This is a genomic window from Halostella salina (genome assembly GCF_003675855.1).
GTDB classification, from domain to species: domain Archaea; phylum Halobacteriota; class Halobacteria; order Halobacteriales; family Natronoarchaeaceae; genus Halostella; species Halostella salina.
The window spans coordinates 167,827-222,757 of sequence record NZ_RCIH01000008.1 but is presented as its reverse complement, the minus strand read 5'-3'; the positions used below and the strand labels follow the sequence as shown (position 1 = coordinate 222,757).

At 68.4% G+C, this 54,931-nt stretch carries 58 protein-coding genes (2 of these 58 running past the window's edge); 36 read left to right on the top strand and 22 right to left on the bottom strand.

From position 1 onward, the window contains the following. The 4 genes in view from D8896_RS16200 to D8896_RS16185 are tightly spaced (each overlapping or abutting the next) and all read left to right on the top strand, a layout consistent with a single transcriptional unit that may run on beyond the window. Positions 1-418: the 3' portion of a hypothetical protein gene (locus tag D8896_RS16200; RefSeq protein WP_121823158.1), read on the top strand. 80 nt of this gene lie to the left of the window's left edge; only the last 418 of its 498 coding nucleotides appear in the window; its start codon lies beyond the left edge, outside the window; the stop codon is at positions 416-418. Next, on the top strand, positions 415-1,914 hold the full coding sequence (locus tag D8896_RS16195) for a UbiD family decarboxylase (protein WP_121823157.1): 1,500 nt from the start codon (positions 415-417) through the stop codon (positions 1,912-1,914). Before D8896_RS16200 ends, D8896_RS16195 begins: the two co-directional genes overlap by 4 nt. Then, complete coding sequence (locus D8896_RS16190) at positions 1,911-3,296, top strand: UbiD family decarboxylase (protein WP_121823156.1); 1,386 nt, start codon at positions 1,911-1,913, stop codon at positions 3,294-3,296. The genes D8896_RS16195 and D8896_RS16190 overlap by 4 nt, the downstream gene beginning before the upstream one ends. After that, positions 3,293-4,243: an MBL fold metallo-hydrolase gene (locus D8896_RS16185; protein WP_121823155.1), complete on the top strand. Its 951-nt coding sequence runs from the start codon at positions 3,293-3,295 to the stop codon at positions 4,241-4,243. Before D8896_RS16190 ends, D8896_RS16185 begins: the two co-directional genes overlap by 4 nt. Here D8896_RS16185 and D8896_RS16180 read toward each other — a convergent pair. After that, positions 4,213-5,622: an OB-fold domain-containing protein gene (locus D8896_RS16180; protein ID WP_121823154.1), complete on the bottom strand. Its 1,410-nt coding sequence runs from the start codon at positions 5,620-5,622 to the stop codon at positions 4,213-4,215. The two genes, D8896_RS16185 and D8896_RS16180, sit on opposite strands and share 31 nt — an antisense overlap. After that, on the bottom strand, positions 5,619-6,788 hold the full coding sequence (locus tag D8896_RS16175) for a thiolase C-terminal domain-containing protein (RefSeq protein WP_121823153.1): 1,170 nt from the start codon (positions 6,786-6,788) through the stop codon (positions 5,619-5,621). The genes D8896_RS16180 and D8896_RS16175 overlap by 4 nt, the downstream gene beginning before the upstream one ends. Positions 6,789-6,894: 106 nt before the next feature. Between D8896_RS16175 and D8896_RS16170 the strand changes: the two genes are divergently transcribed. Then, complete coding sequence (locus D8896_RS16170) at positions 6,895-8,346, top strand: aldehyde dehydrogenase family protein (protein ID WP_121823152.1); 1,452 nt, start codon at positions 6,895-6,897, stop codon at positions 8,344-8,346. 81 nt (positions 8,347-8,427) lie between these two features. Beyond that, positions 8,428-9,582, top strand: coding sequence for an acyl-CoA dehydrogenase family protein (locus D8896_RS16165; protein ID WP_121823151.1), 1,155 nt, complete (start codon positions 8,428-8,430; stop codon positions 9,580-9,582). Between the two features lie 2 nt (positions 9,583-9,584). Here the strand turns inward: D8896_RS16165 and D8896_RS16160 are convergent, their stop codons facing one another. The 6 genes from D8896_RS16160 to D8896_RS16140 form a co-directional block, all read right to left on the bottom strand. Further along, positions 9,585-10,427 (bottom strand): enoyl-CoA hydratase/isomerase family protein, encoded by an 843-nt coding sequence (locus tag D8896_RS16160; RefSeq protein WP_121823150.1) that lies wholly within the window; start codon positions 10,425-10,427, stop codon positions 9,585-9,587. 116 nt (positions 10,428-10,543) lie between these two features. Beyond that, positions 10,544-10,708 (bottom strand): PaaD-like zinc ribbon domain-containing protein, encoded by a 165-nt coding sequence (locus tag D8896_RS19545; protein WP_162991604.1) that lies wholly within the window; start codon positions 10,706-10,708, stop codon positions 10,544-10,546. Between the two features lie 2 nt (positions 10,709-10,710). After that, the gene (locus D8896_RS16155) at positions 10,711-11,475 is read right to left on the bottom strand and encodes a Phenylacetic acid catabolic protein (RefSeq protein ID WP_121823149.1); all 765 of its coding nucleotides are present in this window, start codon (positions 11,473-11,475) and stop codon (positions 10,711-10,713) included. Next, the gene (locus D8896_RS16150; protein WP_121823148.1) at positions 11,468-11,689 is read right to left on the bottom strand and encodes a phenylacetic acid degradation PaaB family protein; all 222 of its coding nucleotides are present in this window, start codon (positions 11,687-11,689) and stop codon (positions 11,468-11,470) included. The genes D8896_RS16155 and D8896_RS16150 overlap by 8 nt, the downstream gene beginning before the upstream one ends. Then, positions 11,686-12,078: a metal-sulfur cluster assembly factor gene (locus tag D8896_RS16145; protein ID WP_121823147.1), complete on the bottom strand. Its 393-nt coding sequence runs from the start codon at positions 12,076-12,078 to the stop codon at positions 11,686-11,688. The genes D8896_RS16150 and D8896_RS16145 overlap by 4 nt, the downstream gene beginning before the upstream one ends. A 2-nt stretch (positions 12,079-12,080) precedes the next feature. Then, positions 12,081-13,001, bottom strand: a complete 921-nt coding sequence (locus D8896_RS16140; protein WP_121823146.1) for a 1,2-phenylacetyl-CoA epoxidase subunit PaaC — start codon at positions 12,999-13,001, stop codon at positions 12,081-12,083. Between the two features lie 155 nt (positions 13,002-13,156). Here D8896_RS16140 and D8896_RS16135 point away from each other — a divergent pair, with 155 nt between their 5' ends. Both D8896_RS16135 and D8896_RS16130 read left to right on the top strand, forming a co-directional pair. Next, the gene (locus D8896_RS16135; RefSeq protein ID WP_121823145.1) at positions 13,157-13,651 is read left to right on the top strand and encodes a GNAT family N-acetyltransferase; all 495 of its coding nucleotides are present in this window, start codon (positions 13,157-13,159) and stop codon (positions 13,649-13,651) included. A 5-nt stretch (positions 13,652-13,656) separates the two neighbouring features. Further along, on the top strand, positions 13,657-13,941 hold the full coding sequence (locus D8896_RS16130; RefSeq protein ID WP_121823144.1) for a 2Fe-2S iron-sulfur cluster-binding protein: 285 nt from the start codon (positions 13,657-13,659) through the stop codon (positions 13,939-13,941). Between the two features lie 559 nt (positions 13,942-14,500). On the opposite strand, the gene D8896_RS16125 is transcribed toward D8896_RS16130, so the two are convergent. Next, on the bottom strand, positions 14,501-15,268 hold the full coding sequence (locus tag D8896_RS16125) for an IclR family transcriptional regulator (protein ID WP_121823143.1): 768 nt from the start codon (positions 15,266-15,268) through the stop codon (positions 14,501-14,503). Between the two features lie 127 nt (positions 15,269-15,395). Between D8896_RS16125 and D8896_RS16120 the strand changes: the two genes are divergently transcribed. From D8896_RS16120 to D8896_RS16070, 11 genes are all read left to right on the top strand, one after another. Beyond that, positions 15,396-15,941, top strand: a complete 546-nt coding sequence (locus D8896_RS16120; RefSeq protein ID WP_121823142.1) for a cupin domain-containing protein — start codon at positions 15,396-15,398, stop codon at positions 15,939-15,941. An 11-nt stretch (positions 15,942-15,952) separates the two neighbouring features. Continuing rightward, entirely contained in the window at positions 15,953-17,086 is a 1,134-nt protein-coding gene (locus D8896_RS16115) for a mandelate racemase/muconate lactonizing enzyme family protein (RefSeq protein WP_121823141.1), read from the top strand. Between the two features lie 80 nt (positions 17,087-17,166). After that, positions 17,167-18,240 carry a M29 family metallopeptidase gene (locus D8896_RS16110; RefSeq protein WP_162991603.1) on the top strand — a complete coding sequence of 358 codons (1,074 nt, stop codon included), beginning with the start codon at positions 17,167-17,169 and terminating at the stop codon, positions 18,238-18,240. A gap of 4 nt (positions 18,241-18,244) precedes the next feature. Beyond that, a complete protein-coding gene (locus D8896_RS16105) occupies positions 18,245-18,646 on the top strand; it encodes a hypothetical protein (protein ID WP_121823139.1) in 402 nt (133 codons plus the stop codon). Between the two features lies 1 nt (position 18,647). Further along, positions 18,648-19,658 (top strand): ABC transporter ATP-binding protein, encoded by a 1,011-nt coding sequence (locus tag D8896_RS16100; RefSeq protein WP_121823138.1) that lies wholly within the window; start codon positions 18,648-18,650, stop codon positions 19,656-19,658. Continuing rightward, entirely contained in the window at positions 19,648-20,739 is a 1,092-nt protein-coding gene (locus D8896_RS16095) for an oligopeptide/dipeptide ABC transporter ATP-binding protein (protein WP_121823137.1), read from the top strand. The genes D8896_RS16100 and D8896_RS16095 overlap by 11 nt, the downstream gene beginning before the upstream one ends. 10 nt (positions 20,740-20,749) lie before the next feature. Continuing rightward, positions 20,750-22,723: a VWA domain-containing protein gene (locus D8896_RS16090; protein ID WP_121823136.1), complete on the top strand. Its 1,974-nt coding sequence runs from the start codon at positions 20,750-20,752 to the stop codon at positions 22,721-22,723. A 28-nt stretch (positions 22,724-22,751) separates the two neighbouring features. Then, positions 22,752-23,828 carry an ATP-binding protein gene (locus D8896_RS16085; protein WP_121823135.1) on the top strand — a complete coding sequence of 359 codons (1,077 nt, stop codon included), beginning with the start codon at positions 22,752-22,754 and terminating at the stop codon, positions 23,826-23,828. A 96-nt stretch (positions 23,829-23,924) separates the two neighbouring features. Beyond that, positions 23,925-25,574, top strand: a complete 1,650-nt coding sequence (locus tag D8896_RS16080) for an ABC transporter substrate-binding protein (protein ID WP_121823134.1) — start codon at positions 23,925-23,927, stop codon at positions 25,572-25,574. Between the two features lie 21 nt (positions 25,575-25,595). Next, positions 25,596-26,582 carry an ABC transporter permease gene (locus tag D8896_RS16075; RefSeq protein ID WP_121823133.1) on the top strand — a complete coding sequence of 329 codons (987 nt, stop codon included), beginning with the start codon at positions 25,596-25,598 and terminating at the stop codon, positions 26,580-26,582. Beyond that, positions 26,579-27,484: an ABC transporter permease gene (locus D8896_RS16070; protein ID WP_121823132.1), complete on the top strand. Its 906-nt coding sequence runs from the start codon at positions 26,579-26,581 to the stop codon at positions 27,482-27,484. Before D8896_RS16075 ends, D8896_RS16070 begins: the two co-directional genes overlap by 4 nt. A gap of 359 nt (positions 27,485-27,843) precedes the next feature. On the opposite strand, the gene D8896_RS16065 is transcribed toward D8896_RS16070, so the two are convergent. The 3 genes from D8896_RS16065 to D8896_RS16055 form a co-directional block, all read right to left on the bottom strand. Next, on the bottom strand, positions 27,844-29,478 hold the full coding sequence (locus tag D8896_RS16065; RefSeq protein ID WP_205596856.1) for an acyl-CoA synthetase: 1,635 nt from the start codon (positions 29,476-29,478) through the stop codon (positions 27,844-27,846). A gap of 131 nt (positions 29,479-29,609) precedes the next feature. After that, positions 29,610-30,377 (bottom strand): CoA-transferase subunit beta, encoded by a 768-nt coding sequence (locus tag D8896_RS16060; RefSeq protein ID WP_121823130.1) that lies wholly within the window; start codon positions 30,375-30,377, stop codon positions 29,610-29,612. Continuing rightward, positions 30,367-31,263, bottom strand: coding sequence for a CoA transferase subunit A (locus tag D8896_RS16055; RefSeq protein WP_121823129.1), 897 nt, complete (start codon positions 31,261-31,263; stop codon positions 30,367-30,369). The genes D8896_RS16060 and D8896_RS16055 overlap by 11 nt, the downstream gene beginning before the upstream one ends. Before the next feature lie 112 nt (positions 31,264-31,375). On the opposite strand from D8896_RS16055, the gene D8896_RS16050 reads away from it, so the two are divergent. The 9 genes from D8896_RS16050 to D8896_RS16010 all read left to right on the top strand — a co-directional run bounded on the left by D8896_RS16050 (position 31,376) and on the right by D8896_RS16010 (position 38,614). Then, on the top strand, positions 31,376-32,644 hold the full coding sequence (locus D8896_RS16050) for an ABC transporter substrate-binding protein (protein ID WP_121823128.1): 1,269 nt from the start codon (positions 31,376-31,378) through the stop codon (positions 32,642-32,644). A 42-nt stretch (positions 32,645-32,686) separates the two neighbouring features. Further along, entirely contained in the window at positions 32,687-33,562 is an 876-nt protein-coding gene (locus tag D8896_RS16045; protein WP_121823127.1) for a branched-chain amino acid ABC transporter permease, read from the top strand. After that, positions 33,563-34,648, top strand: a complete 1,086-nt coding sequence (locus tag D8896_RS16040; RefSeq protein ID WP_121823126.1) for a branched-chain amino acid ABC transporter permease — start codon at positions 33,563-33,565, stop codon at positions 34,646-34,648. A 43-nt stretch (positions 34,649-34,691) separates the two neighbouring features. Beyond that, positions 34,692-35,444 (top strand): ABC transporter ATP-binding protein, encoded by a 753-nt coding sequence (locus tag D8896_RS16035; protein ID WP_121823125.1) that lies wholly within the window; start codon positions 34,692-34,694, stop codon positions 35,442-35,444. Between the two features lies 1 nt (position 35,445). Continuing rightward, complete coding sequence (locus D8896_RS16030; protein WP_121823124.1) at positions 35,446-36,159, top strand: ABC transporter ATP-binding protein; 714 nt, start codon at positions 35,446-35,448, stop codon at positions 36,157-36,159. Continuing rightward, positions 36,159-36,695 (top strand): gamma carbonic anhydrase family protein, encoded by a 537-nt coding sequence (locus D8896_RS16025; RefSeq protein WP_205596855.1) that lies wholly within the window; start codon positions 36,159-36,161, stop codon positions 36,693-36,695. The genes D8896_RS16030 and D8896_RS16025 overlap by 1 nt, the downstream gene beginning before the upstream one ends. Continuing rightward, positions 36,692-37,507: an enoyl-CoA hydratase/isomerase family protein gene (locus D8896_RS16020; RefSeq protein WP_121823123.1), complete on the top strand. Its 816-nt coding sequence runs from the start codon at positions 36,692-36,694 to the stop codon at positions 37,505-37,507. The genes D8896_RS16025 and D8896_RS16020 overlap by 4 nt, the downstream gene beginning before the upstream one ends. A gap of 148 nt (positions 37,508-37,655) precedes the next feature. Next, positions 37,656-38,099 (top strand): MaoC family dehydratase, encoded by a 444-nt coding sequence (locus D8896_RS16015; protein ID WP_121823122.1) that lies wholly within the window; start codon positions 37,656-37,658, stop codon positions 38,097-38,099. Between the two features lie 44 nt (positions 38,100-38,143). After that, positions 38,144-38,614 carry a MaoC/PaaZ C-terminal domain-containing protein gene (locus D8896_RS16010; RefSeq protein ID WP_121823121.1) on the top strand — a complete coding sequence of 157 codons (471 nt, stop codon included), beginning with the start codon at positions 38,144-38,146 and terminating at the stop codon, positions 38,612-38,614. A 112-nt stretch (positions 38,615-38,726) separates the two neighbouring features. On the opposite strand, the gene D8896_RS16005 is transcribed toward D8896_RS16010, so the two are convergent. The 3 genes from D8896_RS16005 to D8896_RS15995 form a co-directional block, all read right to left on the bottom strand. After that, positions 38,727-39,542 carry an enoyl-CoA hydratase/isomerase family protein gene (locus D8896_RS16005; RefSeq protein ID WP_121823120.1) on the bottom strand — a complete coding sequence of 272 codons (816 nt, stop codon included), beginning with the start codon at positions 39,540-39,542 and terminating at the stop codon, positions 38,727-38,729. Then, a complete protein-coding gene (locus D8896_RS16000; RefSeq protein ID WP_121823119.1) occupies positions 39,539-40,426 on the bottom strand; it encodes a 3-hydroxyacyl-CoA dehydrogenase family protein in 888 nt (295 codons plus the stop codon). Before D8896_RS16000 ends, D8896_RS16005 begins: the two co-directional genes overlap by 4 nt. 102 nt (positions 40,427-40,528) lie before the next feature. Continuing rightward, positions 40,529-40,930, bottom strand: a complete 402-nt coding sequence (locus D8896_RS15995; RefSeq protein ID WP_121823118.1) for a universal stress protein — start codon at positions 40,928-40,930, stop codon at positions 40,529-40,531. 115 nt (positions 40,931-41,045) lie between these two features. Here D8896_RS15995 and D8896_RS15990 point away from each other — a divergent pair, with 115 nt between their 5' ends. From D8896_RS15990 to D8896_RS15975, 4 genes are all read left to right on the top strand, one after another. Further along, the gene (locus D8896_RS15990; RefSeq protein WP_121823117.1) at positions 41,046-41,642 is read left to right on the top strand and encodes a GNAT family N-acetyltransferase; all 597 of its coding nucleotides are present in this window, start codon (positions 41,046-41,048) and stop codon (positions 41,640-41,642) included. A 611-nt stretch (positions 41,643-42,253) separates the two neighbouring features. Continuing rightward, the gene (locus D8896_RS15985) at positions 42,254-44,206 is read left to right on the top strand and encodes a CocE/NonD family hydrolase (protein ID WP_121823116.1); all 1,953 of its coding nucleotides are present in this window, start codon (positions 42,254-42,256) and stop codon (positions 44,204-44,206) included. A gap of 166 nt (positions 44,207-44,372) precedes the next feature. Further along, positions 44,373-44,963: an AsnC family transcriptional regulator gene (locus tag D8896_RS15980; RefSeq protein WP_121823115.1), complete on the top strand. Its 591-nt coding sequence runs from the start codon at positions 44,373-44,375 to the stop codon at positions 44,961-44,963. Positions 44,964-45,076: 113 nt separating this feature from the next. Then, positions 45,077-47,701: a heavy metal translocating P-type ATPase gene (locus D8896_RS15975; protein WP_121823114.1), complete on the top strand. Its 2,625-nt coding sequence runs from the start codon at positions 45,077-45,079 to the stop codon at positions 47,699-47,701. Between the two features lie 313 nt (positions 47,702-48,014). Here the strand turns inward: D8896_RS15975 and D8896_RS15970 are convergent, their stop codons facing one another. The 4 genes from D8896_RS15970 to D8896_RS15955 form a co-directional block, all read right to left on the bottom strand. Beyond that, positions 48,015-49,244 carry an MFS transporter gene (locus D8896_RS15970; RefSeq protein WP_121823113.1) on the bottom strand — a complete coding sequence of 410 codons (1,230 nt, stop codon included), beginning with the start codon at positions 49,242-49,244 and terminating at the stop codon, positions 48,015-48,017. A gap of 72 nt (positions 49,245-49,316) precedes the next feature. After that, entirely contained in the window at positions 49,317-49,577 is a 261-nt protein-coding gene (locus tag D8896_RS15965) for a HalOD1 output domain-containing protein (RefSeq protein WP_121823112.1), read from the bottom strand. Then, complete coding sequence (locus tag D8896_RS15960; protein WP_121823111.1) at positions 49,574-49,966, bottom strand: hypothetical protein; 393 nt, start codon at positions 49,964-49,966, stop codon at positions 49,574-49,576. The genes D8896_RS15965 and D8896_RS15960 overlap by 4 nt, the downstream gene beginning before the upstream one ends. An 85-nt stretch (positions 49,967-50,051) precedes the next feature. Continuing rightward, positions 50,052-50,498: a universal stress protein gene (locus tag D8896_RS15955; RefSeq protein WP_121823110.1), complete on the bottom strand. Its 447-nt coding sequence runs from the start codon at positions 50,496-50,498 to the stop codon at positions 50,052-50,054. A 189-nt stretch (positions 50,499-50,687) separates the two neighbouring features. Between D8896_RS15955 and D8896_RS15950 the strand changes: the two genes are divergently transcribed. Then, a complete protein-coding gene (locus D8896_RS15950) occupies positions 50,688-50,894 on the top strand; it encodes a hypothetical protein (RefSeq protein ID WP_121823109.1) in 207 nt (68 codons plus the stop codon). A 53-nt stretch (positions 50,895-50,947) separates the two neighbouring features. On the opposite strand, the gene D8896_RS15945 is transcribed toward D8896_RS15950, so the two are convergent. Further along, complete coding sequence (locus tag D8896_RS15945; RefSeq protein ID WP_121823108.1) at positions 50,948-51,985, bottom strand: sodium:calcium antiporter; 1,038 nt, start codon at positions 51,983-51,985, stop codon at positions 50,948-50,950. A 147-nt stretch (positions 51,986-52,132) separates the two neighbouring features. Further along, a complete protein-coding gene (locus tag D8896_RS15940; RefSeq protein ID WP_121823186.1) occupies positions 52,133-52,708 on the bottom strand; it encodes a GNAT family N-acetyltransferase in 576 nt (191 codons plus the stop codon). A gap of 500 nt (positions 52,709-53,208) precedes the next feature. On the opposite strand from D8896_RS15940, the gene D8896_RS15935 reads away from it, so the two are divergent. Together D8896_RS15935 and D8896_RS15930 are read left to right on the top strand one after the other, a co-directional pair. Then, on the top strand, positions 53,209-53,541 hold the full coding sequence (locus D8896_RS15935; RefSeq protein WP_121823185.1) for a 2Fe-2S iron-sulfur cluster-binding protein: 333 nt from the start codon (positions 53,209-53,211) through the stop codon (positions 53,539-53,541). A gap of 57 nt (positions 53,542-53,598) precedes the next feature. Further along, positions 53,599-54,075, top strand: coding sequence for a dihydrofolate reductase (locus tag D8896_RS15930; RefSeq protein ID WP_121823107.1), 477 nt, complete (start codon positions 53,599-53,601; stop codon positions 54,073-54,075). A 20-nt stretch (positions 54,076-54,095) separates the two neighbouring features. On the opposite strand, the gene D8896_RS15925 is transcribed toward D8896_RS15930, so the two are convergent. Next, complete coding sequence (locus D8896_RS15925; protein WP_121823106.1) at positions 54,096-54,695, bottom strand: class I SAM-dependent methyltransferase; 600 nt, start codon at positions 54,693-54,695, stop codon at positions 54,096-54,098. 122 nt (positions 54,696-54,817) lie between these two features. Between D8896_RS15925 and D8896_RS15920 the strand changes: the two genes are divergently transcribed. Next, positions 54,818-54,931: the beginning of a zinc ribbon domain-containing protein gene (locus D8896_RS15920; RefSeq protein WP_121823105.1), read on the top strand. Its footprint extends 315 nt past the window's final position; only the first 114 of its 429 coding nucleotides appear in the window; its start codon is at positions 54,818-54,820; the stop codon falls past the right edge of the window.

Sequence of the window (54,931 nt, the reverse complement as noted above, 5' to 3'; positions counted from 1 at the left end):
CACGGAGACCAAGGAGATCTTCAGCACCCGCGCACGGGTCAGCCGGGACCCCGACGAACTCGCCGACCCCGACCCGCTGACGGTCGTCAAGGGGCCACACGAGAACACGGAGGAGCAGTGGTACATCGAGGTGCTGGAGACGGACATCGACGCCGAGAGCGTCGACAGGGGGACGCTCGAACGGGTGATGGACGAGACGGCGGACGACCCGAACGTCATCAACACGCGGTCGGAGGAGGTGAAGACGCTGCTGCGGTACCTCGTCGAGACCGACGAGTACGGCTCCGTCTCGGAGGCCAGCCGGAAGATCCTGTACGAACACCTCTCGGAGCGCCACCCCGACCTGGTCAACGAGTACGTCGACCTGAAGGTGAAACGCGAGCAGCGCGAGCTGACCGGCGGGAGCGACGGCGGATGACGGTCGACAGCTTCCGCGAGTACCTCCAGCGGCTCGAGGCACGCGACGAACTTGTCCGGGTGGCCGACCCCGTCTCGTGGAACCTGGAGGCGAGCGCGATCACGATGCTGGCAAACGAGGAGGACGACCGGATCCCGCTGTTCGAGTCGGTGGAGGGGGCGCGGCTCGTCGGGGACCCGTACCGCGGCTCCCAGCGCCGGCCGTGGGACCGGATCGCGCTCGGGATGGACGTCCCCCCGGACACCGCGCGTCGCGAGTTCTACGACGAGACGATCGAACGACTGCAGGACCAGCGCGACCCGACGACCGTCTCCCGGTCGGACGCCCCGTGCAAGGAGGTTATCGACACCGGCGACGACGTGAACCTGCTGGACTACCCGTGGCCGTACATCCACGCCGGCGACGGCGGCCGCTACTCCAACCTGCACACGCTCGTCACGCCGGACCTGGACTCGGACTGGGTGGACTACTCCTACCACCGCGCGATGATACACGACAGCGAGACGGCGAGCGTCCTCCTGCTCGCCGGCGAGCAGACGCCGAACCTCTACTACTACAAGTACGAGCGCCGCGACGAGCCGATGCCGGTCGCGATCGTCGTCGGTGCCGAACCGGCGGTGCAGTACAGCTCCGTGATGTGGATCCCAACGGGCCGCAGCGAGGTCGAGTTCGCCGGCGGGCTGAAGGGGAGTCCGGTCGAACTCGTCCCCTGCGAGACGAACGACCTCCGGGTGCCGGCCAGCGCCGAACTCGTGATCGAGGGCGAGATCGTCCCGAACGTGCGCCGCGACGAGGGGCCCTTCGGCGACTACTTCGGGTACATGCACGGCCCCCGCCGCTCGATGCCGGCGCTCCAGGTGACGGCGATCACCCACCGCGAGCGCCCGATCATCCCCTTCTGCGTCGAGGGCACCGGCGTCGGCTACACCGAGAACTCGACGAGTTCGATGGAGATCGGCTGTGTCGGCCCGGACGCGACGCTCGGGCTCCGGGCCGGCGGGTTCGACGTGGACCGCTGCGTGCCGTGGCAGTCGACGCCCCGGACGGTGTACGTCGTCTCGACGGATTCGACCGCGCCGGGCGACCTCCACGAACTGGCGAACTTCATCTTCACGACGTGGGGGATGCTCCACGTCGACTTCTTCGTGTTCGTCGACGCGGACGTGGACCCGCTGGACCAGCGCGCCGTGCTGGAGGCGCTCGCGCTGCACGCCGACCCCGACGAGGACTTCCACCAGTTCGGCGTCGAGTCGATGCCGAAGGTGCCGCTGAACATCTACCAGACGCCCAGCGAGAAGGGCGACGCCCAGACCGGCACGTCGAAAGCAAAGACGGCCAAGGCGTACATCGACGCGACCCGTGAGGACGAGGCAGCCGTCGACACCGCGACCGACGCCGCCGACGCCGAGACGCGGTACTGGGCGCGGACGCTGCTCACGGAAGCGGGGGCCACCCCCGACCGGCCGACCGAGTTCGACGCGGGGGCCGAGCCGTGACCACCTTCGCCGAACACCTCGACGGGTTGCGGGCGGCCGACGACCTGGTCGCCATCGACGAGCGCGTCCACTGGGACACGGAGGCGGCGGTCGTCGCGAGCGAGGCGCTCCGGACCAACTGCGCGGCGCTCCGGTTCGAGGAGACCTCCGGAACGGTCGCCTTCGCCAGCGGGGTGTACGCCGGCCCGGACCAGCTATCGAGCCGGAGCAACCGCCCGTGGCGGCGGATCGCCGCCGGCCTCGGCATGGAGCGGTCGGCGAGCTACGTCGACCTGCTGGAAACGCTCTCGACGTGGGAGACGACGCCCCTCGACGAGGCGGTGTTCGTCGACCCGGCCGCCGAGACGGACGCGGGCGACGACCTGTACGCGCTTGGCCTGCCGACCGTCGACGGCGAGGGGCGACAGTCGATCACGCAGGGCGTCATCGCGGTCGAGCGCGACGGGACGACCTCGTGGGCACCGGTCCGGGGGACGGTCCATCGCGGGTCCCTGCTCCGGGTCACCGTCCCGCGGCCGTTCCTGGACTGGTGCGACGGGGAGCGCGCAGCGAGCATCTCGCTCGGCGTCTCGGCGGCGACGCTCATCGCCGCGCTCCAGGGGTGGACGCAGGACCGCACCGCGCCGGGGGTCCCGGAACGCGCGGCGGGGCTGGCGGACGTGCCCCTGGCGCGGGCCGACGGTCGCGTGGTCCCGGCCGGCGCGGAGGTCCGGATCGACGGCGTCGCCCGGCCGACCGACGACGCGGTCGTCGGACCTGAAGCGACGTGGGAGCGCCCCACCGAGACGGCGACCGTTGCGGTCGACGCCGACCGGATCCGCCTCCGCGAGGACCCGACCGTTCCCTTCGTGCCGCTGGGCGCGCCGCTGGCCGACGACGTGCATCTCGCCAGTCTGGTCGAGGCGGCGACGCTGTACCGCCGGGTCAACAGCTACTGGGGCGTCTCCCCCGTCTCGTGGGTCCAGCTCCCCGTTGAGAGCCGGCTCGGGATCTGTCTCGTCTCCAGCGAGATCCTGTACGCGGGCTTCGACTGGCAGCTCGCCAACGCGCTGTTCTCGTTCTCGGAGTACTTCGACAAGGTGCTCGTGCTGGACGAGTACGCCAGACCGACCGACCTGGCCCGCGCGCTGGACGACATGTGGGTGAAGGCCCACCCCGGCAACGACTGGATATTCAGCGACCCGAACGCGCCGGCGGCGACCGCCCCGGTCTACCGACGCGACGGCGAGACCGGGTCACGGCTGTACATCAGCGCCATCTGGGACCCGCGCTGGGACGAGGACTACATCGCGCCGCGGGTCACCTTCGAGTCGTCGTTCCCGGAGAACGTCCGCGAGTCGGCGCTGGACCGCTGGGCGCTGCTGAAGGAGGACGACGAATGACCGCCGTCCGCCGCGTCCCCGTCGGCGCTGGCACGCCGGAGGGCGTCAACAGCGCGTACGTCCTGCCCGACGCGGGCGTCGTCGTCGACCCCGGACCGCCGGGCGAGGACGCGTGGGACGCACTCCGCGGCGGCATCGACGACGCCGGCCTCGCGCTCGGCGACGTGGAGCACGTCCTCGTCACGCACTGGCACGCGGACCACGCCGGCCTCGCGACGCGGCTCGCGGAGGCGGCGGACGCGTCGGTCGCGATGCACGCCGCCGACGCGCCGCTGGTCGGCGACTACGCGGCCGAGCGCGATCGACGGCTCGAACGCGACGCAGCCGCCCTCTGCCGGTGGGGCGTCCCGGAGGACGTGCGTGACCGGCTGGTCGCATCCGACCGGCCGTCGCCGGTTCCCGACACCTACGACGTCCGCGCGCTCTCGGACGGCGAGTCGGTCGCCGGGGTCGAACTGGTCCACACGCCGGGCCACACGGCCGGCCACGCGTCGTACGTGTACGACGGCCGGCTCCTGCTCGGCGACCTGCTGCTCCCCACGTACACGCCGAACGTCGGCGGCAGCGACACGCGGACCGACGACCCGCTCGCGGACTACCTCGATTCGGTCGACCGGGTCGCGGCCGAGTTCGACCGCGGCGAACCGGGCCACGGGACGACGATGGACGTGGCCGAGGAAGCGGCCGCTGTCCGCGAACACCACTGCGAGCGCGCCCGGCGCGTCCTCGACGCGCTCCCCGAGGAGGGCGGTGTGACGCCGTGGGCCGTCGCCCGCGACCTGTTCGGCGAGATGAACGGCATCCACGCGAAGTTCGGCGCGGGCGAGGCGTCGGCCCACCTCCGCCGACTGGACGCCGCCGGCGCGGTCGAGCGATCGGGCGAGAACCCGGTCGAATACCGGGCGGTCCCCGGAGATCACTCGGTCGGCTCGAACTTGACGCCGTAGCGCGGCACGCCCTCCTGCTCGTAGATCCGGCGCACCGTCGCGCGCACTTCGTCGCCCACCGCCACCGACTCGGGGTCGGCGTCGGTGATCTGCGCCGGGAGCGTGGCGGTACCGTCTTCACCTTCCAGCGCGACCACGGCGACGGCGTACGCGCCGTCCCGCTGCTGCAGTTCCGCGAACTCCGGCGGCGCGCCGCCCTGGCCGATCACCGTCAGCGCGCGGATCGTCCCCGTCCGCGGCGCTTCGAACGCCTCGAACTCGACCCGGGCGTGACACGACTGACAGGCCCCTTCCGGCGGGAACGTGACCCCGCCACACTCCGGGCACTTCCCGGCGACGAGCCGGTAACGCTGGTCGAGCGACCGCCGCCAGTTCGGCAGGCTGACGTGTGCGCCACCGCCGGACACCTCACCCGAGACGACGTAGCCGCGCTCGCGGAGGTAGGTGGCGTAGTCGATCTCGGTGCCGCCGTCGAGGTCGTCGATCCCGGCGACCGACAGGCTGCCTTCGACGGCGAACGCGGCCGCGGTGCCGCCGCCGTAGGGAACCGCGAGCGTCAGGTCGCCGTCCCCCGCGCCGTCGAGCGCCGCGAGCAGGCCGAGCGGGACGGTCGCCGCGCCGGCGTCGCCGACGCGGTCGACGACGGTGCCCGCCGCGACGGCCTCGTTCGAGAGCGGGAGGTCGCCGGTCGCCCGGTACGGGAACCGGCCGTCGGGCTGGTGGACCGCCGCGGCGTCCGCGCCGTCGGGATCGACGTCGAGCGCCGAGACGGCTTCGGTGACCGCCCCGCGGACGGCGTCGCGCTGGTACGTCGTGATGTCCAACCCCTGCACGTCGCCGTCGCCCCGCTCCCGGAAGCGGACGCCGGGCGTCTCGTCGGTGTGCCAGGCGGCGTCGGCGACGGGGGCCGCGGCGTCGTCCGCGACGACGAACGCCGCCGCGCCGGCACCGAACGGGTGGTCGGCCTCGGCCGGATCGCCCTCGGGACAGTCCGCCGCGACGACGAGCGCCGGGCCGTCGGCGTCCAGCGCCCGCGAGAGCGCCGCCGCGCCCGCCGCGGTGTGGCCGGTCTCGGTCGCCGTCGCCGCGGACGCGGGCAGGTCCAGCGCCCGAACGAGCCGCGGCACCAGTTCGCCCTCCTCAAGCGGCGGCGTGGTCGTGGCCGCGGCAGCGAGCGTCAGCTCCACGCGGTCGAGGGCTGCGGCGTCCAGCGCGCGCTCGGCCGCCGCAACGGCCATCGTCAGCGCGTCCTCGTCGGCCGAGGGGACAGCCTTCCGTTCGACGCCGCTCGCGTGGCTGGTGCCCCACGCGTCGGCGAGTTCGTCGGCCGAGAGCCGGAACCGGGGGACGTACGCCCCGGCGGCGGCGATCCCTCTCATGCTCCCGCCTCCCGTTCGAGGACGTGAACGGTGACGCCGCCGCCGCTCCCGCCGACGTTGTGGGCCAGCCCGTACGTCGGGTCGTCGACCTGAACGTACGCGTCGCCGCGCAGTTGCTTGAACGCCTCGACGATCTGGCCCGTTCCGGTCGCGCCGATGGGGTGGCCCTTCGACTTCAGCCCGCCGCTGGTGTTCGTCGGGAGGTCGCCGTCGGGGTCGGTGACGCCCTCTTGGAGGAGCCGTCCGGCCTCGCCACGCTCGCAGAAGCCCAGATCCTCGTAGGCGAGCAGTTCGGCGATGGCGAAGCAGTCGTGGACTTCCGCGAAATCGAGGTCGTCCGGGCCGATCCCGGCCTCCTCGTATGCGGCCTCGCCGGCGCGGACGCTGGCGGGGATGCTCGTCAGCGTGTCGCGCTGGAACAGGCCGACCCGGCCGCTCGACGCGCCAGCGCCCGCGACGCGGATCGCCTCGTCGCTGGTCTCCCGCGCAACGTCCTCGCTGGCGACGAGGACGGCGCTCGCGCCGTCGGTGGTCGGACAGCAGTGATAGAGGTTGAGCGGGTCCGCGACCGCCGGCGCGGAGACGGCGTCGTCGAGCGAGCACTCGAAGCCGAGATGGGCCTTCGGGTTCTGCGCGCCGTTGCCGTGGTTCTTCACGGCGACGCGGCTCAGGTCCTCAACGGTCGTGTCGTACTCGTCCATGTGGGCGCTTGCCATCTGGGCGTACACGCCGGCGAACGTCGCGCCGCTGGTGCGCTCCCACTCCGTCTCCCCGCTGACGCCGAGCCACCAGCGCGTGTGGTCGGAACTCGCGTCGGTCATCACCTCGTAGCCGCCGGCGAGCGCCACGTCGACCATGCCGGACCTGACCGCGGTGACGGCCTGCCGGAACGCGTAGCCGCTCGCGGCGCAGGCGTTCTCGACCCGGGTCGTCGGGACGCCGTGGAGACCGAGGTGTTCGGTCACCGCCGGCCCGGAGAGCCCGATCTGCCGGCCGCCGACGCCCAGCGTGCCGAGGTACGCTTCGTCTATCGAGTCGGGCGGGAGGTCGCCGTCGACGCTGTCGATCGCCGCGTCGAACGCGTCGTCGAACAGCGTGAGGTACGTCTCCTCGGGGAACGAGCCGAACGCCGACTGCCCCGCCCCGACTACATACGCGTCTCGCATGGGTCCGTCTACCCATGCCTGAACCAAAAGTGTACAGGTGGTCGGGCCGCCGGGACGAGCCGATGCCCCCTACACTTTTGTCCTCCGCGCACGAGCATTCGCCCGCATGAGCTACACCGGCCCCACAGAGCTGTATATTGGCGGCGAGTGGACCACCGCCGACAGCGGGGAGACGTTCGTCACCGAGGACCCGGCGACCGAGGAGCCGTACGCCGAAGTCGCGGAGGCCGCCGAGGCCGACGTGGACAGTGCGGTTGCCGCGGCCGAGGACGCCGTCGCGCGCGGTAGCGAGTGGCGGTCGCTCGACCCGCGGGAGCGTGGCCAGCACCTCCACGCCTTCGCCGACGCCATCGAGGAGCGAAAGGACGAGATCATCGAGGTCGAATCGTACGACAACGGAAAGACGCCGTTCGAGGCGTCCATCGACGTGGACATGGTGATCGACACGTTCCGCTACTACGCCGGCTGGACCGACAAGGTCCAGGGCGACCAGGTCCCCGTCCCCGGCGACCGCCTGAACTACACCGTCCGCGAGCCGGTCGGCGTCACGGGGCACATCATCCCGTGGAACTACCCGTTCCAGCTCGCCGGCCGGAGCCTCGCGCCGGCGCTGGCCTGCGGGAACAGCGCCGTCCTGAAGCCGTCCAGCACGACGCCGCTGTCGGCGCTGTACTACGCTGTCGCCGCCGAGGAGGCCGGCTTCCCCGACGGCGTGCTCAACGTCGTCCCCGGCCGCGGGAGCGTCGCGGGGAACCACCTCGCCCAGCATCCCGACGTGGAACACGTCGCCTTCACCGGCAGCACCGGCGTCGGCAAGGGCGTGATGGAGCGCGCGTCGCAGAACGTCACCGGCGTCACGCTCGAACTCGGCGGGAAGGGCCCGAACGTCGTGTTCCCGGACGCGGACCTCGACGACGCCGCGATGGGCTGTCACTACGGCATCTTCATGAACGCCGGCCAGATGTGCTGGGCCGGCTCCCGGCTCGTCGTCCACGAGTCGGTCCACGACGAGGTCGTCGAACGCGTCGTCGAGCAGGCCGAGTCGACGCCGCTCGGCAGCGGCATCGACGACGACGGCCGGATGGGACCGACCGTCAGCGAGAGCCAGCAGCAGGAGGTGCTCGACTACATCGAGACCGGCAAGGAGGAGGGCGCGACAGTCGCCTGCGGCGGCGGCGTCCCCGACGACAAGGACGAGGGCTACTTCGTCGAGCCGACCGTCTTCACCGACGTGACCAACGACATGACCATCGCCCGCGAGGAGATCTTCGGGCCGGTGCTGTCGGTGATCAGCTTCGAGGACCAGGAGGAGGCCATTGAGATCGCGAACGACTCGCCGTACGGGCTGATGGCGGGGATCTGGACCTCGGACCTGACCACCGCCCACACCGTCGCCGACCGCCTCGACTACGGCATGGTGACGGTCAACGAGTACCCGGTGACCCAGCCCCAGACGCCCTTCGGCGGCTTCAAGGAGAGCGGCCTCGGCCGCGAGCAGGGCACCGAGGCGCTCCACGAGTACACCCAGACGAAAAACGTCAACATCAACCTGGAGTAGCGACGCGGGACGGCGAGTGCGTCGGTTCCACCGTTTTCCGCCGCGAACTTTTATGGGAGCGCCCCACGCGTGTACGCCTGCATGAGTCTCATCGAAAGCGCCCTCAGCGACGAACACCGCGAGGTCCGCGACCGGGCCGCGGCGTTCGCCGAGGAGGTCGTCGAACCCGAAGCCGAGCGCATCGAACGCACCGACGAGTTCCCCCGGGAGGTGGTCGAGGAAGCCGGCGAGCGCGGCCTCCTCGGGATCCTCCTGCCCGAGGCGTACGGCGGCGAGGGGTCGGATTTCCTCTCGTACTGCCTCGCCGTGGAACGGATCGCGCAGGCCTCGGGTGCGGTCGCCGAGACGATCCAGGGGCAGACGTTCGCGGCGCTCCCGGTCGCCACGTACGGCACCGAGGCCCAGAAGGAGCGCTACCTCGAACCGATGGCGCGCGGCGAGACGGTCGGTGCGATGCTCCTGACGGAGCCGGACGCGGGCAGCTCCCCGACGGAGCTGGCGACGGTCGCAGAGGCCGATGACGACGGCTACCTCCTCTCCGGGGAGAAGTCGTTCGGGACGAACGCCGGCGTCGCGGACCTCCACCTCGTCGTCGCCCGCAAGCGCCCCGCGCCCGAGGGGGGCCACGGCGTCAGCGTCTTCCTCGCGCCCGGGACCGACGACGCCGAGGGCTTCAGCTTCGACCGCAAGGAGTACATGGGGATGCGCGGCCACGTCACCGGCGACTCGACGCTCGACGGGGTGCGTGTCGGGGACGACGCGCTCCTGGGCGAGGTCGGCCAGGGGTTCCGGATCGCGATGGGCACCATCGACATGGCTCGCACCGGCCTCGGCGCGATCGGGGTCGGCATCGCCCGGGCGGCGTTCGACGAGGCGGTCGACTACGCCGGCGACCGCGAGCAGGGCGGACAGGCCGTCGGCGAGTACCAGGCCGTACAGGTGCTCGTCGCGGACATGGACGCGCGCCTCGACAGCGCCCGCCACCTCGTGTACGACTCCGCGAAGGCCATCGCGGACGGCGATGGGAGCACGCGCAAGTCGAGCAAGGCCAAGTACGTCGCCAGCGACGCCGCCGAGTTCGTCACGCGCAACGCGATGCAGGTCCACGGCGGGAAGGGGTACCGCACGGACCTGCCGCTGGAGCGCTACTACCGGGACGCGAAGATACTGAGCATCATCGGCGGAACGACGGAGATACAGAAGACGACGGCCGCGAGCGAGGCGCTCGGGCTGTAAGGCTACTCCTCGTCGGGCGCGCCCGGCTCCTTGTCGCCGAGTTCGACGCCGAGGAAGTCGGGGTCGTGATCGCCGAGGAACGCGTCGACGCCCTCCTTGGCCACGTCGGAGCCGAGCAGGCGGTTCTGCAGTTCGCGCTCGTGGGAGAGCGCGTCCCACAGCGGCATCTCCAGGCCCTCGTTGACGGCCAGCTTGTTGTGACCCACGGCCATGTGGGACTTGTGGGCGATCTGCTCGGCGAAGTCGCGGGCCGCGTCCTCGACCTCGTCCGGCGGATGGACCTCGTCGAAGATGCCCCGCTCCTCGGCCTCCTCGGGCGTGATCGTCTCGCCGGTGATCATCATCTTGAGTGCGGTCGACCGGTCGATGTAGCGCGGGAGCAGCTGCGTCCCGGCCTCGCCGGCGATCAGGCCGAGGTGGATCTCGGGCATGCCGACGTTGTAGTCGTCGTCGTTGCCGGCGTAGCGGAAGTCACAGGCGAGCGCGAGTTCGAGCCCCCCGCCCATGCAGTGCCCGTTCACCATCGCGATGAAGATGGTGTCGGTCGTCCGCATCTTCATGATGATCTCCTTGCTCGTCTGGCTCGCGTAGCCGACCTGTTTCCCGGACTCGTTCTGGAGGGCCTTGATGTCGAAGCCCGTCGAGAAGAACTTCTCGTTGGCGCTGCCGAACAGCGCGGCGCGCACGCTCTCGTCGAACCGAACCGTCTCGACGGCGCGCTGTAGCTCCAGCAACACGTCGATGTTGTGGGCGTTGGCCGGCGGGCGGTCGAGGCGGATGGTTCCGACGTGGTCCTCCAGATCCGTCTGGAAATACTCCAGGTCCAGCTCGCTGAACGATTGCATACACGGAGTCAATTGACGGCCCAGTATAAGTAAGTTCTCATCACGATTATTCGTGATACCTACGGCTGTCCGCCAGCTACAGCGGCTCTCGACGGGATCTACGCTCCGCGCTGCGGCTACTCGGGCTGTTTCCCGTCGTACTTGATCCGCTCGAAGACGGTGTTGCAGCCGTTGCAGTAGTACTGCGCCTTCGAGATCTCGCTGCCGAACTGCGACTCGCGCTCCACGTCGTCCGAGCCGCAGTGCGGGCATTCGACCTCGGGGTCCTCGGAGTCGGCCATCGTCACTCGGTCGCGAACATGGCGTTTCGCTCGCCGCGGATCTGGATGAGGTCCTCCTCGCCGATCCCGCCCGACCCGATCCGGCGGCGGGTCTCGTCCCACTCGTCGGCGTCGGGCGTCGACCAGTCGACCCCGGAGAGCGACACGTCCGTGTCGGCGAACAGGTCGCGGTAGTGGTCCGCGAACCGCTCCCGGATCGACGCGACGGGGACGCTCGTGAAGCCGGCGTCGACCAGCGGGTCCGACTCGTCGTCGTACGACGCGGGACCGATGAGCGCGAGCGCCGCCGGGATCGTCTCCTCCAGCGTCGCCTGCAGCCCGTCGGGCTGTTCGGCCGCCAGCGTCTCCAGTCGGGCGTCGTGGTACTCCAGGTGGAAGTACTCGTCCTCGCCGATCTTGGTGATCATCCCGTCCATGTCGTCGCGGTCGACCGCGTCGAGCATGTACCACGCCGCGCGGTCCGCGGGTGCGATGGTCGCCACGAAGTCGGGCCACTCGCCGTCGATCGCGTCGAGGCAGGCGGCGTTGCTGAACTCCTCGGGGTCGCGCTCGCCGCGGAGCCAGTCGCCGTCTCGACCCTGCCCCTCCAGCTTCCGGAACAGCTGGCGGACGTGGCCGACTTCCTCCTGTGCGGCGCTGGAGCCACCGATGTCGTCCTCCAGCGAGGGACCGGCGAGGCTCCACTGGGCACACCGGTGGCCAAGCACGAGCTTCGTGTCGGCGACCGCCTGCACGTAGTCGACCGCCTCGTCGGGCCAGTCACTCATCGGCGCTCACCCCGTGGCGCATGGCCTGCGGTTGCACTTCGAGCAGGTCCTCCTGCCTGACGACGGCAAGGTAGTTCCAGTCCTCCTCGTCGAACGTGTTGTGTGCGTACATCTTCGCGAGCCGGTCGCTCTTGGCGCTCACGTTGCCGATGTGGAGGGTGTCGTCGCCCTCGCTCTTCCGGGCGAACACCTCGTACTTCGTGTCGCCGGTCATAGGCCGATCCCCGATTCGCGCATCTTCTCGCGGACCGAGTCGGTGAGCATGTCCTTCGACCAGACGGGGTCCCAGACGACCTCCACGTCGACGCTGTCGACGCCGTCGATGACGCGCAGACAGCTCCGCACGTCGTTTTTGATCATGTCGTAGGCGGGACAGCCCATGCAGGGGAACGACATCTCGACCTCGACGTGGCCGTCCGATTCGGTCACGTCGTAGATCATCGCCATCTCGACGAGGCTCACCGGGATGTGCGGGTCCGGGATCCCGTCGAGCGCGTCCCACAGTTCGTCCTCGAACGGCGACGCGTCGGCCCGGCGGCCCTCGATGAACTCGCTCGTGCGGGGCGGCCCGGACGCGCCGTCGATACGCTGACTCGTCGACATTGTTACACCTGCACGTCCACTTTGCCGGACTGGATCATGTTGACGTACTTCTCGTTGGCCGGGCCGCGGGCGCGCCAGCGGTCCATCACGTCGGACCAGCTGATCGACTCCTCGAAGCGCCAGTCCTTGTTCTCCTGGTCGAAGGCGATCGGGAGGTCGTACTCCAGAACGTACTCGTCGGCCGCCTCGTCGTAGTGGGCGGGCACGTCCAGATCGAGTTCGTCCATCAGCGGCAGCGTCCGCGAGAGCCAGTCCTGCCGGAGTTCGTCGTTGGACTTGCCCTTGATGCGGTAGTCGAGCTGCTCGGTGTTGCGCTTCTTGTCGTCCTCCATCCCGAACCACTCGACACCGATGGGGAACATCCAGTCGACCGCGTCCTGGAGCTTCGCGTGGGTCTTGTCGCTCTTGTTCGCCAGCCGGCGCATCCACGTCTCGCCGTGGCGGAGGTGGAACTGCTCTTCCTTCTCGACTTTCGTCAGCGCGCGCTTCCACGGCGCGTACGACGTGTTCTCGTAGATGTCGCCGAGCAGGACCATCCCCGCGCGGTCGAAGATGCCGTGGGCGGTCACGAGTTCGGCGAAGTTCTCGATGTGCTGGTCGAACCCGTACGTGTTGCGGAACTCGTGGGGCTCGCGCTCGTAGACGAGCTCCTCGCGGTCCTCGCCCAGGTCCTCCAGGAGGCGGTAGGCGATGTGCCCGTGGCCCAGTTCGTCCTGGATGACGCTGACGCAGGACGCCCGCGCGTCGATCGAGGGCGCGTTCAGCGACTGGTCGTAGTAGGCGGGCGCGCTCATCAGTTCCGTGTCGCCCGAGACGAGCAGGATGGTCTTGAGGGCCTCCTTGTACCCCTCGGTCATCTCCTCCTCGGACTCGATCATCTTCCCGTTCTGGAGCTGTTTTTTCAGCTGTTTCTCGGTAGGCATTGGTCGGACAGTACTGGCTTGTGGGGCCAGCATTATAATTGTTTTCTGTATACGATCCGCGTATCGTTGGGCGGTCACACCCCCGAACTCGCTGTCGGGACGACGAACGGACCCCGACACGACCTTTTTTGGTAATCGGGCGCAACCGGTGTGGTATGGCGTACGAGGTTCGACACGCGACAAGCGAGGACGGCGAGGACCTGATCGAACTCTGGCACGGGTTCACGGACCACCTCTCGGAGTACGACGACCGGTATCAGCACAAGGACGAGGCGGATTCGCGCTGGCTCAGCTACTTCGAGAACCAGCTCGTCGACTCCAAGTACGGAACGGTCGTGGTCGCCGAGGAGGAGGGGACCGGCGACCTCGTCGGGGTGCTGGAAGCCCGCGTGATGGGTGACCACCCGATCTTCCGGCTGGAGGACCACGGGTACATCAACGGCCACTACGTCCGCGAGTCCCACCGCGGCGAGGGCGTCGGCCGGGCCTTGCTGGAGAAGGCCGACGACTGGTTCTCCGGGCCACCCCACGAGGTCGACTTCTACCGGATCGACGTGATCGACGGCGACGAGGAGGCCGCGGCGCTGTACGACGACCTCGGCTTCGAGCCGGTCGAACACGTGTACGAAAAGTCCGCGGGGAGCCGGTAAACGCCATGGTCGAGACGTACACCGTGGAACTCGTCGACCGCGACGAAACCATCGAGGTCCCCGCGGACAAGTCGATCCTCGAAGCGGCCGAGGAGGTGGGGATCGACCTCCCGTACCAGTGTCGGATGGGCGTTTGCGGGGTCTGCTGTGCGATGCGGGAGAACGACTCGGAGGTCGAGCAGACCGAGGGCATGTTCCTCTCCGAGAGCGAGAAGGAGGAGGGGTACGTTCTGACGTGTATCGGCCGACCGCTCTCCAACCTCGAACTCCACACCGACGAAAGCCCCTGAACCGGTCGGCACGTCGCCGACGCGTCCCCCGGACCCGGATTCTCCCGTACTCTGACACCGAGGCCACCTCCACCGACGCTGCTGTATACGATTCACGTATACGTCCAGTTCCCGGCTTGAGTTCCGGACCACTCCACGACAGCGGGCGTCGAACCGGTGAGCGTTCACCCGCCGGCCCCTCTCGGGGGAGTCTCCGCGTTCGACCTGCCGCAGTCTTGCGTATACGATATCGAATACGCGGTTCGCCGCCGGTTACACACCCTAACTAACACACCCTAAGCCTGTGTTAATACACCGGCAGCCCACGCCGATCAAGAGCGCCGCGCCTCCATCCGGGAAAACACCAACAAAACTACACAAATGCCGGACGATCGTTCGTTGAGACCGAACAACGTTTCGAGCCCATCCCGGCGTTTCGTCGCACATCAGGCAGTATCGAGGACTGAATCGAGCGCCACACGTCAGTTAGCTAACGTCGAACGCCGGAAACAGTCTCAAACGGCGAATTCCCGCCGTTTCTGGATCGATCGAACGTTCGTTCGGTGAGGGCGAACGAGGATCAGAGATGCCGGATGTTGATCTCGATCTCGTTTGCGATCCCGAGGAGCCGTTCCGCGTACTCGTCCTCCAGCTGGCTCCGGGTGAGCCGGTTCGCCGCGCCGGAGAGGCTGATCGCGCCGTACACGCCGTCGCCGACGCGTTTGATCGGCGTCCCGATCGCGTTGAGCCCCTCCATCGCCTCGCCGATGTTGTACGCGACGCCCTGCTCGCGCACCGTGTCGAGTTCGGCGAGCAGTTCGTCGGGGTCGGTGGTCGTGTTCTCCGTCTTCGCCGGGAGCGGGTCGTCACCGACGATCGCCTGCCGTTCGTCCTCGGGCAGGTGGGCGAGGATCGCCTTGCCGGCCGCCAGATAATGCAGTTCCGTGGTCGCGCCCTCGCGTGCGTACGTCTTGATCGTGGATTTCCCCTCGGCACCGTACAGGTACACCGCCTTCCCCTGTCGTTCGACGATACACCACACCTTGTGGCCGGTCTCGCGGGCCAGTTCCTTCAGCCGGGGCTTGGCGACCTGAAACAGGTCGCTCTGGTTCCGCGCCCAGATCCCGTAGTCGTGAAAGCGGTACCCGATCATGTACTCGCCGTCGCGCCGTCGCATGAACCCGTGGTCCGCGAGCGTCGTCAGGTGGCTGTGGACCGTGCTCTTGGCCAGGTCGAGGTCCTCGGCGAGTTCGGTGACCGTCGCCCCGTTGTGCTCCCGGACCGCCTCGACGATCTCCAGGAGCGTCTCGTCGGATTTGACGCCTCCCCGCGTGCCTTTCTGTGCCATACTCGCGTATCGTGCCGGATTATAATAAACGTTGGTCGGTATTACCGAACGGCACACTCGCTCGCGCGGGGAACGCGTGGTTCGTTGCGACCCCTGGTTTTTTGTAATCGTACGCGAACTGGCCTGTATGGCCGACAATCCAGTGGCCGACAAGGACTACTCCGTCCTGCCGAAGCAACAGGCGTTCAAAGTGCACGCTCCGGACGCCCCGGACTTGGTCGAGGGGGCCGGGGACAACCTGAAGACGGTCCACTCGGTGATGCTGACGAACGACATGTACGTCACCTGGACCACCGGACAGCCGGGCGACGTGTTCCCGCTGCACACCCACATGCCGGAGATGTACCAGATCCTGACGACGATCAAGGGTCGCTGCGTCTGGTACTACAAGGACAACGACGGCAACGAGCAGTCGATCGAGGCCGGCCCCGGCGACGTGGTGTACCTGCCCGGCGGCGCGGAGAACCGCGTCGAGGTGATCGGCGACGAGGAGCACATCCACATCGGCTCGTACCCCCGCGTCCGCGTTCCGCGCGTCGAACAGCTCACCGGGATCGTTCCGGACGAGGTGGAGAATCCGAAGGACTTCCGCGTCGGCGTCGACTTCGACAACGTGCGCGACATCTACCACGAGACCGACGAGGAGTCGTTCTCGGAAGCCGACCACGAGTAATCCGCCACCCAATGGCGGTTACTTCCCTCGACGCGATCCCCGTGAGCGTCCCGAAGGCGACCGCGCTCCGGACCGGCGGTTCGTCCGACTCGACCGCCGGATCGGACTCGTTCGACCACGTGCTGGTCCGCGTCGAGACCGACGGCGGCGTCGTCGGCTACGGCGAGGTCGCGCCCCACCCGGACTGGCCGAACAGCGGCACCCAGGCGACGGTCCGGTCGGTGATCGAGTCGGAGTTCGCGCCCCTCGTGGAGGGCCGCGACCCCGCCCACGTCGCGCGTATCACCGAGGAACTCGACCGGACCGTCGCGTCACAGCCGTTCGCGCTCGCCGGCGTCGACGCGGCGCTGTACGACGCGCTCGGGAAACAGCTGGGCCGACCGACGTACGAGTTGCTCGGTGGCCCGACCGCGGCCGACCGCTCGCTCCCGCTCCACTACACGGTCGGGATCAAAGCCCCCGAGACGGTCCACGAGGAGGCGGCGGCCGCGGCCGACCGCGGCTTTTCGGCGTTCAAGCTGAAGGTGGGGGCCGACGAGCGCGATGCCGACCGGCGACGCCTCGAAGCGGTCCGCGAGGCGTGTCCCGGCGCGCGCATTCGCGTGGACGCGAACGGTTCGTGGACCGCCGGCGAAGCGGTCCGGGCGATCCGGGACCTGAACGCGGCCGCCGACGGCATCGTCTTCGTCGAGCAGCCGGTCCCGCCCGACGACCGGGCCGGACTCCGCCGCGTCCGCGCCGCGGTCGAGCCGTCGGTCATGGCCGACGAGGGCTGTTACGGGCCCGCGGACGTGGCGGCGCTGGCGGGCGCGGACGCCGTCGACGCGATCAACGTCAAACCCGCCAAGGCCGGCGGGATCACCGGGGCGAGGCGCGTCGCCGCGGTCGCCGCTGCACACGGGCTTCCCTGCTACGTCGGCGGGATGCTCGAACTGGGCGTGGGGGCGGCCGCGGCGGCCCACTTCGCGCTGGCGACGCCGGCGCGTGCGTACCCGACCGGCCTGCTCAACGCGGACGCCGACGGGTCGCTGCTCTCGGACCCGGACCGCTGGGATCCCGACGGTCCGACCGTCGCCGTCCCCGACGACCCCGGAATGGGCGTCTCGGTGGACCCGGACGCGATCGAACGGTACCGAACCGATTGAGGACGCTTTCCTCCTGCGGCTTCCGGCCGGGGGCATCTATGGGAAACGTTTAATACAGATACTCTACTCTTTCAGTTCGCATGAGAGCGACTGACAGAGCACTAGGGATTAGAAACTACGTTGCCAACTGGGCGGAGGTCTCGGAGGGCGAGGAAGTGGTGGTCGTCGCCGACAGCTACGCCAACGAGGACGTAGTGAACGAGGTCGCCGCCGAGGCGCGGTCACAGGGGGCCAACGTCGTCGTGACGTGGATCGACTTCAACGAGATACAGGCCCAGGGCGGCGGACCGATCATCGACGAGGCGCTCAAATCCGCCGACAAGATGCTGCGGCTGACCTTCGCCACGAGCCATGACCGCGGGACACAGAAGGCGATCATGGAACACGGGCTGGAGATGTACAGCGTCGCCAACCCGCACGACCCCGAATTCTTCGCGCAGGAGGCGGCGGAGTACCCCGTCGAGCTCGTCCTGGAGATCGAGAAGAAGGCGCTCGACATCACCCGTGCCGGCTCCGAGATCCGCGTCACGTGCGAGAAGGGCACCGACGTGACCGCGACGTACAACCCCGAGGACTGGGGCGGCGACTTCGGGACGGTCCCCGCCGACGAGAAGCGGCCCGGTACCTACCCCGCGACGTTCCCCGGGGCGATCGCCGGCGTGCTCCCGCCACAGGAGACCAGCGGCGTCGTCTACTACGACGCGTTCAGCGGCGTCGGCGTCGGCGACGAGCCGATCAAGCTGACGTTCGAGGACAACTACTGCACGAACATCGAGGGCGGCCGGGCGGCCGACGAACTCGCCGACATCGTCGAGGGCATCCCGAACGTCGGGTTCTGCGAGGAGTTCATGTTCGGCCTCCACCCGAAGGTCCGCGACGCGCCGCTGGACCAGAAGCCCATCCCGAACGAGGCCGAGCGACGGTACGGCAACATCCACATCGCGATCGGGAACATGCGCTGTTTCAGCATGTACCCCTTCGAGGAGACCGGGGGGCACGAACTGCATCTCGACGGGTTCGTCCTCGACCCGACGATCGAGATCGACGGCGAGCCGGTCGTCAAGGACGGGAAACTCACTTTCCTGGACGACCCGGCGATCCGAGAGGTTGCGGCGAAACACGGCGACCCGGACAAACTGCTCAAACAGAAGTGAGACCATGAGTGACATCACCACCGAAGTGGCCAGCTTCCTCGAAGCGCTGGCCGACGACGACGAAGGTATCGAGACGCTCGAACAGCAGCTCGCGGACCGCAGGTTCCAGTTCGACCTGTCGGACGCCGACCCGTTCGTGCTGGACGCGTCGACGGACGGCATCTCCTGCGAGTACGGCCGCATCGAATCACCCGACCTCGTCGAGGAGGTCACCCGCGTCGAGGGCGACGTCGAGTCGCTCCGCCGGATCATGCGCGGCGAGGTGTCGCCGCTGCAGGCGCTGAATGACGGCGACATCTTCATGTCCAGCATGATGGCCGCCAGGTGTTACAACTACGGCCTCCTGCGTGCCTTCCGGCGCGGCGCGGAGATCAACACTCCCACCCAGTTCGCCTGGCAAACATAGCATGTCGCTGCTCTCCGTCCGCGATCTGGACGTTCGCTACGAGGTCGGCGACGGCCAGGTCCACGCGGTCGACGGCGTGTCGTTCGACGTGGAGTCGAAAAGCATCGTCGGCGTGCTGGGCGAGTCCGGCTGTGGCAAGTCGACGCTGTCGAAGGCGATCATCGGCGGGCTGGACGACAACGCCGTCGTCCACTCCGGCGAGATCAGGTTCGACGGCGAGGACCTCGCCTCGCTCTCCGACGAGCGGATGCGCGAGATCCGGTGGGAGCAGATCGCGTACATCCCACAGAGCGCGATGGGGAGTCTGGACCCGGTGTACACGATCGAGAACCAGCTCGTCGAAACCATCGAGGCCCACCGGTCGGACATGTCGAAAGCCGACTGCGTGGCACGGGCCGAGGAGGTGCTCGAACTCGTCGGGATCAGCACGTCCCGGCTCAAGAGCTATCCACACCAGCTCTCCGGCGGGATGCGCCAGCGGGTCCTGCTGGCGATGGCACTCATCCTCGAACCGGAGCTGATCATCGCCGACGAGCCGACCACAGGGCTGGACGTGTTGCTCCGGGACAAGATCCTGAACGACATCGAGACGTATCGGGACGAGTTCGGCGTCTCGGCGCTGTTCGTCTCCCACGACATCGCCGACCTCGTGGAGACATCGGAGTACCTCATCGAGATGTACGGGGGCAAGATCACCGAGCAGGGGCCGAGCAAGGAGCTGTTCGCCGAACCGGTCCACCCCTACACGATCGGGCTGAAGAACTCGCTGCCGGACCTGCACGACTCCACCGAGGAGATGATCGCGATGAAGATGCAGCCGCCGAACCTGCTGAACCCGCCCGAGGGCTGCCGGTTCATCAACAAGTGCCCGTTCGCGGTCGAGGAGTGCGAGTCGACCCATCCGGAGTTCCGCGAGGAGCGCCCCGGGATCCAGTCGGCGTGCTACCGGTCCGGGGAGGCGGACCAGATGCGGGCGGAGGCAACGGAGGTGAGCTGGACCGATGTCGGGTGAGCCGCTCGTCGACATCCGCGGCCTGAAGAAGCACTACGCCGCGGAGTCGGGCTTTTTCACCCGGCTGCTGGGGCGGGAGAGCAAGGTTGAGGCGGTCGACGACCTCGACCTCACCATCGACCGCGGCGAGACACTCGGCGTGATCGGCGAGAGCGGCTCCGGGAAGTCGACGCTCATCGAGACGACGCTCCGGCTGGAGGACCCCACCGAGGGCGAGATCGTCTTCGACGGCGAGGACATCTGCGACTACTCCAACAAGGAGCTCCGGGCGTTCCGGGAGCGCGCGCAGATCATCTTCCAGGACCCCTACGAGACGCTTAACCCGCGAAAAACGGTGTTTCAGGCGGTCGCGGAGCCGCTGAAGAACTTCCGTGATCTGTCCCACGACGAACTGCAGTCGAAAGTCGAGGAAACGCTGAACGACGTGGGACTCAACCCCGCCGACGACTACATGGAGCTGTTCCCGGACCAGCTCTCGGGCGGCGAGCGCCAGCGCGTCTGCATCGCCCGCGCCATCGTGCTCGACCCCGACCTCCTCGTGGCCGACGAGCCGCTGTCGATGCTCGACGTGTCGCTGCAGTCCGGCATCCTCCGGCTGCTCGACCGGCTGCAGGAGGAACACGGGTTCGCGATGTTCTACGTCACGCACAACCTCTCGGTTGTGAAGCTCGTGGCGGACCGCATCGCGGTGATGTACCTCGGGAAGGTCGTCGAGCAGGGGACCGCCGACCAGATCGTCGAGGATCCGAAACATCCCTACACGCGGGCGCTGGTCGCCAGCCTGCCGACGCTCACGGGGGACCGCGAGCGCGTCCTCCTGCCGATCCCGGAGGACGACGACGACCGCGACATCCAGGGCTGCCAGTTCCACCCCCGGTGTCCCGACGCGATGCCGGAGTGCTCGGAGGCGGTGCCCGCGCTCGACGACTCGGAGACCGACCGTCAGGTCGCCTGCTTCCTGCATCACGAGGTGACCGAGGGCGACGGCGAATTCGCCGGAACCACGTCCCCGTCGGACGAGGGCATGGAGTCCGACACCCGCACGGAGGAACCGCCGCAGTCCGAGACGGGGGCACAGTGACGGCCCGGCGATGACCGGCGCGTTCCCGTTTACGGCGCTCGTGAACCAGACCGAAATGAAGCGGGCGCTCGTGCTGAACGCGGTCGACCCCGGTATCGGCGGCGTGCTGATCCGGGGCGAGCGCGGCACGGCCAAATCGACCGCCGCCCGCGCCCTCGCGGACGTGCTTCCGGATCAGGAGGCAGTCACGGACTGCCCGTACGGCTGTCCGCCCGACGATCCCGCCCGGATGTGCGATTCGTGTCGACGCCGCGACGGGGAGTCGCTGCCGACCGAGACGCGGCCGATGCGCGTGGTCGACCTGCCGCTCGACGCCACCGCGGACCGCCTCGTCGGGACGCTCGACATCGAACGCGCCCTGGCCGACGGTGAGACGCGGTTCGATCCCGGGATCCTCGCGGCGGCGAACCGGAACGTGCTGTACGTCGACGAGGTGAACCTGCTGGACGACCATCTGGTCGACGCGTTGCTGGACGCCGCCGCGATGGGCGAGAACGTCGTCGAGCGCGAGGGCGTCTCACATCGCCATCCCGCCGAGTTCGTCCTCGTCGGGACGATGAACCCCGAGGAGGGGCCGCTCCGGCCGCAACTGCTCGACCGGTTCGGACTGGTCGTCGACGTCGCGAGCGTCGAGGCCGTCGACGAGCGCGTCGAGATCAGCGAGCGCCGCGCCGCCTTCGACGAGGACCCGGACGCGTTCCGCGCGGAGTACGCCGCGGACCAGCGCGCGCTGACCCGCCGGATCGTCGACGCCCGCGACCGCCTCGACGACGTGACGGTCCCGCCGGACGTTGCGGCGGCTATCTCCGAGCACGCCGTGGCGGGACGCGTCCCGGGGCTTCGCGGCGACATCGCGGTCCGGCGAACCGCCGTCGCCGCCGCGGCGCTGGACGGAGAGACCGAAGTCGCGGACTGCCACGTGGCCGAGGCCAGAGGCCTCGCGCTCGCCCACCGCCGCCCCGCCGAGGCGTACGAGGCGGCGGACGACCGCGAGGCGGTCCTGTTGCCCGAGGACGTGGACCCGGGCGACCCCGCCGACGCGGGCGACAGTGCCGAGGCGGACGCCGACGGTCGCGTTCCGGTCGACAGCGGCCGGAACGACCTGATAACAAACGTGGACTCGACCTATCCGATCGACCGCACCGCCATCGACCCGTCGAAGGACCGGACCATCCGGGGGGAGTACGGCCGTCGGATCCCCTCGAAAATACGCGGGCGGAGCGGGCGGTACGTCGGCGCACGCCGCAGGGACGACCCCGACGACGTGGCCGTCGACGCCACGCTGCGGGCGGCGGCGCGGCGGCAGGGCACGCGCTCCGGCGGGACCGACGACGGCGTCGACATCCGGCCCGACGACGTTCGGGGGAAGCTCCGCGAGCGGACCGCACAGGGGCTGCTCGTGCTGGTCGTCGACGCCAGCGGCAGCGTGATGAACGGCTCGCAGATGCGCGAGACGAAACGCGCCGTGCTGTCGCTGATCGAGGACGCGTACCGGACGCGCGACCGCGTCGCAGTCGTGGCGTTTCGCGGTCAGAATGCGCGGGTCGTCGTTGACCCGACGCGGAACGTCACCCGGGCGCGCCGGCAGCTGTCGGACCTCCGGGTCGGCGGTAACACGCCGCTGTGTCACGGCCTCGCGTCCGCCTACGAACTCGTCGAGCGGGAGCGCCGCCGGGACGCCGACGTGTACCCGCTCGTCGTCGTGTTCAGCGACGGGAAGGCGAACGTCCCGTACACCGACGGAGCAGACCCGGAGCGGGAGGTCCTCGAGATCGCCGCCGCGTTCGAGACGGCGGACGTGGAGACCGCGTACGTCGACACGGGCCACGGGCTGAACGATTCGACGTACTCGCTGTGGTCAGACGAGCGGGCGCGGGCGGCGAAACGCGAGGAGTTCGAGTGGAACAGGACGGTCGCGGACGCGCTGGGCGCGCAGTACGTCCCGCTGATCGAACTACCCGACGGCGACTACATCGAGCGATGACCGAAACACAGCATTCGAGGCACGACCCATGACCGACACCGAGCGACCGGGCGACGGATCGACCGCGTTCCCGTTCACGGCGCTCGTGAACCAGACGGAGATGAAGCGGGCGCTCCTGCTGAACGCGGTCGACCCCGGCATCGGCGGCGTGCTGGTCCGCGGCGAGCGCGGCACCGCCAAATCCACCGCCGTCCGGGCGCTCGGCGACGTGCTCCCGGACCGGACCGTCGTCGCGGACTGTCCGTACGGCTGTCCGCCCGACGACCCTGCCCGGATGTGCGAGGACTGTCGCGAGCGCCACGGGGAGGGCGACCTCCCGACGGAGACGCGTCCCATGCGCGTGGTCGACCTGCCGCTGAACGCCACCGAGGACCGCCTCACGGGGACGCTCGACATCGAGCGCGCGCTCGGCGAGGGCGAGGCCCGGTTCGAGCCGGGGGTGCTGGCGGCGGCGAACCGGAACGTGCTGTACGTCGACGAGGTGAACCTGCTGGACGACCACCTCGTGGACTCGCTGCTCGACGCCGCCGCGATGGGCGAGAACGTCGTCGAGCGTGAGGGGATCTCACACCGCCACCCCGCGGAGTTCGTGCTGGTGGGCACGATGAACCCGGAGGAGGGGTCGCTACGCCCCCAGTTGCTCGACCGGTTCGGGCTGGTCGTCGACGTGTCGGGCGTTCAGGACGTCGAGGAGCGCGTCGAGATCAGCGAGCGCCGCGCCGCCTTCGACGCCGACCCCGCGGCGTTCCGCGCGGAGTACGCGGCCGACCAGCAGGCGCTGACCCGGCGGATCGTCGACGCCCGCGGCCGTCTCTCCGAGGTTTCGCTCCCGGACCCGCTGGCCCGCGCCGTCGCGGCGACGAACGTTCGCCTCGGCGTCGACGGACACCGTGGGGATACGACGCTCCGCAGGGCCGCCCGGGCGCTCGCGGCGTTCCGCGGCGAGTCGACCGTGACCGCCGACGCGCTGCGTGACGTGGCCGGCGTGGCGCTGGACCACCGAACCGTCCGACTCCCGTTCGAGGAGGACGCCGTCGCCGTCGACGACGCGCTGTCGGACGCGCTGGCCGAATACGCGACTCCGGAGGCCGGACCCCCGAACTGACATGACCGAGTTGTATACTCACCGAAAATTATATAGTGTGTTACGATCGATTGTGAACGAAGCGGTACGTGTGAGTACGTCACACACCGAATACCCATGACAGACGACACCAACTCGCGGTACGGAAGGGAGGAACAGACGATAGACCGGCGAACGATGCTGAAAGGCGGCGCGGTTGCGACGGCGGCGATGCTGGCGGGCTGTAACTCGGGCGGTGGCAACGTCGACGGCGAACAGGTCGGCACACAGCAGATCCGGGTCGGCGAACTGTCGAACTTCGTCGACGTGGCGCGGGAGACGGCCAACCAGTGGAGCGAGATCGGCGTCGACTTCGAACTCGACACGACCACCTGGAACACGTTCGTCGGCGAGGCGTACACGAACCAGCCGGAGAACGTGAGCCACACGCCGTGGGGGTCGTCGCCGGACCGCGTCGACCCGGACTACTTCCTCTCGACGTACACCTCCGACTCCGCGGTGAACATCGCGGGCTACGAGAACGAGGAGTACGACGACCTGTTCGACCAGCAGCGTGCGGCGTACGACCCGGACGAGCGCGCCGAGATCATCGGACAGATGCAGGAGATCCTCCGGGAGGACCTCCCCGAACTCACCTACGTCTGGCCAAAAGCGACGCTGCCGATCAACACGGGGCAGTTCGACATCCAGCCCACGGAGTTCATCGGTGCCCGGACGACGGGGACGATGACCGTCCTCACTGCCGAACCGGTCGGCGACACGGACACGCTGGTCGTGGGTGCCCAGCAGGAGATCGCGATCCCGAACCCGCTGGCCCCCGACTCGAACGACCTCCAGTACCTGCTGAAGCTGGCGTACGACACGCCGAGCCGGGTGGGGCTCGACGGCGACCCGATCAACTGGTCCGTCGAGGAGTACGAGCAGATCGACAACACGACGATCGACATGACCCTGCGGGAGGGGATGACGTTCCACGACGGGGAGCCGCTGACCGCGGAGGACCTGGAGTTCACGTTCAACTTCCTGATGGAGTACTCCTTCCCGAAATACGACCCCTTCCTGAGCGACGTGGAGGACGCCACGATGCAGACCGACCGGACGGTCCGGGTGACCCTCGCCCAGCCGAACGTCGCGTTCCTGAACAGCGCGATGACGTTCATGAACATCCTGCCGATGCACATCTGGCAGGACGTGCCCGACCAGGTCGACACGCCGGTCAACTGGGACGCCGACGTCGACGAACTCGTCGGCAGCGGCCCGCTGGAGATCACCGAGATCACGGACACCGAGATCCGGTACGAGGCGTACGACGACCACTGGGCGACGCCCGAGTTCGACGAGTTCATCTTCGTCAACCGCGCGAGCATGGAGGCGATCCGCGCCGACTTCGAGGAGCAGAACATCCACATGACCACGTCGTCGCCGCCGCCGTCGGTGACCAACGCGCTCGCCGAGAACGACTACATCTCGAAGTCCAGCGCGGCGAGCGTGCTCCAGATGAAGATGAGCTTCAACGTGGGGACGGCCCCCTTCGACGACCGGGCGTTCCGGCACGCGCTCATGCAGGCGACCGACCCGAACCGGATCATCCAGATCTTCTACAACGGGGAGGCCGACGTCGGCGACGGGACGCTGGTCCACCCGCAGTCGTCGTTCGCGGCGGACCTGCCGAACGTCGAGCGTGACATCCAGGGTGCCAAACAGACGCTTCGCGACGCCGGGTACCAGTACGACAACAACGACAACCTGTACTACCCCGAGGAGTAGACCGGAGAGCCACACCCCACCATGTCGAACTCACTCACCGAATTCCTGGTCCGCCGGCTCGTGAGCTTCGTCTTCATGCTGTTTTTCCTGCTGACGGCCATCTTCGTCCTGTTCCGGGTGATGCCCGGCGACCCGACGGCGATGCTCGTCAGCGGGCGACTCACCGAGGAGTCGCGGCAGGCGATGCTGGAGAACTTCGGCCTGAACAGGCCGCTTCACGAGCAGTACATCGTGTTCATACGGAACGTGCTGCAGGGCGACTTCGGCATCTCGTTTTTCTACCGGGAGCCGGTCGCCGACGTGATCTTCCCGAGCCTCGTCAACACCCTGATGATCATGCTGCCGGCGCTGACGCTGGTCATGATCATCGCGTACTTCTGGGGCTCGGTCGTCGGCTGGAACAAGGGCACGGCGCTCGACCGCTGGGGGACGTACATTCCGGTGTCGCTCCGGGCCGTCCCGCACTTCATCCTCGGGCTCGGGCTCCTGATCGTGTTCTCGTACAACCTCGGGTGGCTCCCGACCGGCGGGATGGGTCCCATCGGCGGGGCCGACAAGTCGGTGCTCGAACGGCTCACGTCGCCGACGTTCTACAAGTACGCGGCGCTGCCCTTTACCACGGCGCTGCTCCACTACATCGCCGACCCGATGATGCTGATGCGGAACAACATCATCGGCGAGCGCGAGAAGGACTACGTCGAACTGCACAGACTGAAGGGGCTCCACCCCCGTCAGGTCCGTCGCCGTGCGGCGCGAAACAGTATGCTGCCCCTGCTCACGTGGCTGACGCCGATGATCGGCATCGCCTTCGGCGGGCAGATACTGATCGAGGTGGTGTTCTCCTGGCCGGGCATCGGTCGTGAACTGGTGCTCGCGGCGCAGCGACAGGACATGCCCGTCGCGCAGGCCGCCTTCTTCATGGTGGCCGTCATCGTGTTGCTGACGAACCTCGTCGTCGACCTGGCGTACGGCTACTTCGACCCGCGGATCAGCTACGGGAAAACATGATCAACGTACAGAAGTACAGCGATACGGCGTCGCGCGCCAGACGCATCGCCTGGGACTTCTTCGCGCCGGTGTTCGAGGACCGGTGGGGGAAGTTCGCGATGACGATACTCGGCATCTACGTGCTCATCGGGATCGTGGGGCCGTACATGCCGATCCCGGGCCCGTTCGAGTACCTGCAGACCTCGTCCGGCCAGTACGCACAGCTGGAGCCGCCCAGCAGCGAGTTCCCGCTGGGCACGACGTACCTCGGGTACGGCGTGTTGAGCCAGACGATCCACTCGTTCCGGACCTCGCTGACCGTCGGCGTGCTGTCCGCGGTGCTGGTCGTCGCCATCGGCGTCAACATCGGGCTGGTCTCGGGCTACTACGGCGGGAAGGTCGACACCGTCCTGATGGGGCTGACCGACATGGCGTACGGGCTCCCCTTCTACCCGATGGCGATCATCCTGATCGCCATCTTCGGGTCGGGCCTGTACACCATCGCCGCCGTGATCGCCTTGCTGTTCTGGCGGTCCGTCGCCCGGGTCACGCGGTCGGAGGCGCTGTCGCTCCGGGAGCGCGAGTTCGTCAAAAGCGCGAAGGCGGCCGGCTCCTCGGACGTGAAGATCATGTACTACCACCTGCTCCCGAACCTCGTCCCCCTCATCCTGATCTACTTCGTGTTCGCGATCACGTGGGGGATCCTGCTGGAGGCGAGCCTGAGCTTCATCGGACTCGGCGACCCGGACACGGTGAGCTGGGGCCTGATGCTTCACGAGGTGTTCGGGTCGGGCGAGCTGACCCGTGCCTGGTGGTGGGTGATCGTCCCGAGTTTCACGCTCTGGCTGTTCATCTGGAGCCTCTACGTCGTCGCCCGGACCCTGGAGGACAACGCCACCGTGTCCGCAAAAGGGGGTGCGTGACCGCGAACCGTCGCGCCTCTCTCCCGCGGGGTCCGGACCTTCCAGCGGCTCCGGCTCCTCCCTGACCAGTCTATTGCCCGGGCCGGCCGTCGCTGCCGGACGTATACGATCGATGAATACAGTTTCGAATACGCCTCGATATAACACGGACTTAGGGTGTGTTAACACGCTCTCGGTCGAGCCACGAACCGACCCAATTCTCCCACGTCCCCGTTGCAACCGTCGTCCGTCCCGTCGACCCGGTGCCTGTATACGATAAATGTATACATACCACGCGTAGCCGGGATGTTACTGCAGTGGGAACGGAGCTACTCACCGGAGACGAGGGGTGACCGCCGAAAACGAGTCGACGAAGACCGTTACGAACGCTCCTGCTCGCGGAGTTCGGTGCGGCGGATCTTCCCGGTCTCCGTCCGGGGGAGTTCGTCGACGAACTCGACCTCGCGGGGGTACTTGTACGGCGCGAGCGTGTTCTTGACGTGGTTCTGGATCTCCTCGACGAGGTCCTCTGAGCCGGACGCGCCGCTCTCCAGCACGACGAACGCCTTCACGATCTCCCCGCGCTCCTCGTGGGGGCTGCCGACGACTGCGACCTCGGACGCGGCGTCGTGTTCCTGCACGACGGCCTCGACCTCCGGGCCGGGGATGTTGTACCCGCTGGAGATGATGAGGTCGTCGGCGCGGGACTTGTACTCCAGCCGGCCGTCCTCGCGCATCACGAAGATGTCGCCGGGGTACGACCACCCGGCGCGGCAGGCGTCGGCCTGCTTCTCGGGGCGGTCCCAGTACTCGATACCGGTCGGCCCGCGAACCGCCAGCAGTCCGGCCTCGCCGCGGTCGCACTCCTCGCCGGTGTCGGGGTCGACGATCTTGCACTCGTAGCCCGGCACCGGGAAGCCGGTCGCCGTCGGGTCGATCTCCTCGTCGTGGCGGTGGCTGACGAAGATGTGGAGCATCTCCGTCGTCCCGATGCCGTCGAGCAGTTCGACGCCGTACTCTGCCTCGAACGACTCGAACGTCGTCGGCGTCAGCGGCTCGCCGGCGCTCACGCCGACCCGGAGCGAGGAGATGTCGTACTCCTCGGGACCGTCGGGGAACTCCGAGAGCATCTGGTTGAACGCCGTCGGGATCGAACAGAGAACCGTGATCCCGTGGTTCTCGACGGCTTCGAGCAGGTCGCCCGGCCCGGCGTCCTGCGCGAGGCTCGTGCTCGCGCCGAAGCGGAGCGGGAACGTGACGAGGTCGCCGTAGCCGTACGCGAACGGGAGCGGCGGGTTGCCGCCGAACACGTCGTCCTCCGAGGGTTCGAGGCAGTACCGGGCGTACGTGTCGGCGCTGGCGAGCAGCTGGCGGTGGGTGTGGACTGCGCCCTTCGGGCGGCCGGTCGTCCCGCTGGTGTACAGCATCAGCGCGAGGTCGTCGCGCTCGGTGTCGGCCGCGTCGAGGTCGGGACTGGCCTCGTCCATCACCGCGTCGTAGCTGTGATGGTCGTGGTCGACGCCGGTGCGCTCGGCGACGACCACGTCCTCGACGGTGTCGAGGTCGGGCAGTGCCTCGTCAACCTCGTCGAGCAGGTCGTCGAACACGACGATCGCTTTCGCCTCGGCGTTGTTGACGATGTATCGCAGCTCCTTGGCGCGCAGGAGCTTCATCGACGGCAGGGCGACGGCCCCGATCTTCTGGACCGCGAGGCAGGTGACGAGCGGTTCGGGGCGGTTCGGGAACCGGACGACGACCCTGTCGCCCGACTCGACGCCGAGGTCCCGGAGCGCGTTGCCCATCCGGTTGACTCGCTCTTGCAACTGCTCGTACGTTATCTCCTCGTCCTCGAAGTAGACGGCGACGTTGTCGCCACGTCCCTCGCGGACGTGTTTATCGACGAGCTGGTCCGTCGTGTTGATCTCCTTCGGGTAGTGTGCCTCCGGCACCGCGTTGATGTAGTCCGGCGCGGCCGATTCGTCCGGCAGGTACTCTGTGGGAACGTTTGTCTGCATCGTCGCTTCAACCATCATAGTTTTAAAAGATATACCTAACGGTTACTCTCCCGATCGACGATGGGAAAGATAGCCCGTGACTGACGGCTTACTCGGGGAGTCCCGCGACGAGCGGGCGGACGCTCGGCGCGCTACGTCCAGAACCCGTCGGGGTCGAACGTCCGGATCAGGTCCAGTTCCTCGGCGGTCGGCTCGGGCGTCGTCGTCACCTCCCCCCCGTCAACGTCCGGGGCAGTCCGCACGTCCCACGGGAAGTCCGCGAGCACCGACTCGGCGTCTTCGCCGGGATGGACGCTCCGCAGGTACAGTTCGCCGTCGGCGAAGCCGAAGGTCGCCTTCGAGGTGACGAGCGCGTCCGGGCCCCCGCCCGGCGCGGGATGGGTCTCACGGCCGCTCCCGTCGGCGGCGTGGCCCGGGCTGGTGACGTAGTTCACTTCCTCGACGAACCGGCGCGGCTCGTGGGGCAGCAGCAGGACGGTGCGTCCGGCCATGCAGGCGATGTCGCAGGCTCCGCCACTGCCGGGGAGCCGGATCTCGCGGTCGCCCGCCTGCACCCGGGTCGTGTTGAGGTTGCCGTAGCGGTCGACCTCCGCGCCGCCGAGGAAGCCGACGTCGATGTCGCCGCGCTGGAGGCGGCTCATGATGTCTATCATTCCGGTCGTCGAGACGGCGCGGTTCAGGTTCGGCAGGTCACACATCGTGTGGATGAACCCGTCGGCCGGGCTGTCCCGGACGACGCCGCTCTCGTAGACGGCCATCGAGTTCGGCGCGTGCGTGCTCACCGCCACCTGGAAGGCGATGAGCGGGAGGCGCATCCCGACGAACGCGGTGTCGCCGTCGTCGATCTCGCTTGCCGCCGCGCTCACCATCAGCTCGCGGGGCGTGTACTCACTGGCCATAGCGCACCTCCGCGGCGACGGTCGGTTCGGTGATCGAGAGGTCGGCGTCGACCTTCGCCATGTACTCGGCGCGGTCCTCGACGCCGTACACCCACTCGTCGGCCCACTCGTCGAACGCCGCTTGCGTGTCGGTCCGGTCGTGGTAGTCGAGGTAGTACTCGTTGTCGCGGTTGTAGTGACCGGCCACCGGCGATGGGTGTGCGCCGTACGGGCACTCCACGACGGCCGCGACCTGCTCGCGCGTGATCGCGGTCCGGCTCGGGTCGCTCTTGATCGTCTCGCCGTCGACGACCTCCTCGGCGGTGACGAGGACGTTGTCGGCCGCGCCGACCGCCGGATCGACGATCCCCGTGTTGCCCCACAGGTGGACGTCGCCGGCCGGGCTGGCGCGCTGTGCGTGGACGACGGTCCAGTCCGGTTCGATCGCCGGGACCTGTGCCACCTCGTCGCCGGTGAAGGGGTCCTCGCCGCGCCGGAACAGGTCGCTCTCGGCGAAGACGTCGCTCCCGAGCAGCGACTGCGTGGGGAGGTAGGGGACGCCGAGCGCCCCCGCCTTCAGCGCGAGGGCGATGCTGAAGTTCGAGTGGTTCTCGACCGCGATCGCGTCGCTCTCGACGGCCTCGCGGAACCGGTAGCCGGTGCCGGCGCTGACGTTGCCGACCCAGGCCGCCCGGATCCGTGAGACCGCGTCGGCCCCGACGAGCTGGTCGAACAGCAGGTCGCTGATGGGGCCGACGAGCGTGAGGTCGTCCGTTCCCTGCCTGATCAGTTCGTGGCCGACCGCGAAGGGGATCGCGTGTTCGAGCGCGAGACCGGCGGCGACGGTACTTCCGGATGGAATCGCCGACACCGCCTCCCGGAGCGTCGCTGGCGGGGCTGCTATCATTGCAGTCCCACGTCTGCGGGGCTGGTATATAAAACCAGCCAGCACCCGTCGGAAAACGGGGAGCCCTTACATGGTCGAAAATTATAAATGGACCATCGACCACGGGTTGGGTATGTCTCCCACTAGCGGGACTGGCACGAATACGCAGGGACGGGAACGGCAGCAGCGGTCTACAGGCTCGTCGCGGCGACGGTTCCTCGTCGGCGGGGCCGCCGCGGGGGCGACCGCGCTCGGCGGCTGCCTCGGCGGACTCACCGGGAGCGACGGCGGCGACGGCACGGTGACCGTCGGCTACGTCCTCCCGTTCTCGGGGACGTACTCGCTGCTCGGCGAGAGCATCGTCAACGGCTTCGAGATGTACGTCGACCAGAACGACGGCCAGCTCGGCGGCCGGGACGTCGAGTACGTCCAGCGGGACACGGAAGCGAACACCGACCGCGGCGTCTCGATCACGCGCGAGATGCTGATCGAGGAGGGGGCCGACGTGCTGGTCGGCCCGGTCTCCAGCGCCGTCGCCATCGCGATGATGCAGACCGTCGAGACCGAGGGGTCGGCGATCTGGCTCAACGCCAACGCCGGCGACTACCGGGTCGTGCAGGACGGCTGTCTGGACTACCACTTCCGGACATCGTTCAACGACTGGCAGACGAGCGCGCCGATGGCCCAGTACGTGTACGACGAGATCGCGGACAACGTGATGCTCGCCTACGCCGACTACGCGTTCGGCCAGAACTCGAAGAACTTCTTCAGCGAGGCGTTCCAGGAGGCCGGCGGCGAGGTCGTCGGCGAGGTCGGCGTCCCGCTCGGGTCGGACGACTACTCCCCGTATCTCGGCGAGATCGAGGACAGCGGCGCGGACGCCGTGTTCTCCTTCTTCGCGGGGAGCGACGCGGTCAACTACATCACGCAGTTCAGCGACTTCGGGCTCGACGACCAGCTCACCCAGACCGGGAGCGGCTTCCTCCTCTCGGAGGACACCCTCCCGGCGCAGGGCGAGGCAGCGCTTGGCAAGTACTCGCTGCTCCACTACACGCCGTCGAAGCAGACCGACCGGAACCAGACGTTCGTGAGCAACTATCAGGACGCCCACGACAGTCGACCGAACGTGTACGCGGTGCAGGGGTACGACTCGGCGCAGGCGTTCGACGCCGCGGTCTCGGACGTGGACGGCACGAACCCGGACGACCTCGCCGACTCGCTGTCCGGCATGGAACTGGACAGCCCCCGTGGCGACTTCCAGTTCCACCCCGAGACGAACGACCCGATACAGAGCATGGACGTCCGGCAGGTCGTCGAGAGCGACGGCGAGGTTCCGGTCGACAACGAGGTCGTGACGACGATCGAGGAGCCGGAGATCCCGACCTGGGGCTGCAGCCTCTGACATGGTCGACCGACATCAACACACTGCACCGGGGGATCCACCATGGTAGATGCCACGACGATAGTGCGCGCGACGCTGCTCGGGCTCCAGCTAGGGATGACGCTGGCGCTGGTCGCCGCCGGCCTCACGCTCATCTTCGGGATGCTCGACGTGATCAACTTCGCACACGGCGCGCTGTACATGCTCGGGGCGTACTTCGGCGTCGTCGCCGCCTCCGAACTGGGCAGCTTCTGGGCCGCGCTGGTCGTCGCCCCGTTGCTCGTCGCCATTGTCGGCGGGGCGATCGAGATCCTGTCGCTCCGCCCGCTGTACGGCCGCAACCCGCTGTATCACATCCTGTTGACGTTCGGCTTCGCGATCATGATCGAGGGGATCGTGGTCGAAGTGTGGGGCGGGCAGTCCTACCGGATCCCGGTCCCCGAGGCGCTCTCCGGCACCCTCTCGTACGGCTCGCTCAGCTACCCGGTGTACTGGATGTTCGTCCTCGTGGTCAGCACGATACTGATCGGCGGGATCTGGCTCGCGATAGCCAAGAGCGACCTCGGCATCCTCATCCGGGCGAGCGCCCACGACACCGAGATGGTCGACGCGCTCGGCGTCGACGTGTCGAAGGTGTTCACCGGCGTCGTGGTGTTCGGGGCCGCGCTGGCCGGCGTGGCGGGGGTCCTCCTCGGCGCGTCGCGCTCGGTCAACCCCGGGATGGGCTTCGGCGTCATCATCCAGGCCTTCGTCATCGTCGTGATCGGCGGCCTGGGGAGCTTCAAGGGTGCCGTGTACGGCGCGTTGCTGATCGGGCTGATGACGGCGTACGGCGCGCTGATCGCGCCGTCGCTGACCGACCTCTTCATCTTCGCGCTGATGGCGGTGGTACTGATCGCGAAACCGAGCGGCCTGTTCGGCGCAACGGAGGCAGCGTAGATGCGCGAACTCATCAGCCGCTTCGCCGGGACGGACGGCACGGCGGGCAACCAGATCCTCACCACCGGCGGCCGCTACGCGCTGGCCGTCATCGTGGTCCTGCTGGCCCTGCTCGGCCCGGTCGTGGCGATCCTCGAGCCGTTCTGGCTGTTCATCCTGGTGCAGATACTCGTGTTCGCGCTGCTGGCGCTCAGCCTCGACTTCGTGTTCGGCTACGCCGGCCTGCTGTCGTTCGGCCACGCCGCGATGTTCGGGGCGGGCGGCTACGCCGCCGCGCTGCTGATCGCCGAGGTGACCCCGAACGCGCTGGTCGTGCTGCCGCTGGCGATGCTGACCGGCGTGGTCGTCGCGGCGGTGATCGGCTGGTTCGCCGTCCGCGCCCGTGGCATCTACTTCGCCATGCTCACGCTGGCGTTCGCCCAGATGTTCTACGTGATCGCCTTCGCCGACGTGCCCGCGATGATCACCGGTGCGGAGACGGTCACGGGCGGTGATAACGGCATCTACGGCGTCCAGCTGTTCGAGCTGTTCGGCGTCGTCGACTTCACCGACCGGATCAACTACTACTTCATGGCGCTGGCGCTGGTCGCGCTCTCGCTGGTCGCGCTGGTGCGTCTCGCCAACTCCCCCTTCGGCCGCGCGCTGCAGGGGATCCGCGAGAACGAGGAGCGGATGGCCTTCATCGGCTACGACGTGCGACGGTACAAGGTGGTCGGCTTCGCCATCAGCGGCGGCTTCGCCGGCCTCGCCGGCGGGCTGTACGTCCCGTTCCAGAGCCTCGCACACCCCCAGTTGCTCCACTGGACCGTCAGCGGCGAACTCGTCGTGATGCTGTTGCTCGGCGGTATGGGAACGCTGTGGGGCCCGATGCTCGGCGCTGCGGCCGTCATCGTGCTGGAGGAGATGCTGGCGGGCGTCGCCGCCTGGGAGGTCATCCTCGGCGGGGTGTTCGTCGTGGTCGTCATCTTCGCCCCGCGCGGGCTTGCCGGCATCGTCGTTTCGCTGAAGGAGGACCCGCGGAACGCGCTCTCGAACGCGAAACAGGCGCTCCTGACCTACGTCAAGAAGGTGCGGGGTGAACGATGACGCCGATCGACCCACACCGTCCGACTCCGGGAGGTGAGCGGCCATGAGCGACGCGCTGCTCCGCACCGAGGCGGTGACCAAGAAGTTCGGCCCGCTCACCGCGGTCGACGACGTGTCGCTGTCGGTGCCCGCCGGCGAGATCACGTCGATCATCGGCCCGAACGGGGCCGGCAAGACGACGCTGTTCAACCTCTTTACCGGCAAGCACGAACCGACCGACGGTCACATCGAGTTCCGCGACGAGCGCATCGACGGCGAGGATCCACACGACATCGTCTCCCGCGGGATCGTCCGGTCGTTCCAGATCACGAACTTCTTCGACGACCTGACCGCGCTGGAGAACGTCCGCCTCGCGACGCAGGCACGGCACAGCGGGTTCGGCGTCTCCGATTTCGTCCGGCACTACAACAGCCTCGACGGGGCGCTGGACGACGCCGAGGCCGCGCTTGAGCGGATCGGCCTCGGCCACGTGGCCGACCGGAAAGCGTCGAACCTCTCCTACGGCCAGCGCCGCCACCTGGAGATCGGGATCGCGCTGGCCGCGGACCCGGATCTGCTCCTGATGGACGAGCCGACGGCGGGCATGAGCCCGGAGGAGACCGTCGAAACGGTCGAACTGATAGAGCGGATCGCCGAGGACATCACGATCGTCCTCATCGAACACGACATGGAGATCGTCATGGACATATCCGACCACATCGCGGTGATGAACGGCGGCGAACTGCTCGCGTGGGGCCCGCCCGCGGAGATCCGGGAGGACGAACGCGTCCAGAAGGCGTACCTCGGAGGTGGGTGAGATGGCCGAGGACATGCTGTCCGTGGACGGCATCGACACCCACTACGGGGAGAGCCACGTCCTGTTCGACGTGTCCCTCTCGGTCGGGCGCGGCGAGGTCGTCGCGCTCGTCGGCCGCAACGGCGCGGGCAAGACGACGACGCTGCGGAGCATCATGTGTCTGACGCCGGTTACGTCCGGCGAGATCACGAAAGATGGCGAGCCGATCCACGGGCTGGAACCCCACGGCGTCCGCAAGCGCGGCGTCTCGTGGGTGCCCGAGGAGCGCCGCGTGTTCGGCGACCTCACTGTCGAGGAGAACCTCCGGCTGGCGGCCCACTCCGGCGACGGCGGCGATGACCGGTTCGAGGACGTGTACGAGCGGTTCCCCCGTCTCGACGAGCGCCGGGACCAGAAGGCGGGCACGATGAGCGGGGGCGAGCAGCAGATGCTCGCCATCGCCCGCGGCCTGCTCGGCCCGGAGACGGACCTGCTCCTGCTCGACGAGCCGAGCGAGGGGCTCGCGCCGCAGATCGTCGACGACGTGGCCGACATCATCCGCGACCTGAACGAGGACGGCGTCACGATCCTGCTGGTCGAGCAGAACGCCGAGATGGCGCTGGAGCTGGCCGACCGGGCGTACGTCCTCGAAACCGGCGAGGTCGTCCACGACGCGCCGGCCGGCGAACTGCTGGCCGACCGCGAGGCGATGGAGAGCTACCTGGGGGTGAAGTGATGCCCCCGACCCGACCGTTCGAGGGCGACCGCCCCGCGGTGGCCGACTCCGCGTTCGTCTCGGAGATGGCGTACCTCGTCGGCGACGTGACCGTCGCGGAGCGGGCGAGCGTCTGGCCCTTTGTCTGCGTCCGGGGCGACTACGGCCCGGTCAGCGTCGGCCGGGAGACGAACGTGCAGGACTTCACGATGCTCCACGAGGCGACGCTCGGGTCGGGCGTGACCGTCGGCCACAACGTCGTGGTCGACCGGGCGACCGTCGGCGACGACACGCTCGTCGGGATGTCGAGCACGATCCTGCCCGAGGCATCGGTCGGCAACGAGTGCATCGTCGCCGCCGGGACCGTCGTCCGCGAGGGGCAGGAGATCCCGGACGGCCACATGGCGTACGGCTCGCCGCCCGAAACGAAGCCGATCGGCGAGGACCGGAAAGAGCAGATCCGGTGGTACTGCGAGGAGTACCTCAACCTCTCCGAGCGGTACCGCGACGCGGAGGCACCGCTGGACCGGGATGGAACGAGCGGGGAGGGACGATGATCCGCGTCGAGCGCGTCCACGACGGCGTTCGCCTTGAGTTCGTGGAGGGCGGCGACGTGGCCCGGCTCGTGATGGAGCGCGGCGACGCGCCGCTGAACGTGTTCACGCCGCCGCAGGTCGAGGCGATGTCCGAAGCCGTCGAGGCGCTCGCCGGGGACGTTGGCGCGCTCGTCCTGTACGGCGAGCCGGAATTCTCGGGGGGTGCCGACCTGCGTTCGGTCGAGTCCGCGCCCGAGGAGATGCGCGCGGCGAAGGTCGACACCATCGCCGCCGCGTCGAACCGGTTCATCCGGACGCTCCGGCGGTTCCCGGCACCCGTCATCGCGGCGGTGTCCGGCGTCGCGGCGGGGGGCGGGCTCGGCTTCACGCTGGCCTGCGACCTGGTCGTCCTCCACCGCGACGCCGTCCTCGACACCGGCTACGCCCGCGTCGGGCTGACGCCGGACAACGCCACGCCGTTCTTCCTCGCCAAGACGGTCGGTCCCTACCGGGCGCGGGAACTCCTGTTCGACCCGCGGCCCATCGACGCCGCGGAGGCGGTCGAGATGGGGCTGGCAAACCGGCGGATCGACCGCCCGGACGACGAGTTCGTCGACGCGGCGACGGAGTGGGCCGCCTCGCTCGCCGACGGCCCGACGACGGTGTACGAGGAGACCAAGGCGCTGATCGACTCGACGTTCGCAGGACGGCTGGACGAGCATCTGGAGGAGGAGCGCGACACGATAAAGCGGGTCAGCGACTCCGCCGTGTTCGAGGAGGGGCTGGCGGCCTTCATGGACGACCGCGACCCGGAGTGGGACAAGGACGGCTGACCGGGGTCGCGGCCCCAGTGTCGGGGGACGGGCTGGTTCGCTCCCGTCCGGTTCACACTCGCGATCGGGACGCCTGCCCGCCACCCGCCAGACAGCGGGCCGTCCCGTTTCGATCGATTTTATGCCGGCCGCCTTCGAGCCACGACGCATGACCCAACTCCACTTCGAGGATATCGAGGCCGGCACGGTGCGCGAACTCGGGAGCTACGAGGTGCCCCGCGAGGAGATGATCGGCTTCGCCGAACGGTACGACCCCCAGCCGATCCACACGGACCCCGAAATGGCGCGCGACTCCATGTTCGGCGGCGTCATCGCCTCGGGCTGGTACACTGCCAGCGTCTGCATGCGTCTGTTCGCCGACGGCTTCCTCTGCGAGGCGGCGAGCATGGGCGCGATCGGCGTCGACGAACTGCGCTGGGAGACGCCGGTTCGGCCCGGCGACGTGCTGACCGTCGAGAACGAAATCCTCGAAACCACGGCCTCCGAGAGCCGCGACGACCGCGGCTACGTCCGCAACCAGACCCGGGCGTACAACGGCGACGGCGACGAGGTCCTCCGATGGACCGGCATCAATATCATCGCCCGGGAATAGCCACGAGCGAAACGGTGAAGGCTCGGGGGTGAGCATCACCCGCCATGAGCGAGGATTCGGACGCGACCGTCTACTTCGAGGACGTGGAACCGGGCACCGTCACGGACTGCGGGGCGACGACTGTCACTGAGACCGATATCCGGGAGTTCGCCGCGGAGTTCGACCCGCTGGACATCCACACCGACCCGGACGCGGCGGCCGAGAGCCGCTTCGACGGGATCATCGCGAGCGGCTACCACACGCTCTCGCTGTCGGTCCGCCTGCTCGTCGACGCCGTCCGGAGCCAGCGGGCGGTCGTGGGCGGGCTCGGCATCGACGACGTGCGCTGGCACGCGCCGGTGCGGCCGGGCGACGAACTCCACGTCGAGAACGAGATCCTCGACACGCGCCCCTCGGAGAGCGACGCGACCAGCGGCGTCGTCCACGAGTCGATCACCGTGACCAACGGCGACGGCGAGACGGTGCTGACGCTGGAGAACTACGAACTGGTGGCCCGCCGGAACGGGGCGGACTGACACCGCCGACTACGGCTGGCCGGCGTGACTCATAGTGTTTGCTCTCGCCAATTACCGGTGGTCGACGGTAACGGTGTGGTCGACCACCGGTAAACAGTGAGAGCAAACACTATCACTTCCCCTGCCACTCCGGCTCGCGGTCCTCGAAGAACGCGTCGATCCCCTCGTTTTTGTCCTCGGTGGCGAACAGTTGAGCGAACAGTTCGGCCTCGTACTCGATACCGTCCTCGATGTCCATCTCCCCGCTTGCCTGGACTGCCTCCTTGGCGAACTCCAGCGCGACTGGGCTTTTCGCGGCCATCGACTCGGCGAGGTCGTAGACGGCGTCGTCGAGTTCGTCGTGCGGGTGGACCTCCTCCACGAGACCGATGTCTGCCGCCTCGTCGGCGTCGATCAGTTCGCCCGAGAGGATCAGCCGCATCGCCTGCCCGGTGCCGACGAGGCGTGGGAGCCGCTGGGTGCCGCCGCCGCCGGGGATGATGCCGAGGTTGATCTCGGGCTGGCCGAGCTTCGCCTTCTCGGAGGCGATCCGCACGTCGCAGGCCTGCGCGAGCTCGCAGCCGCCGCCGAGCGCGTGGCCGTTGATCCGACCGATCACCGGTTTCGGGAGGTTCGCGACGCGCTCGTACACGCGGGGGCGCTTGCTCGCCTCCCGCTGCTCGATAGCGTCGCGCTCGCGCAGTTCCGTCACGTCCGCGCCGGCGACGAACGCGCCGCCCTCGTCGCTCCCGGTCAGCACCACGACGCGCACCGCATCGTCGTCCTCGACCGCGTCGAGGACGGCCGTGAGGTCGGCCCGGAGCTCCTTGTCGAGCGCGTTCCGCGCCTCCGGCCGCGACATCGTCACCGTGGCGACCCCCTCGACGTGTTCGCCGACAGTCACGGACACAGTATCGCAGTCGGCCGCGGCGTCCTCGGTCGCCGTCATTCGTCGTCACCCCAGTCGCCGCTGACGCCGACGATCTCGCCGTCCTCCCAGACGTAGAACCCCTCGCCGGTCTTCTTGCCGAGCTTGCCGGCCCGGACCTTCTGTTTCAGCAACTGCGGCGGGCGGAACCGCTCGCCCAGTTCCTCGCGGAGGTACTCCAGAATGTCGAGGCGCACGTCCAGCCCGACCACGTCACCGAGTTCGATGGGTCCCATCGGATGGTTGTAGCCGAGTTCCATCGCGGCGTCGATGTCCCGCGGGCTGGCGACGCCCTCCTCGAGCATCCGGATCGCCTCGACGCCCAGCGCGACGCCGAGCCGGGAGGAGGCGAAGCCGGCCGAATCCCGCACCGTCACCGGCTCCTTGTCGATCGCCTCGACGAACTCCGTGGCGGCGTCGACGGTTTCCTCGTCCGTCTGCTCGGCGACGACGATCTCGACCAGTCCCATGATGTGGACCGGGTTGAAGAAGTGGAGCCCGATCGCGCGACCGGGGCGGTCGAGGACGCTCGCGATCTCGGTCACCGACAGCGACGACGTGTTCGAGGCGAGCACGGCATCGTCGGGCGCGGCTGCCGCCACGTCCTCGAACGTGCTCTGTTTGATCTCCATGTCCTCGGGCACCGCCTCGACGACCAGGTCCGCGTCGTCAACGGCCTCCTCCAGCGAGGTGGTCGCGTCGATCCGGTCGAGCGCCGCCGCCTTCTCGTCGGCCGTCAGCTTGTCGCGGTCGACGCCGCCCTGGAGGTTCGACTCGATGGCGGCCAGTCCGTCCTCGATGATCTCCTCGTCGATGTCCCGGATCGTCACGTCGTAGCCCGCCGTCGCGGCGACCTGTGCGATCCCGTGACCCATCGTTCCCGCGCCGAGTACGGTAACACGCATCGATCGGACAGTGCACAACCATTCACATTATACTGTCGACTCCGCCGTGACGGGCGCTGCGCCGCGGTCCGCGGGCCGTAGCCGACCGCCGCAGCGCGTGGGCTACGCCTCCGTGCGCCGGCCACACACCAGCACCGGGCGTTCGGTGCCGAGGATCACGCTCTGCGTGACGCTCCCGAACAGCGCCTTGCCCGTCGGGGACCGCTTTCGGCCGCCGACGCAGATCTGGTCCACGTCCTCTACCTCGGCGCGTTCGAGGACCTGCGTCGCCGGGTCGCCGCTCGTCTCCTCGGCGCGGACCTCGACCCCCAGTTCCTCCAGCCGTTCCGACGCCTCGCGTGCGGCTTCGACCTGCATGATCGACGCGCCGGAGGGGTTGTCCGTGAACACGTGCAGGAGGTGGACGACGACCTCGTCGGCGACGTCGACCAGTTCCTCGATTGCGTCGACCTGCGCGTGTGCGCCGTCCACATCGTCGTCTATCGCGACCAGTATTTCGTACATACGACAGCTTCGACCGCATGGATTATAATGGTTCTCCCGGGCGAAACTCCGCACTCCCTCGGGTGCGAACACGTTCGCCAAAGCGTTTAGCGGGGGCACGTAACAACACGTTCGCATGGGTACGCGAACCGGTGGGGCTTGCTCGGCCTGGGACAACACGGAGTGCCAGGGGACGCCGTACTGTCCGCCGCGGTGTCCGCGGTTCACCGACGGCGAGGGCGTGCCGCTCGTCGTTCGCCCCTTCCGCGACTCGGACCGGGACGCCGCCGTCGCGATGTACGACGACATCGACTCGTACAGCCGAACGATGGGGCTGCCGCCGGCGACGATGCCACAGATCGAGTCGTGGCTGGACCGCCTCCGCGAGAACGGCTGGAACCTCGTCGCGCTCGACGGCGACCGCGTCGTCGGCCACGTCGCGGTCGTGCCGGCCGACCGCCCCGACCCGAAGTTCGTGGTCTTCATCCATCAGGAGTATCAGGACCGCGGCATCGGGACGGAGCTGATGAAACAGGTCGTCGCCTACGCCGACGACCGCGACCACGAGGCGCTCACGCTGGAGGTGTCGAAAGGGAACCGCCGCGCCGTCACGGTGTACGAGAACGTCGGGTTCGAAGTGGTCGAGCGAATGCACTCGGACCTGGAGATGGAACTCTCCCTGGAGCAACCGGTCGCCGAGCGCGTGCAGCGACCGCCCGCCGAACGCGACTGAGTGACAGGACGGCGAGCCACCGGTGACCGTGAGCCTCCCGTAGGTCGTCAGCGTGCCTACAGGGCCGGACAAAGTTGAATAATAGACCCACTATTTAGCAGCATTATCTCATCATCCGACCTTGATCTCACCGACCGATACCTCAACCGGTTTAAAAACGGTAATACTGCTGGAAAGAGTGTTTGAAACCGTGTAGCGGCTCGGAAGCTACCTTCGGGCCAATAAAAGCTCAAACACTGGATAACGGACTTAAAACACGGAATAGAGCCAAATAAGCCGAAGAAAGGCTCCGGTTGTCGACGGAGCCGTGATACCCGCCTATGTACCGGATCCGTGCCTGTAGAATTGTATTATAACTACAAGATAAATCTCCTCAGCGATTTGCCAGGAATTACTGAACACGGACCGTCACCGCGACGGGAAGTGATCCGCACCGCGTCCGGCCCACCGTCGATACTACGCTGCACGGAACAGCCTCGCCCAGCCAAGCGACGGCGGATTCCGGACCCATCGCATCCTCGACAGGCCAGGGCGCTGCGGCGGGGTCGCCACGCGTTTGGACCACCCGAACCACCGGAGGATTAACTTCCGTTCAGCCGAACGAAAGATCGATGTCCGACGGAGACCGATCCCTCCGGAGACGGTCGGTGTTGGCCGCCCTGAGTGCGATGACCGCCGGCTGTTCGGCCCTCTCTGACGGTACGACCACATCGACTGACCCTGAAGGGACCGCTACGGATGTCCCCCCGACGGAGACGGCCCCGTCAAGCGAAGACAACCCCGACGAGTACGATATCGACGAACCGGTCCGCACCGAGAGCGTGTGGGTCGAGACCGGGACCGACACTGACGGCACCGGCCGCTCGGACCGGGTCGAGGTGTACGTCGTACGGCCCGAACCGCCGACGGAGCCCCTCCCCGCGGTCGTCCGCGCGGATCCGTACGACATCGCCAGCCAGCCGGTCGACGCGCTGGACCTCGACGGCGTAGCGCCCCCGGAGGCCTCGGACGACGCATTCGGGTCGCGTGAGGTGGAGCTGTACGTCCCCGAGTCCGGGACTGCGTCCGGGGAGGACGCAGGCGTTACCCCGCCAGACCGACGGTTCGCCGCGGCGGGGCGGGTCGAAGCGGTGCGCCGGGCGTACGTCCGGACGTTCGTGCCCGAGGGGTACGCCTACGTGGACGTTTCCCCGGTCGGGACGGGCCGTTCGACCGGGTGCAACACGCTCGGTGGCGAACCGGAAGCGGAAAGCGTCGTCGCCGCCATCGACTGGCTGAACGGCCGCCAGCCGGCGTTCGACAGCCGGGACGGGGACGAGTCGGTCGCCGCCGACTGGGCAACCGGGAGCGCCGGGATGGTCGGCCAGTCGTATCTGGGGAGTATCCAGAACAACGTCGTCGTGACCGGCGTCGACGGCCTCGAAACGATCGTCCCGAAGGCCGGGATGGTCAGCCGATATCTGGGTAACCGGTCGCAGGGTGCCGTTATCGTCGAGCGCCCCACGACCGAGTTCGCTGCCGGCTGGACGACCGGCGTCAACAGGCAGCGGTGTACCGACGTGCTCCGCCGGATGGCCGAGGGCGTCGACTGGGACTCCGGGAACTTCAACGATTACTGGGCGGACCGCGAGTACGTCGCCGAGTTCGGGGGCGTCGACGCGAGCGTTCTCCTGGTGCACAACCTCCGTGACCACACGATGAGTCCCCGCCAGCTGTCGGTGTACGCCGAGGCGCTTCGCCGTCACGACATTCCGCACAGGATGTGGGTCGGCCAGGGGTCCCACGGCGATGAGCCGGGATTACTCTCCCCGTACGAGGAGCGCTGGGAGGACCTGTTGCTCGACTGGTTCGACTACTGGGTGAAAGGGGAGTCGACCGGCGTGATGGACGGGCCGACGGCTATCGTCGAAACGCCGGACGGGGACCTGGCCGGCGAGGACGCGTGGCCTTCGCCGCGGATCGAGACGGTGTCGCTCCGGCCGCGCCCCGGCGACCCGTTCGGGACGCTCGGACCGGACGGCCCGGAGCCCGGGACCGCCGAGCGGTTCGTCGACGACTCCAGCGTCACGCCGGCGACGCTGACCGGCGAGGAAGCGACGGACAGCCGAGTCGTCTACCGGACGGAGCCGCTGGACGGCCCGGTCCGCGTGAGCGGCACGATATCGCCGCAGGTGACCGTCTCGGTCGATTCTGAGGCAGCCCTCCTCAGTACGGCTCTCGTCGACTACGGGCCGGACGGGGGCGGTCGCATCGTCAGTCGGGGCTGGATGAACCTCCTGAACCGCAACTCCCGGTCCGAGTCGGAGCCGCTGGTCCCCGGCGATCGATACGACGTGTCGTTCGAGACGAACCCGGCGGACCACGTCTTTCAGGCGGGGCATCGTCTCGGGGTCATGATCTACTCCAGCGACGCAGCGTTCACGAAGCGTCCGCCGTCGTCGCCGACCCTGACGCTCCACCTCGCCGATTCGACGTTCCCGGTGCCCGTCGTCGGCGGCGCGGACGCGCTTGCCGGCGATGGCCCGTCCGGATCCGCGCTGTACGGTGACCCGCCGTTCGAATAGCTCACGCGTTCGGGCACCGATTGCCCGCCGGAGTCAACAGGTCTCGCCGGTTCGACACAGTGTCGACGCGCCTCTGCTTTTGCATCGAAAGGACAGAACCCGTTCTGGTTGCCGTTCGAAAGCACCACGGGAAACAGTCTTGTAGTCGGGGGCGGCTACGTGGCGTATGCGCGACCTCGACGAGACCGACATGGAGATCCTCACGCTCCTCGCGGAGGACGCACGCCGGCCGTTCAGCGACATCGGCGAGCAGGTCGGCCTCTCCGGCCCGGCCGTCTCGGACCGCGTCACCCGGCTTCAGGAGGCCGGCATCATCACGAACTTCACCGTCAACGTCGACCGGGGCGAACTGCAAGCCGGCGTCCCGGTGTTCGTGCAGGTGGAGTGTCGGTCGGCTGACGCCGAGGCGGTCCGGTCGCGGGTCAGCGGGGCCGACGGCGTCGAACACCTCTTCGTCACGGCCGAGGGCGAGGTCTGGTTCTACGGCCGGACCGAGGGTGGAGCCGTTCGGCAGTGGGTCGACGGCCTGCTCGGTGACGTGCAGTCGGCCGAGTACTCGGTGACGCTCGTCGACGATCTGGAGTGGACGCCGTCGCTGGACGGCACCGAGTTCGCGATCACCTGTGCCGAGTGCGGGAACACGGTTGACAGCGAGGGCGAATCGGCCCGGATAGACGGGGGCGTCTATCACTTCTGTTGCCCATCCTGCCGGAGCCAGTTCGAGGAACAGTACCGTCGGATCGAAGAGGGAACGTAACGGCGGCGGGCCGCTGTCCGTGCCGAGCTTTGGATCCCAAGATCTGCCGCGGCGCGGAGATTCGATCCGAAGCAGCAAACGCGGTAAGTGTGGACCCCGTACTTCAACACAAGATGGAATCACGAACTGCACACCTCGACATCACGGGGATGTCCTGTGCCAACTGTTCGGAGACGGTTGGGGACGCCCTGGCGTCGCTCGACGGGGTGACGGAGGCGAACGTCAACTACGCCACCGACGAGGGCTCCGTCGAGTACGACCCCGACGAGGTATCGCTTCGTGAGATCTACGACGCCGTCGACGCGGCCGGCTACGGCGTCGTCTCCGAGACGACGACGGTCGCCATCTCCGATATGACGTGTGCGAACTGCGCCGACACCAACGAGGAGGCGCTCGAAGCCGTCCCCGGCGTCGTCGACGCCGAGGTGAACTACGCGACCGACGAGGCGCAGGTCACCTACAACCCCGCCGACGCCTCGCGCGAGGCGATGTACGACGCAATCGAGGACGCCGGCTACTCGCCGGTCCGGGAGGGGGGCGATGACGACGCCGACGGCGACGCCCGCGACGCCGCCCGCGAGGGGGAGATCCGCAAGCAGCAACGGCTCACCCTGTTCGGCGCGGCGCTGTCGGCCCCGTTGCTGCTGTTCATGGTCGACCACCTGCTGGAGCTTGGTCTCGTCGGCGACGAACTCTTCGGCCTGTCGACCGGCTGGGTCGCGTTCGCGCTCGCGACGCCCGTACAGGTCGTCCTCGGGTGGCCGTTCTACAGGAACTCCTACAAGGCGCTCGTGAAGAACGGCCGCGCCAACATGGACGTACTCATCGCGCTCGGGTCGACGACGGCGTACGTCTACTCCGTCGCGGTGCTCGCCGATCTCATCGCCGGCGGGCTGTACTTCGACACGGCGGCGCTCATCCTCGTGTTCATCACGCTCGGTAACTACCTCGAGGCGCGCTCCAAGGGGCAGGCCGGCGAGGCCCTGCGGACGCTGCTGGAGATGGAGGCCGACACGGCCACCGTCGTCGACGACGACGGCACCGAGGAGGAAATCCCGCTTGAGGACGTCGAAGTCGGCGACCGGATGAAGGTCCGGCCGGGCGAACGGATCCCCACGGACGGCGTCGTCGTCGACGGCCAGTCCGCGGTCGACGAGTCGATGGTCACCGGCGAGTCCGTCCCCGTCGAGAAGAGCGAGGGCGACGAGGTGGTCGGCTCAACCATCAACGAGAACGGCGTCCTCGTCGTCGAGGCGACGAAGGTCGGCGAGGACACCGCGCTCCAGCAGATCGTCCGCACGGTCAAGGAGGCCCAGTCCCGCCAGCCGGACATCCAGAACCTCGCCGACCGCATCTCCGCGTACTTCGTCCCCGCGGTCATCGCGAACGCGCTCCTCTGGGGGCTGGTCTGGTTCGCCGCCCCCGAAGCGCTGGCCGGACTCGTCGACTGGATCCCGCTGTGGGGGCTCGTGGCCGGCGGCCCGGCGGTCGCCGGCGGGACAGTGACGACCTTCGAGTTCGCCGTCGTCGTGTTCGCCTCCTCGGTCCTGATCGCCTGTCCCTGCGCGCTCGGGCTGGCGACGCCGGCCGCGACGATGGTCGGGACCACCATCGGCGCGGGGAACGGCGTCCTGTTCAAGGGCGGCGACGTGCTGGAGCGCGCGAAGGACGTCGACACCGTCGTCTTCGACAAGACCGGCACGCTGACCGAGGGCGAGATGGAGCTGACCGACGTGGTCGTTCTCGACGACGGGCCGGACCCCCAGCGGGCTGACGGCGGTGACGCCGCGGCCGACGGCGGACAGCTGACCGGCCGCGACCGGCTCTCGGAGGACGAGCTGCTTCGGCTCGCGGCGACGGCGGAGCGCGGGAGCGAACACCCGCTCGCACGCGCCATCGTCGAGGGGGCCGAGGAACGCGGCATCGACGTTGGCGACCCCGACGCCTTCGAGAACGTGCCCGGCCAGGGCGTGCGGGCGACGGTCGACGGGCGCGAGGTACTCGTCGGCAACCGGACGCTGCTGCGGGACAGCGGGGTCGACCCCTCCCCGGCCGAAGACACGATGGAGCGCCTCGAATCGGAGGGCAAGACGGCGATGCTGGTCGCGCTGGCCGGTTCGGAGCGAAGCGATGACGCCGACGGCGAACTCGTGGGCGTTGTCGCAAACGCCGACACGGTCAAGGAAAGCGCGGCCGAGGCGGTGAGCGAACTGCAGACCCGCGGCGTCGACGTGATGCTGATCACCGGCGACAACGAGCGAACCGCCCGCGCCGTCGCCGAGCAGGTCGGGATCGACCCCGACAACGTCCGCGCGGAGGTGCTCCCGGAGGACAAGTCCGACGCGGTCGAGGCCATCCAGAACGACGGTCGGAGGGCGATGATGGTCGGCGACGGCGTCAACGACGCGCCGGCGCTGGCCGTCGCATACGTCGGGACGGCCATCGGCTCCGGCACCGACGTGGCCATCGAGGCGGCCGACGTGACGCTGATGCGCGACGACCCGCTGGACGTGGTGAAAGCGATCCGCATCTCCGACGCGACGCTCCAGAAGATCAGGCAGAACCTCGTGTGGGCGCTGGGGTACAACACGGCGATGATCCCCCTCGCATCGCTCGGCCTGCTCCAGCCGGTGCTCGCCGCCGGGGCGATGGCGTTCTCCTCGGTGTCGGTGCTGTCGAACAGCCTGCTGTTCCGGCGGTACACGCCGGACGAGGATTACCGTCCGCTGTGGCGGTAATCCGGGGCCGCGTGTACCTCGTCTGATTCGTCAGACGGCGGTACACGCCCGACCACGACTACGGACTGCTCGGCGGCCTTCGCTGATCCGCCGGCGACGGAGGTACCGCTCTCCGGCGGCTCTCCGACGCGCCTGGTTTTCACTGGAAGAACTCGCCGTCAGGTATCGAGATGGGCGGGGGTGGGAGTCCCGGCCACGTCCGGATGACAGATCAGCTGGTGGGGTGCCGCTGCGGCGTAGCCGAGTAGGCGCGGTGGGGAGTAATAACTGGTGAGTAAACAGGTCGGCCTGTCAGACCGGCTGAGAATTGTGGTTAGCCTCCGGGTTCGGGCGCTCGCCAGGCGAGGACGATGCCGAGGACGCCCAGCGCGCTGGCGGCCAGAAACGCCGCCGTGTAGCCGGCGCGCTCTATCACCGCGCCGCCGACGATCGGGGCGGCGAAGGCACCGGCCAGCCCGACGCTCGTCTGGAACGCGACCGCCGTCGCCGCGACGCGCGGGTCGACGAGTTCGCGGACGTACGCGAACGAGAGGCCGAGCGTCAACTGGACGGCGAAACCGGCGACGAGCAACACGGCGAGCAGGGCGACGACCGAGCGTGTGGCGACGACGCTCGCCACCAGCGGCGCGGCGACGACGAATGAGGCGAGCACGACCGGCCGTCGTCGCCCGCCGAACAGCCGGTCCGAGAGCAGTCCGCTGCTGACCCGCGCGAGGACGCCGACCGCCGGGAACGCCGCGACGAGCAGGCCGCTGACGCCGAGCGACAGCCCCACCACGTCGGTGAGGTACGACGGTGCCCAGCTGTTGACGAACAGGTACAGCGAGTAGCCCAGGAAGCCGAGCAGGCCGACGGTCCACACCGCCCGGCTCCGGAGCACGTCGCCGAACTCGCCCGGCGATGGCGGCGCGTCCCCGCCGACGCGGCCGAGCCCCCGGCTCGTCGGCCAGAAGACAGCCAGCCCGACCAGCGCGAGGCCGTTGAACGCGAGGAAGATGGCGGGCCACCCGAAGCGGGCGGCGATGAGCGGCGCTGTGCTCTGGCCGATCGCGAAGCCGACCGGACCGCTGGCGGTGAACACGCCGACGGCGGTGGCCCGGCGCGCGCCGTCGACGGCCTCGCTCACGATGTCGATGCCGGCGTTCCAGACGACGACGTAGGCGACGCCGCCGAGGACTCTGGAGCCGAGCACCGAGGCGAACGACCCGCGTTCGCCGGCCGTCCAGCCCCACACCCCGGCGACGAACAGGACGAGCACGGCGACCGCAACTGCGCGTCGGGAGTTCGTCCGGTCAAGCACTGCCCCCACCGGGAGACTCGCGACGACCGCGGTGCCGAACATCACGCTGACGATCAGCCCGGCGGCCGAGGAGCCGATCCCGAGCGAGTCGCGGACGAGCGGCGTGACGCTGGCCGGCGAGATCTCGTACGCCCCGAGCGCGACGGAGATCAGGCTCGCACCGGCGACGAGCGTCCACCGGGCCCGTGTGCTCCGCGAGCGTATCGATCCCGCATCCGTGCCGTCGTCGGTCGACTCGGTCACGCCGGGACGTTCTCGTGACCGTCCCAAGAACCTGTGCGTGGGAGCGGCGCTTGCCGACGGTCCGACCCTCGATCACCGTTCGAGCTGGTCGACTTCGTCCGACGCCGCCGCCTCCCCGTCGACGAGTATCCCGCCGTCGCTGTCGACCGTCACCTCGTGGTCCGGCACCGAGAACGTCAGCGTCCACTCCGCATCCTCCATCTCGGCGAGGCGCTCCAGACTGTCCGTATCGACGTGTTCCTGCAGACTGTAGTCCAGTTCGTGGGGTTCGACCCCCTCCGCCGCGGCGAGCGCCTCGAGGACCTCCAGTACGACTCGGCGGTCGCGGGTCACGAGCGACGCCTCCGTTCTTCGAGGCGCTGGCAGCCCTGGACTAGCTGGTCGGGGAGTCGCTCGGCGGCGGACTGTAACGACTCAAACACGACAGCGACCTCGTCGAAGTTCGGGCCCCGGCGGACCACGAGCGGGTCGTCGTCCCAGCGGACGTATCCCTCCGCCGCCAGCAGCGGAAGGTGCGTGTGCCGGAGTTCCAGATACAGGTCCTCCGGGTCCATGAGCAGGTACGACGGGTTCGCCGCCTCCGGGAGCGGTAGCTCCCGGTCGGGCGGTGCCTCCAGCAGGGCGACGATCATCTGTCGTCGCGGCTCCGCCGTCAATGCCTGAAACACCGTGTCCCACCGTTCGATCACCTGCCGTTCGTCCCGTTTCGCGTCCACCGCCATTGCTATCGGGACAAGCCCGTCCAGCGTATAGACTCTGGTGGCCGGAAAGGTGCGGAAACGTCCCGGGTAGTCACCGCCGGGGGCGCTACGCGCCGCGCTCGCCGTCCTCCGTTCGGTCCGGGAGGACGACAACCGGGCGGTCGCTCGCGGCGATCAGGTCGGCCGACACGTCGCCGGTGAGCAGTTTCACCCACCGGCTCCCGCCGCGCGGCGTGAAGGCGATGGCGTTCGCGTCGGCGTCGCGTGCCGCTTCGACGATCGCCGCCGCCACGTCGGTTCCGTACCGGATCTCCGTCTCGATGTTCACGTCCCCGAGGTCCGCCCGGAACCGGGTGAACGCCGTCTCGGCGTGCTGCTCGCGCTGTTCGACGGACGCCTTGTCCGGCGCGCCGCCGGCCTTCTCGACGACGAACACCGCGACCACCTCCCCGCCAGCCGCGTCGATGTGCGGCGCTATCGAGGCGGCGGTCGCCGCGGCGTCTTCCTCGCTCGCGACCGGGACGACGACCCGGCGAAAGAGCGGATCACTCATCCGACATCACCGGGCGAGACGCCCGGACGTATCGCGGTTTCGGCTTCAGCAATGGCGTGCTCCCCATGGATTCACGTTCGTGGACCGACGGTTTAACTCGTTCCCCTTCCCGTCCGCGGTGTGCGTTCTCATGTGATACCAATTCGTTTTGGCCGCGGACTCATTCGGCCGTGTCCGTTCCGTTTCGGTATGCGCGAGATCCTGTCCCGACTGCGGTCACGGTGGACCGACCTCCTGTCGTCGCGGACCGCCCCCGGCACGTCGGTCACCGGCGGCACGATCGCCGACGCACGATCCGTCGACCTCTACGAGTGCTCCGCGTGCGAGTCGGTGCTCATCGAACCGCCCAGCGAGGCGTGTTCGCAGTGTCGGTCCGGGACGCTCGAAAAGGTCTGAGTCGGGGGCGTAACCCCTCACCCGGACGCGGGCGGTGTTGGGCGGTCGTGCGGTCAGCCGGTTTTGAGGAAGCCGGTCACGCCGGCCGTCTCGGCGACGATCCAGACCACGAACAGGACGTACGCCGCGAGCAACACGTACGACTCCGCGTTCGACAGCGAGAGGTCCGTCCGGAGGAAGGCGAACAGAACGACGGTCGCGAGCGTCAGCACGCCGAGCATGGGGACCGCCACGGCGAAGTCCACCGCGAGGGTGCCGACGAGCATGACGCCGACCGGGATCGCCACCAGCAGGTCGAACGTGTTCGAGCCGAAGACGTTGCCCAGGCTCGTGAGCGCCCGGTCGTCGCGGGCCGTCCGGACGCTCACCAGCGTGTCCGGGAGGCTCGTCGCCGCCGCGACGATGGTCACGCCGGCGAGGAACTCCGGGATACCGACCGTCGCGGAAAGCGAGTCGACGCTGCCGACCAGCTGCTCGACGGCGACCAGAATGAGGCCCAGCCCGGCAGCGAGCTTCGTCCACTCGCGACGGAGGGCGATCTCGCCATCGTACGCCTCGGCCTCGTGGTCGCTCACGTCCTGCCACTGGATGAACAGGTACAGCCCGTAGAGCAGCAGGGGAATCGCCGCCAGCGGTCGCGTGATCTCCCCTGCGAGCGCCCGTCCGTCGCCGACGGGGACGTAGATGACGGCGAGCGCGAACGTCACCACGACCGCCGACACCGCGATCATGTAGAACTGCGCCTCCTTGTAGACGAGCGTGCGATTGGTCTCCAGGTCCCCCTCCGATCCGAGTGCCGACAGCGCCGGGATCACGAGCACGTTGAAGATCGCCGACCCGACGATCGAGCCGACGCCCATGTCGAACACGCCGGCCAGCGCGGTGAACACCACGCTCGCCAGCTCCGGAAAGCTCGACCCGACTGCGACCACGATCGACCCCTGGACCACCGCCGGTAGACCGTAGTAGGCCGACAGCCGCTCGGCGGACTCCTCCAGCCACCCGCTCCCGAGCCAGATGACTCCCGTGGCGACGATGATCGCCGCGATATGGACCGCCGGTGAGTCGGGCAGGAACCCTCCAGTTACCATCGGCCGTACCTGTCTTGCGGACCGAGTAGAAACGTTCGATCTCGCCGTCGACACTCCGCACCGGAGTATCGCCCGCCTCCACCGCGATCCGAGTCGTTCTACCCCTGTCACAGCGGCCGGCGATTATGGGGCGTCGCAGCCCCCGAGTTACCCCCGACTTCCGAGTACTGTATCGGGGCCGTCCCACTCGTCGACCAGCAGTCCGTACCGCTCCACGTCGACGTACTCGCCGTCGGCGAACTGCGTTTCGCGGGTCGTCCCCTCGTGGGTGAACCCGAGTCGCTCGCAGAGCCGCCGGGAGGCGTCGTTGGGGGCCATCACCGTCGCCGAGACGCGGTGGAGCCGAAGGTCGCGGAAGCCGTACTCGATCAGGTTCGCGCCTGCCTCCAGCGCGTACCCCTCGCCCCAGGCGTCGGGGTGGAACCAGACGCCGAAGTTGGCGTACCCGTCCCGGTCCTGTATGGGGGCTAACTGGACGGATCCGACCGGTTCGCCCTCGAACTCCCCGTCCTTCGGAACGGGTAGCAGCGTGACGCTGTCCTCGTCGGTGTCCAGCGGCCACAGCTCCTCGCGATAGTTCTCCTCGCTGTACGGCGTCCGAAACACGGTGACGTACCGGCGGACTTTCGGATGGTTCACGCCCTTCTGGAGGAACTCGATGTCGGCCTCCTCGGGCGGGCTGAGTTCGATGCGGTCGCAGTCGATGAACGTCGGTCCTGGCATGCGTTCTCGGTGGGAGTCGCTTCGCTGGCGGGACTGTGTCATGGCCCGGAGCCGCGCTACGTGGGCGGCAGACGGGTCAGAAACGGGGGGATACGGTCATCGGTCAGCTCTACCTATCGGCTCTCGTCCGGGTAAATAAACGTTACCCGCCGAGGTCCTCGGGCGGTTGCGTGGGCGGTTCGGTCGTGCCGTGTGACCAGCGCCTGCCGTCGCGTGGTCGCAACCTGGTCACTACGGAAGAGAGTCGGTTTCGTCGATTCGTTCGTTCCAGAACCGAGACGGCCGTCATCGCCGATGGCGTAGATTCCGTCGTCGACCCGACGTAGAACGGTGCTCCAACCGGATGGATACCCACGCTGGTCCAACGGTCCTCGAAACCGGCAATTTCCCGGGATGCGTTGTAAGCTCCGACCCCCTCTTTCGCCGCCGAACTGTGGTGGCCAGTCGAACGCACACCGTCCACCGGTAGGCACACGGTGACGGCGTGCGAACGGGACACCATGGCCGAGGAGATACCCGTGACCGTCGTGACGGGGGACGGGGAACGGACCGTCGCCGTCGAGCGCGGCGAGACCCTCCGTGACGCGCTGCTCGACCGCGGGTTCCCCGTGTACGGGACGGTTTCGAAGCACGCGAACTGCGGCGGTCGCGGGCTGTGTGCGACCTGCACCGTCGAGGTCGACCCGGCCCCGGAGCCGACGCACTGGCACGACGCCGCCGCGCTCCGCTTTGGCTACCCCCGACTCTCCTGCTGTCTCACCGTCGAGGAGCCGCTGACGGTGCGCCTGCTTGACAAACTCCTCTGGGGGCAGGTGCTCCCCCGGCGGCGGTAGGAGCTACAGCGGTCCCGGAGCGATGGGAATTACTCCCCGGAGCGCGAACGCCGACCCATGGAAGTGATCGCGGTCGCGGCCGTCAGCGAGAACGGCGTCATCGGCGACGGACCGACGCTCCCCTGGAACCTCCCCGAGGAGGTGCGACGCTACCGGGAACGCGTCGCCGGCGAGACGGTGCTGATCGGGCGGAAGACGTTCGGAATGTTCGACGACCCGCCCGGCGCGGAACAGATCGTGTTGAGCCGGAGCGACCGGTCGTACGACGACCCGTCGGTCACGCACGCCGGTGCCCCGGAGACGGCGATCGAGATCGCTCGCGACCGGGGTCGCTCGACGCTGTACGTTCTCGGCGGAAGCGGAGTGTACGGGGCGCTCCTGCCCCACTACGACCGGATGCTGCTGAGTCGGGTCCACGGCGAGTACGACGGCGACGCACGGTTCCCCGACTTCGACCGCGACGACTGGGTTCTCGCCGAGGAGACGGCGTACGACGGGTACACGCTAGAGGAATGGCGGCGGGCCGACGGGTAGGACGAGGGTCCCCCGGACGCTCACTCCGGGGGCTGGAACACCCTGGCGGTGTCCCGTTTCGTTTCGGTCGACTCGACCTCGACCAGCCCGCGGTCGGTGAACACCCCGTTCCAGTCACGATAGTACAGCGGCACGTCCTGATCGACGTAGTTCACAGCCCCGGCAGCGCCGCTCTCGTTCTCCACGGTGACGAGCACCCCGTCGGTGATCCGGACCAGCTCGTCGAACACCCACTCTGCGTCGGGGTGAATGTGCTGTAGCGTCTCCACGGAGAAGACCGCGTCGAAGGCGTCGTCGAGTCCGGTGACGTACTCCTCGATGGTCGTCTCGTGGAAGGTACCCGTCGCGGCGAGGTCGGGGTACGTTTCCGCGAGCACGTCCAGCGCCTCCCCGTTGACGTCGACGCCGGTCAGGTCCGAGAACCCGGCGTCGGCGAGTGCGGCGAGGTGGCGGCCGGCGCTACAGCCCACCTCCAGCACGCTCGCCTCGCGCCCCGCACGTCGCTCCAGGACCGACTGTATCAGCTCGCTCGTCGCGTCCGGCCCGTAGTGGGCGTAGTACGTCGGCGAGTACTCGCCGGAGCGGTCCGCCCAGGCGCGCCGGACTTCGTGAGAATCCACGTTTGGTCGCGGTCACCGCGCCGTAAAGGTCTACCGACACGGGGAGCCGTGGGGTACCGACGGACGCGAGGGGACCTGAACGAGGGGAAGGCTTATGGCTAACTAACTGGTTAGTTGGATCCGTGTCCCGACCCATCTCGGACAAACGACCGTGGCTCGCGGCGCTGCTGGCGGCGTTCGTCACGGGGCTTGGCCACCTGTATCTCCGGCGGTGGCGGCGCGCCCTCGGGTGGCTA

Excerpts from the sequence above, each read along its gene's own strand:
- D8896_RS16195 (WP_121823157.1), top strand. The coding sequence starts at position 415 with ATGACGGTCGACAGCTTCCGCGAGTACCTCCAGCGGCTCGAGGCACGC.
- D8896_RS16185 (WP_121823155.1), top strand. The coding sequence starts at position 3,293 with ATGACCGCCGTCCGCCGCGTCCCCGTCGGCGCTGGCACGCCGGAGGGC.
- D8896_RS16180 (WP_121823154.1), bottom strand. The coding sequence starts at position 5,622 with ATGAGAGGGATCGCCGCCGCCGGGGCGTACGTCCCCCGGTTCCGGCTC.
- D8896_RS16175 (WP_121823153.1), bottom strand. The coding sequence starts at position 6,788 with ATGCGAGACGCGTATGTAGTCGGGGCGGGGCAGTCGGCGTTCGGCTCG.
- D8896_RS16170 (WP_121823152.1), top strand. The coding sequence starts at position 6,895 with ATGAGCTACACCGGCCCCACAGAGCTGTATATTGGCGGCGAGTGGACC.
- D8896_RS16165 (WP_121823151.1), top strand. The coding sequence starts at position 8,428 with ATGAGTCTCATCGAAAGCGCCCTCAGCGACGAACACCGCGAGGTCCGC.
- D8896_RS16160 (WP_121823150.1), bottom strand. The coding sequence starts at position 10,427 with ATGCAATCGTTCAGCGAGCTGGACCTGGAGTATTTCCAGACGGATCTG.
- D8896_RS19545 (WP_162991604.1), bottom strand. The coding sequence starts at position 10,708 with ATGGCCGACTCCGAGGACCCCGAGGTCGAATGCCCGCACTGCGGCTCG.
- D8896_RS16155 (WP_121823149.1), bottom strand. The coding sequence starts at position 11,475 with ATGAGTGACTGGCCCGACGAGGCGGTCGACTACGTGCAGGCGGTCGCC.
- D8896_RS16150 (WP_121823148.1), bottom strand. The coding sequence starts at position 11,689 with ATGACCGGCGACACGAAGTACGAGGTGTTCGCCCGGAAGAGCGAGGGC.
- D8896_RS16145 (WP_121823147.1), bottom strand. The coding sequence starts at position 12,078 with ATGTCGACGAGTCAGCGTATCGACGGCGCGTCCGGGCCGCCCCGCACG.
- D8896_RS16140 (WP_121823146.1), bottom strand. The coding sequence starts at position 13,001 with ATGCCTACCGAGAAACAGCTGAAAAAACAGCTCCAGAACGGGAAGATG.
- D8896_RS16135 (WP_121823145.1), top strand. The coding sequence starts at position 13,157 with ATGGCGTACGAGGTTCGACACGCGACAAGCGAGGACGGCGAGGACCTG.
- D8896_RS16130 (WP_121823144.1), top strand. The coding sequence starts at position 13,657 with ATGGTCGAGACGTACACCGTGGAACTCGTCGACCGCGACGAAACCATC.
- D8896_RS16125 (WP_121823143.1), bottom strand. The coding sequence starts at position 15,268 with ATGGCACAGAAAGGCACGCGGGGAGGCGTCAAATCCGACGAGACGCTC.
- D8896_RS16120 (WP_121823142.1), top strand. The coding sequence starts at position 15,396 with ATGGCCGACAATCCAGTGGCCGACAAGGACTACTCCGTCCTGCCGAAG.
- D8896_RS16115 (WP_121823141.1), top strand. The coding sequence starts at position 15,953 with ATGGCGGTTACTTCCCTCGACGCGATCCCCGTGAGCGTCCCGAAGGCG.
- D8896_RS16110 (WP_162991603.1), top strand. The coding sequence starts at position 17,167 with ATGAGAGCGACTGACAGAGCACTAGGGATTAGAAACTACGTTGCCAAC.
- D8896_RS16105 (WP_121823139.1), top strand. The coding sequence starts at position 18,245 with ATGAGTGACATCACCACCGAAGTGGCCAGCTTCCTCGAAGCGCTGGCC.
- D8896_RS16100 (WP_121823138.1), top strand. The coding sequence starts at position 18,648 with ATGTCGCTGCTCTCCGTCCGCGATCTGGACGTTCGCTACGAGGTCGGC.
- D8896_RS16095 (WP_121823137.1), top strand. The coding sequence starts at position 19,648 with ATGTCGGGTGAGCCGCTCGTCGACATCCGCGGCCTGAAGAAGCACTAC.
- D8896_RS16090 (WP_121823136.1), top strand. The coding sequence starts at position 20,750 with ATGACCGGCGCGTTCCCGTTTACGGCGCTCGTGAACCAGACCGAAATG.
- D8896_RS16085 (WP_121823135.1), top strand. The coding sequence starts at position 22,752 with ATGACCGACACCGAGCGACCGGGCGACGGATCGACCGCGTTCCCGTTC.
- D8896_RS16080 (WP_121823134.1), top strand. The coding sequence starts at position 23,925 with ATGACAGACGACACCAACTCGCGGTACGGAAGGGAGGAACAGACGATA.
- D8896_RS16075 (WP_121823133.1), top strand. The coding sequence starts at position 25,596 with ATGTCGAACTCACTCACCGAATTCCTGGTCCGCCGGCTCGTGAGCTTC.
- D8896_RS16070 (WP_121823132.1), top strand. The coding sequence starts at position 26,579 with ATGATCAACGTACAGAAGTACAGCGATACGGCGTCGCGCGCCAGACGC.
- D8896_RS16065 (WP_205596856.1), bottom strand. The coding sequence starts at position 29,478 with ATGCAGACAAACGTTCCCACAGAGTACCTGCCGGACGAATCGGCCGCG.
- D8896_RS16060 (WP_121823130.1), bottom strand. The coding sequence starts at position 30,377 with ATGGCCAGTGAGTACACGCCCCGCGAGCTGATGGTGAGCGCGGCGGCA.
- D8896_RS16055 (WP_121823129.1), bottom strand. The coding sequence starts at position 31,263 with ATGATAGCAGCCCCGCCAGCGACGCTCCGGGAGGCGGTGTCGGCGATT.
- D8896_RS16050 (WP_121823128.1), top strand. The coding sequence starts at position 31,376 with ATGTCTCCCACTAGCGGGACTGGCACGAATACGCAGGGACGGGAACGG.
- D8896_RS16045 (WP_121823127.1), top strand. The coding sequence starts at position 32,687 with ATGGTAGATGCCACGACGATAGTGCGCGCGACGCTGCTCGGGCTCCAG.
- D8896_RS16040 (WP_121823126.1), top strand. The coding sequence starts at position 33,563 with ATGCGCGAACTCATCAGCCGCTTCGCCGGGACGGACGGCACGGCGGGC.
- D8896_RS16035 (WP_121823125.1), top strand. The coding sequence starts at position 34,692 with ATGAGCGACGCGCTGCTCCGCACCGAGGCGGTGACCAAGAAGTTCGGC.
- D8896_RS16030 (WP_121823124.1), top strand. The coding sequence starts at position 35,446 with ATGGCCGAGGACATGCTGTCCGTGGACGGCATCGACACCCACTACGGG.
- D8896_RS16025 (WP_205596855.1), top strand. The coding sequence starts at position 36,159 with ATGCCCCCGACCCGACCGTTCGAGGGCGACCGCCCCGCGGTGGCCGAC.
- D8896_RS16020 (WP_121823123.1), top strand. The coding sequence starts at position 36,692 with ATGATCCGCGTCGAGCGCGTCCACGACGGCGTTCGCCTTGAGTTCGTG.
- D8896_RS16015 (WP_121823122.1), top strand. The coding sequence starts at position 37,656 with ATGACCCAACTCCACTTCGAGGATATCGAGGCCGGCACGGTGCGCGAA.
- D8896_RS16010 (WP_121823121.1), top strand. The coding sequence starts at position 38,144 with ATGAGCGAGGATTCGGACGCGACCGTCTACTTCGAGGACGTGGAACCG.
- D8896_RS16005 (WP_121823120.1), bottom strand. The coding sequence starts at position 39,542 with ATGACGGCGACCGAGGACGCCGCGGCCGACTGCGATACTGTGTCCGTG.
- D8896_RS16000 (WP_121823119.1), bottom strand. The coding sequence starts at position 40,426 with ATGCGTGTTACCGTACTCGGCGCGGGAACGATGGGTCACGGGATCGCA.
- D8896_RS15995 (WP_121823118.1), bottom strand. The coding sequence starts at position 40,930 with ATGTACGAAATACTGGTCGCGATAGACGACGATGTGGACGGCGCACAC.
- D8896_RS15990 (WP_121823117.1), top strand. The coding sequence starts at position 41,046 with ATGGGTACGCGAACCGGTGGGGCTTGCTCGGCCTGGGACAACACGGAG.
- D8896_RS15985 (WP_121823116.1), top strand. The coding sequence starts at position 42,254 with ATGTCCGACGGAGACCGATCCCTCCGGAGACGGTCGGTGTTGGCCGCC.
- D8896_RS15980 (WP_121823115.1), top strand. The coding sequence starts at position 44,373 with ATGCGCGACCTCGACGAGACCGACATGGAGATCCTCACGCTCCTCGCG.
- D8896_RS15975 (WP_121823114.1), top strand. The coding sequence starts at position 45,077 with ATGGAATCACGAACTGCACACCTCGACATCACGGGGATGTCCTGTGCC.
- D8896_RS15960 (WP_121823111.1), bottom strand. The coding sequence starts at position 49,966 with ATGGCGGTGGACGCGAAACGGGACGAACGGCAGGTGATCGAACGGTGG.
- D8896_RS15955 (WP_121823110.1), bottom strand. The coding sequence starts at position 50,498 with ATGAGTGATCCGCTCTTTCGCCGGGTCGTCGTCCCGGTCGCGAGCGAG.
- D8896_RS15950 (WP_121823109.1), top strand. The coding sequence starts at position 50,688 with ATGCGCGAGATCCTGTCCCGACTGCGGTCACGGTGGACCGACCTCCTG.
- D8896_RS15945 (WP_121823108.1), bottom strand. The coding sequence starts at position 51,985 with ATGGTAACTGGAGGGTTCCTGCCCGACTCACCGGCGGTCCATATCGCG.
- D8896_RS15940 (WP_121823186.1), bottom strand. The coding sequence starts at position 52,708 with ATGCCAGGACCGACGTTCATCGACTGCGACCGCATCGAACTCAGCCCG.
- D8896_RS15935 (WP_121823185.1), top strand. The coding sequence starts at position 53,209 with ATGGCCGAGGAGATACCCGTGACCGTCGTGACGGGGGACGGGGAACGG.
- D8896_RS15930 (WP_121823107.1), top strand. The coding sequence starts at position 53,599 with ATGGAAGTGATCGCGGTCGCGGCCGTCAGCGAGAACGGCGTCATCGGC.